Below are 57,671 nucleotides of genomic sequence, written 5' to 3'. Positions count from 1 at the left end.
GATGGTGCTGCACTCGTAGTGGCCTTGTGTGATTGGTTAGTGCGGTTTATATAGATGGACCGGAAAACGGACGGTTTGGAGTGAGAGCTTATATTACCGTATACCCTGTCACCCCAAAAGTCGCCCGAACAGAAACTTGTTCTAAACCGTCATGGAAGGACTCCGCAAGGAGTCCTTTTTCGTAGGTTTGCAGTCGGCTGAATGCCATATTCCGTCCGTGCATAGATACGCTCATGCGAGGTTTCCTCAGGGAAGTTCATGCTGGATGATCGATCGGGCGGCTGACTGCTTTCGTTGACTCGAAGCGAAATTTGAGGCATTATTAGTAGTAAGAAAATACAAGCGGCCATTTGCATCGGTTACAGCACCGCTCTGTCGGCTTTGCTTGACCCATTGCATGAGCATATGTATGGCAGGAGGTGTTGCAGGTCATGCTGACAACAGAGCAGATTATTAGCACGATGTCCTCGCAGGGGCTTCGCATCACGGATCAGCGGAAAACGCTGGCCAGGTTGTTTGCCGAATCTCCCGGTTTTTTGACACCGAAGGACGTTTATGAATATATGAGCAAAAACTATAGCGGACTCAGCTTCGACACGGTGTACCGCAATTTGCGGGTGATGCAGGAATTGGGTGTACTGGAGCAGATTATTTTTGAGGACGGGGTGAAGTTCCGCGCCCATTGCAGCGAGGATCATCACCATCACCATATGATTTGCCTGAAATGCCAAAAAACATATCCGATCGTATTTTGCCCCATGCAGCTTGCGGATGCGCCGGAACAATTTCAGGTTGTGGATCATAAATTCGAAGTGTTCGGGTATTGTAAAGATTGTGCGGAGCATGCTCCGGCCAAAGCGGTTTCGGGACATTCTCACGGGAAGCATTAAGCGATGAAGCTAACGCGAAAAATGGCACAGGCGCCCATTCGGGTATATCGCAGCTGCATTTCTCCGCTCAAGCCGCCGACCTGCCGTTTTTATCCGACATGTTCGGCGTACGCGATGGAGGCCATTGAGGTGCATGGCGCCTTGAAAGGATCATGGCTGGCCGCAAAGCGCATCGCCAAATGTCACCCGTTTCATCCGGGCGGCGTGGATTTGGTCCCGCCGAAAGCGGACAAATCCGTCATAGCTTCTTCCAAATAGTCTGCAGCCGACTTGACAAAAGGGGCAGCGTTTCAGTATATTTCATGTATAATAATTTCCAGTGAAGGGATAAGTACAGACACACCCCCAGCGCAGAGAGCCGGAGAAGCTGAGAACCGGTCTGGGAGGAGGATGGAAAATGGTCCTGGAGGGACCTCTTTCGAGCATGCAGTGCGGGATTAACCGGTTGCTGTAAGATTGGGGCGTGATCCAGCGTTAATGGACGGTCTGAGGACCGACAGAGCCCGTGGTTTGCGAAAAGCGCGGGGAATTTGGGTGGTAACACGTGAGAACAACTCGCGTCCCATTGGGGCGGGAGTTTTTTTGTGTTCTTTAAACCGAAAAGGAGGCAAATCAGCCATGGCTGAACAAAAAACGTTTTATCTGACGACACCAATCTATTATCCAAGCGATAAGCTGCACATCGGGCATGCTTATACGACGGTGGCGGGCGATGCGATGGCCCGGTACAAACGTCTGCGCGGATACGATGTCCGTTATTTGACGGGCACGGATGAGCATGGACAAAAAATCGAACAAAAAGCGCAAGAGAAAGGCCAAACGCCGCAAGCTTTCGTCGATGGCATCGTAGCAGGCATCAAGGATCTGTGGAAAAAGCTGGACATCTCTCACGACGACTTTATCCGTACCACGGAAGAGCGTCACAAAACGGTGGTGCAGGACATTTTCGACCGTTTGCTGAAACAGGGCGACATTTATAAAGGAGAGTACGAAGGCTGGTACAGCATTCCGGACGAAACCTATTATACGGAAACCCAGCTGGTGGACGTGGAGCGGAACGAGCAGGGCGACATTGTTGCCGCGAAAAGCCCGGACAGCGGTCATCCGGTGGAATTGGTGAAAGAAGAATCCTATTTCTTCCGGATGAGCAAATATGCCGATCGTTTGCTGCAATTTTATGAGGAGAACCCTGGCTTCATTCAGCCGGAGTCCCGCAAAAACGAAATGATCAACAACTTCATCAAGCCTGGCTTGGAGGATTTGGCCGTCTCCCGGACGACGTTTGAATGGGGCGTCAAAGTAAAAGGCGACCCGAAACACGTCGTATACGTATGGATCGATGCGCTGTCTAACTATATCACGGCACTGGGCTACGGCTCCGCCGATTCGTCGCTCTACGACAAGTTCTGGCCGGCGGACGTACATTTGGTCGGTAAAGAGATCGTACGTTTCCATACGATCTATTGGCCGATCATGCTGATGGCGCTTGACCTGCCATTGCCGAAAAAGGTATTTGCGCACGGTTGGCTGCTGATGAAGGACGGTAAAATGTCCAAATCCAAAGGCAATGTGGTTGACCCGGTTACGCTGATTGACCGTTACGGTCTGGATGCGCTGCGATACTACCTGCTGCGCGAAGTTCCATTCGGTTCGGACGGCACCTTTACGCCAGAAAGCTTCGTGGAACGCGTCAATTCCGATTTGGCGAACGACCTCGGCAACCTGCTGAACCGTACCGTAGCGATGGTTGATAAATATTTCGAAGGCAAAGCACCGGCATTTGCTTCCGGCGTAACCGAATTCGATGCTTCTCTTGAAGAAGCGGGCCATGCGGCCGTGGAAAAAGTGGAGCAGGCGATGGAAAATCTGCAGTTCTCCGTTGCGTTAACGGCAATCAGCCAATTTGTAAGCCGCAGCAACAAGTACATCGACGAGACGCAGCCGTGGGCGTTGGCTCGTGACGAAGAGAAACGCAGCGAACTGGCTTCGGTCATGTCCCATCTGATCGAAAGCCTGCGCATCGCTTCCATCTTGCTGCAACCGTTCCTCACGCGTGCACCGCGTAAAATTTGGGAACAGCTCGGCATCCAGGAAGGCGAGCTTACCGCCTGGGATACAACGAAGCAATGGGGAATGATCCCGGCAGGGAATGCGCTGCAAAAGGGAGATCCGATTTTCCCGCGCCTGGATGCAGAACAGGAAGTGGCTTACATTTCCGAAGCCATGACCGGCGGCAAAAAGGCGGATGCACAGCCTGAGGCGCCGCAAGCAAACACAGTGGCTGAAGCCGTGGAGGCACCGGAGAGCAAAGAAGAGATCGGCATCGATGACTTCGCGAAAGTCGAGCTGCGCGTAGCGCAGGTTATCGCCTGCGAGCCCGTCAAAAAAGCGGATAAATTGCTGAAGCTGCAGCTGGACCTCGGTTATGAGCAGCGTCAGGTCGTATCCGGTATCGCGAAGTTTTATTCGCCGGAAGACATGGTCGGCCGCAAAGTCATTTGCGTAACGAACCTGAAACCGGTGAAGCTGCGCGGCGAGCTGTCCCAAGGCATGATTTTGGCGGCATCGCATGGCGATCAGCTTACGCTTGCTACCGTTCCTGACAGCATGCCCAATGGCGCACAAGTAAAATAACGGAACAGCATGCTTGTATGCATAAATAAACTATGGCACCCGTATGTGCTGCATGAAAGTGACCCGATTCGTCGGGTCACTTTTTTCACCATTTTTTTAAGCAAGAAAGGGGCCATGAAGGGGGACAACCAGGCATAGACTGATAAAAGCTCCGCAGATCTGGATAGAATGAAAAGGAGAGCACGCTTGACAACGGTGGGTAGGTTACCTATAATTCTATCAGTAATGTTTACGATTAAGTGATGCGGAGTGATAGAAAAAATGAAATTTTTGAGAGAAAAACCGTCATTGATTCAGGCGACTGCCCGGCGCAAAGGCAAGCGGTCTCGTCTGCTTTGGAGCAGTTTGCTGGTTATGAGTTTGCTAATCTTGTCCGCTTGTGGGCAAAACAGCTCCAATAGTGCCAAAATCGAAGAGGGCAAAGTCAACGTCGTAACGACGTTTTATCCGGTGTACGCTTTTACGGCTGCGATCGGCGGAGAGGATGCGAACGTAATCAACTTGCTGCCAACCGGGGTAGAGCCGCATGACTGGACGCCAAAGAGCCAAGATATCGTCAACACGTCCAAAGCCCAGCTTTTCTTATATAACGGTGCCGGGCTTGAAGGATGGGTGCCGAATTTCCTCAAGTCGCTGGATAGCGACTCCAAGGTTAAAGCGGTGGCGGTCAGCGACGGCGTGGATCTCTTGATGGCGGAAGGCGACGATGGCCACAATCATGGTGCGGAACAATCGGAAGAACACGCTCATGAGGATGAACATGCCGACGAACATACAAACGACGCGGGGTCAGAAGAGGTAGACAGTCATCATATCGACCCTCACACATGGGTGAGTCCGAAATCAGCCTTGATCATGGCCGAAAATATCAAAAACAGCCTTGTGGAAGCAGATCCTGCTCACAAAGAAGGCTACGAGCAGCGTTACAAAGCGCTTCAAACCAAATTGGCAGCACTGGATCAACGATTTACCGACGAGCTTTCCAAAGTGCCGAACAAGGAAATCGTCGTATCCCATCAGGCGTTTGGTTATCTGGCACGCGATTACGGCCTGACACAGCATGCGATCATGGGATTGTCCCCGGACGCTGAGCCGACGGGTCAGGATATCGTGAATCTGTCTAAGCTTGTAAAGGAAGAAGGCATCAAGTACATTTTCTTCGAGGAACTGGTATCCGACAAACTGGCCAAAACGTTGGCTGGCGAAGCCGGCGTGGAAACGATGGTCTTGAACCCGGTAGAGGGGCTGACGAAAGAGCAGGCAGCAAGCGGAGACGATTATTTCACATTAATGGAGAAAAATTTGCAAAATCTCCTGATCGCATTAAAATAAGATAGACTGGGATTCGTCCGAATCCTGAAATAGAAAGAAAGGGTGGCTTTGCCATGCAGCAAATCATGCCACTATGTCATGATCCCATCATCGAAATCGAGCAATTGTCGTTTTCCTATGGTGAACAGAAAGTCATTGAACATTTGAATTTCATGGTGCAAGAACGGGACTTCGTGGGCATCATCGGATCGAACGGCGCCGGCAAAACAACGCTGCTGCGTATGTTGGTCGGGCTTCTGCCGCCTGCGAAAGGCGACATTAAGTTGTTCGGCCAGTCCATTCGCAAATTCAAGGATTGGCAGCGCATCGGATATGTTCCGCAAAAAAATGCTTTCAATCCATTGTTTCCGGCAACGGTGCGAGAGGTTGTCATGTCCGGCCTGTACAACAACAAAAACATGTTTCGCCGCATGACACGCCAGGCCAACCAGCAATGTGCGGATGCCATGCAGGTCATGCGAATCGAGGACATTGCGCACAAACGGATTGGACAGCTCTCTGGCGGGCAGCAGCAGCGCGTGTTTCTGGCGCGGGCGCTCATCAACCGTCCGGATCTGCTTGTTCTTGACGAACCAACCGTGGGGATTGACGCGGAATCCCAGGATACTTTTTTTGAACTGATTACCCATATGCATGAGCATCACCGGATGACTTTCCTTATGGTCTCCCATGACATGAACCGAATGGAAAATTATCTAGGTTCGCAGCCGGCGGTAACGAACGGTAAAATTCATTTTCATGTTCGTCACTCGCATGAGGTGGAGGATTGCGCGGAAACCAATCTGCAGCATACGACGGCGCAGGTGCGGTAAACGGCAGTTGTCCGCCAGAATAGAGCAAGGCCGAAGGAGTCGTGTACGTTTTGGAAATTTTAATGAGTGATTTTTTTCAGCGGGCATTGGCAGGCGGGTTGCTGATTGGCATCACCGCCCCGCTGATTGGATTGTTTCTGGTATTGCGCCGTCTATCCATGATCGGAGATACGCTCTCTCACGTTACGATTGCCGGGGTTGCCCTCGGTTTTTTGATTGAGGTATATCCGATTGCGGTAGGGCTTGTGTTTGCGGTGCTTGCCTCATTTGCGATTGAGAAATTGCGCAAGGCTTACAAAAGCTATGCGGAATTGTCCATCGCGATTATTATGTCCGGCGGCGTGGCGCTGGCCTCGCTGTTCTTTACGCTTGGCAAGGGATACAATACCGATGTGATGAGTTATCTTTTCGGAAGCATCTATACGCTGGATGCAACCGACCTGAAGCTGGTCGGCATCGTTACGTTGATTGTCGTTGTCATCGTTGCCTTGCTTCATAAGGAGTTTTTTCTGCTTAGCTTTGAAGAGGATGCAGCGGCAGTGACGGGATTGCCGGTTCGTGTGCTGAACATGCTGATTACGGTCATGACGGCATTGGTCATTAGCACAGCCATCAAAATCGTGGGTGCTTTGCTCGTATCTGCGTTGCTGACCATACCGGTTGCCGTCAGTTTGTTGATGGCAAGAAGTTTCAAGTCGGCAATAGTATTGTCCGTGGTCATCGGTGAGATTGCCGTGGTCATTGGATTGGTTGTAGCAGGGATCTGGAACCTGGCACCGGGTGCTACGATTGTACTGCTGTTGATTATGATGCTGATCATGACGATGGTCGCCAAAAAGGGATTCCGTGCCTGACGCTTGAACGTGATCAAATGTGCAATTGGCAAGTGAGCTTCCACAGAAGGGAGACATTCGCTTCATGCCTGATGTTAACGTATGGCTGGCTTTTATAGCCGGATTTGCATCATTTATATCCCCTTGTTGTTTACCTCTGTATCCGTCATATCTTTCCTATATCACCGGGATGACGGTGCAGCGCCTGAAAGATGAGCGCAACCAGCGCGAGGTTCGCATGAAAACGATGACGCACACGCTGGCGTTCATTTTAGGTTTTTCGGCGGTATTTTATTCGCTTGGATTGGGTGCAGGGCTGTTCGGACGTTTTTTCAATGATAATCGCGAGCTCATCCGGCAGCTATCCGCCATTCTGATCATGTTGATGGGGTTATTCCTGCTTGGGGTGTTCAAACCGCAGTTTCTGATGAAAGAGCGCAAGCTGGAGTTGAAATGGAAACCTGCGGGATATGTAGGGTCTTTTGTATTCGGCATTGGCTTCTCTGCAGGATGGTCCCCGTGTATCGGCCCCATTTTAACGGCAATCATTGCGATGGCTGCAAGTGAACCGACGACATGGTTTGCGTTGATTACCGGTTATACGGTCGGATTTGCCGTTCCGTTTTTTGTTCTTGCTTTTTTTATCGGCTCGACCCGCTGGATTTTGCGTTATTCCAATGCGATGATGAAAGTGGGCGGGGCGTTAATGCTATTCCTTGGCATATTGCTGTTCACTGACCAGATGACCAAGATTACGATTTGGCTGCAGCAGATTACGCCGGATTGGATGATTATTTAAGGGGAAAATCTGGTGATAAATGCGAAGCGTATGCTTTCGATGGAGCTTTCTTACAGAAAGCTTTTAGCTTCGCTTCTTCAGATTGGTTCTGCCTCTCCGTGATCGTGTAAATGGCTAGTTCAACTTATATAGCCATAGGTTGAGGTGAAAGCCCTATGAACATCGGATGCGAATCCGGTTCATGGGGCTTTTTTGGTTGGATGCGAAACAGTCAAGTGAAATAGTCGATGTTGGCTAATGGAAAATGTTCAAAAATTCGCTCCGTAATGAATTCGCGCAGCGCGTCCTGCTGGTCGTCTTTGTAGACGTATTTATACTGCCCCCAACGGCCCCATTTCATTTTGCGTTTTTCGATATCCATTTCAAGTTTGGTTTTGGGGTAACGTTTCTCGATCGTGGCTTTGGCCGTTTTGGTGAAACGGTGCTGGATCATTTCAAAGGTAAGATTGCTGGTCGCCTCCTCAGGGAGGGTATCCGCGAGCTTTTGCAGCAATTCGGCGTAGCCTTTCTCCCAGCCGTCGTACCAAATAATTGGAGCGATAATAAAACCGAGCGGATAACCGGCATGGGCAATTTTCCCTGCAGCTTCGATTCGTTCTTCGAATCTGGAAGTTGCGGGTTCGAAATTTTTAATAACGTAATCGGCATTAACGCTGAAACGAATGCGGGTATGGCCGTTATGCTTAATATCCAGCAGCGGTTCAACATGATGGTACTTGGTCACAAAACGCAAGCGTCCGCATGGTTCGTCAGCCATGAAACGAATCAGGTCCCCCAAATTTCCCGTAATATGCTCCAGGCCCACCGGATCTGATGTACAGGCTGCCTCGAAGCGGGTAATTTCAGGTGCTCGTTCGTCGATATAACCCTTCGCTGCCTGGATGATTTCCTCGGTATTTACGTAGACCCTTACATAGGGCTTTGCCCCCAAGGTAGTTTGCAGGTAACAATAGTGGCAATGGCCCATACATCCTGTGGAAATCGGAATGGCATACTCCGCTGAAGGTTTGGATTGGTCAAATTTCAGCGTTTTTCGTACGCCCACAACGAGTGTGCGTTTGGCCATGCGATATTTTTCCTGCTCCGTCTCTCCCGGTAAATTCGTAATTCTGTTATGGGAAGTGGTCATTTGGTAAGGGATGTCTTGGGACTTGACCCACTCCATGATGCGTTTTCCTTTGTCGTATTCCAGCGCGCCTGGTTCAAAATAGACCAAATCGGGAATAAAGGGTTTAGTCCCCTTTGCCTTCCGGACGGGAGGAGACGCTGTGCTCGTACTCATAAGGTTGGTTTGCTCCTTTCATGGCTGGCTGCCAAGATTAGTTTGGGTTATTTGGAGCAGATGCACGCATGCCAAATACTTGAGCGGTTTTTGCGTTCATGGTGGGCAGAAGGATGGATTGCATGGTTCAGGGTCGCGCAGGACTTGCCAATGCGCATTGATAACATGTATCATTAAAGGATAGGGACCAGGCGCGAATCGTGTCGTGTGTCGGTCAGAGAGAAGAGAGGGAAGCAGATGCCAACGCCCAGTATGGAAGATTATTTGGAGCGTATATACAAACTCATTGATGAAAAGGGCTATGCTCGCGTATCCGATATCGCTGAAGGATTGGAAGTGCATCCTTCTTCGGTGACGAAGATGATCCAGAAGCTGGACAAGGACGAGTACCTGATTTATGAAAAGTACCGTGGATTGGTACTGACTCCAAAAGGGAAAAAGATGGGCAAGCGATTAATGGAACGTCATCATTTGCTGGAGGAATTTTTGACGACCATCGGCGTGCAGGAAGAGAACATTTACAAAGACGTTGAAGGCATCGAGCATCATTTGAGCTGGGACTCGATTACATGCATCGAAACCTTGGTCGAATATTTCAGGCAGAACGAAAACCGCTTGAACGATCTCCGGAAATTGCAGGAAGTCATGAGCAACACCGAGTCCTAGTTCTGATCCGGAATAAGGAGCCGCTTCATCCATCATGCTGCAAGAACATAGGATGTCCCCGTGCCATTGGAGGCCGCGAGGGCATCCTTCGTTTTTTTGCCAGCATTTTATCCATTTATCGCAACTAAACGGTCACTTGACGCGTCTATTAAACTAGCAGAATTTTCCGCGAAAAAGGATATGATGGAGGATTGAATGGATGAAGTTTCGTAAGAGCCTGGTTATGCTGCTGATTTTTGTGTTGGGTTTGCAAACGGCAGGGCTGTCTGCTCAAGCAGCCGGTCAGAACATTGTGATTCATCTGGACGGGCAGCGTCTGGAGTCGGATGTGGCGCCTTATATTTTGCCCAAAGTGAATGTGACTATGGTGCCGCTCCGAGTTATTAGCGAAGGATTGGGAGCATCTGTATTTTGGTCCCAAGCCACCAAAACGGTAACGATCAACAAGTCGGGCACAATCATTCAAATGACGAAGGGAAAACAGCAAGCAGCGGTGGATAATGCGACGGTGAACCTGGATGCATCGGTTGAGGTGAAACAGGGGCGCGTAATGGTGCCGCTCCGGTTCGTCAGCGAAAACCTGGGCATTCGCGTGAACTGGACCCAGGCGACGCAGACGATTGATCTGTTCACGCTGACAAACGACTCCGGTTCGGAGACGACGCCTGATCCTACGCCGGTTACACCGGTCGATCCGGGCAATTCAGATCAATCGGGCAATGTGCCTGCAACCGACGAGATGCGCGGAGCATGGATTTCCACGGTGAATGGCGATTGGCCGTCATCCGGCGCAAAAGGCAATATCGAGAAACAGAAGCTGGATTATACGCAGCAGCTGGACCAATTAAAAGGTATGGGTATCAATGCGGTGTTCGTGCAAGTTCGAGCCAACGGGGATGCCATTTACCCTTCGGGTCTGGTGCCTTGGAACAGTGTGCTTACGGGAACGCAAGGCAAAGATCCGGGTTATGACCCGCTGGAATTCATGATTGAGGAGGCGCACAAACGCGGGCTTGAGTTCCATGCCTGGTTCAATCCGTTCCGCGCCACGAATTCGGCGAGCACAACGGGATTGGCGGCGAATCATGTATCCAAGCTTCATCCGGAGTGGATCGTCAATGCGGGAGGCAAGCTGTACATCAACCCCGGCATTCCGGAGGCAAGGCAGCATATCATCGATACGATTATGGAAGTGGTAAACCGGTACAATATTGACGGGGTGCACTTGGATGATTATTTCTATCCGTCCAACGTGACCTTCAATGATGATGCGGCATTCAGGACTTATAACACATTAAACACCAATGATCGTGCCGAATGGCGCCGCGACAATATCAATCAGTTCGTGAAGCAGCTTGGCGAAAGCATTCATCAGGTGAATCCGAACCTGGAATACGGAATCAGTCCATTTGGCGTATGGCGCAATAAAGCGGTGGATGCGACGGGTTCAGACACCAAAGCAGGTGTAACCGCGTATGACAGCATGAATGCGGATGTGCGTACTTGGATCAAACAGGAATGGATCGATTACGTGGCTCCGCAAGTATATTGGAGCATGACGTTGAGCGCCGCACGTTATGACAAAGTCGTAGATTGGTGGGTTAACGAAGTCGCGAATACAAATGTCAAATTGTATATCGGACACTCCCCGTACAAAATAGGAACCACCGAATCGGGGTGGCAGACTTCGCAGGAAATCATCGATCAATTGGCATACAATGAACGATACAACGCCATTGGCGGAGATATTTATTTCAGCTCCCAATACTTGACGAAGGACCCGCTCGGTTTAATCGCAAGGTTGAAATCATATTACGGCTTGTAATGCATATTGACGACATATGACGGGCCCCTGTTCTCATACAGTGACAGTAGAACTATTGTTGCATGGGAACGGGGGTTTGTTTATGTTGATCAATGCGGTCTTTGAAGGCGGAGGAGTGAAAGGAATTTCACTCGCCGGGGCGGTGAAAAGCGCAGAAGATCATGGGGTGCAATTCAATCGCGTTGCAGGCACGTCATCGGGCTCGATCGTTGCGGCGTTGATTGCCGCGGGGTATAAAGCGGACGAAATGCGGGGGATTATTGAGAATACGCCATTTGCATCATTGCTGCGTCGTGCCCCGATTTTTGATGTGCGCTGGCTTGGTCCGGCGGCAAGGCTTTTTTTGAAAAAGGGACTGTACTCTGGCGAAGCCTTGGAAACATGGATTCGCAGCATGCTGCAGCAAAAGGGCATTCGTTCCTTTGCCGACCTGCCCCCTGGCAAACTGAACGTCATTGCCTCCGACATTTCCGGCGGCAACATTTTGGTTTTGCCTGACGACATCAGCCGATTTGGCATCGAACCCGGCAAATTGGATGTTGCCAAAGCTGTGCGCATGAGCTGCAGCATCCCTTACTTTTTCGACCCGGTTGTCATTCGCAAATCGCCGGCATTCTCGAAAGGGCTGCCGTTCAGCCAACAATTTGTTTACGTCGTGGACGGGGGATTGCTCAGCAATTTCCCGTTATGGTTGTTTGAAGGTGAACGCTCGAAGCGGAGCGGGGAGATCATTCCGGTGGTCGGATTCAAAATGGTCGGCAAAACGGAGGGACAGCCGGCGACGATCAAGGGCCCGCTAAGCATGCTTCAAGCTTTGGTAGAAACGATGCTGACGGCTCATGATGAGCGTTACATCGAGCAGATCAACCGCTTCCGAACCGTTAAAATACCGACGCTTGGAATCAAGCCGACCCAATTCCGCTTAACCCCGGACGAAAGCTTGGCGTTGTACGAATCAGGGGTTGCTTCGGGCACCGACTTTTTCAACGGCTGGAACGTCAAGACATACGGGGAGCAATTAAACAAGGAACGGCGGAATTCGAGCAGCAAAGCAGTGCAGGGGACATTGCCCAAAGCCGCTCCCTCCAATAAATAAAAAGCAATGCTTCGCCTATGGGGCAAAAGCATTGCTTTTTCATGTTTCAAACGAATGTGTTAATGGAATTTCGGTACATCCTCATCGTTTTTTCCCTTTTGTCCCTGAATGACATGGAACGGGTAATCTTTGCGTTTACGCGTGGAGTGGCTCTTTCTGGCACTGTTCTGAGCATTGACCTTGGCCATCGTTTTCGCTGAAGGCTTGATCTTCGGCGTCTGTTTGCGTTGCCAGCGGCGGGGCGGAAATTTGTAGAGCAGGAATGCACCCCCCAAGACCACCACTGGAATCAAAATCTGGACGATGCTAGCGTTGGACAACCAGCTGAGTACTCCGAAAGCGGCGAGAACGATAAAAGTCCAAAATACGATCGCCTGCTTGTTCATATCAATCACCCTTTCACAGGATCAAGAGTTGCAAGAGGAACCTCCGACGTGCTGGAAGCATTGGCGAGCTTGGCATCAAGCTCAAGCATGCGGTTAAATGATGCGATGGATACTTCGACCTGCTCGTCGGTCGGTTCCTTGGTTGTCAGCAGCTGCAGCCACAGTCCTGGGTACCCAAGATAGCGAAGTACAGGAATATCGCGCATCGCATTGGTGATTTTCAACAGTTCAAACGAAATGCCCAGTACGACCGGCAGCAAGAGCAGGCGCTGTCCCATGCGTTCCCACAGATTGTCGTATGTGAAGAGCGAATAGAGGAATACCCCGATGATCACCGTCAGCATGATAAAGCTGCTTCCGCAGCGATAATGGAGACGGCTGTATTTTTGAACGTTTTTCGGCGTGAGCTCTTCGCCCGCTTCATAGGCACTGATTACTTTATGCTCCGCGCCGTGATATTGGAACAATCTTTTGATCATCGGCGTTTGCGAGATCAGCCACAAGTAAGCGAGCAGCAGGATCAGCTTGATCACGCCTTCCAGTAAATTATGCAGGAACTGGTTGTCAAATGCGTTCTTGAAGAGGAAATTCTCAACGACTACCGGGAGCAGCGTCAAAACAATTTTGCCGAAAAGAAAAGAAAGGATGGCTACAGCGGTTACGCCGATAATCATGCTCAGGCTCCAGCCCGAGCCTTGTTTGTCCTTTTGCTTCTCGCGTTCTTCCGGTTCCAGCTCATCGTCCGCGTAGGCGTCGGCCGAGTAATTAAGGTGTTTGCTGCCTTTGACGCTGGAATCTATGATGCTGACAATCCCGCGCAGAAGCGGTATGCGTCGCAGTTTGATGACCCAGGACTTGTCTTGCTTGGGAACTTCCAGATACGTTATTTCGCCGTCTTTTCTCCGCACAGCGGTAACGTTCACGTGTTTGCCGCCGAACATGACGCCTTCGATGACGGCTTGCCCCCCGTAGCTGACAGGTTTGGATTGTTGAGGCAAATTATTCACCATCCTATTCTCTTATATCCCTTCAGGCTCGAAGGTCGATTAATATCCTTATTGTATCGAATTTTGAGAGCAATTTCTAGTTGAGGGGATATCCGCGGTGTTGGTTGTTAAATTCGCCTGAACTGGAGCATACTACCTGGGACGGAGAACAAGGCTGCAAGGATTCTGCAGGCAGGAGAACGATTAAATCTTGAGGAGAATGCAAATGGCAGAATATGTGGAAGAACGGACAATACATGCGGAAGATCCCAAGACGGGCTCGAAAGAATCGAAGAGAAAGGCGAGGCCGAGGCAAAGCCAGCAACAAGGCCATACGAAGCCGCTGCCTTTTGCGATTGAGCTCGGTTTTTTTGCCGGCTTTATTTGGGGCGGGGTACATTGGTTTTTTTATTTCCTTCACTTTACGGTCGTGCCTATAGGCTTTCTGGCGGAACCCTTTTTCAAGCACCGGTTCATATATACGGCAGCAGGCCATTTGACGGGATGGTTGTTTTTTATCGCATTTTCCATCCTCGTGTCGGTGATTTACACGTTTAGCCTGAGAAAACAAAAAGGGCCGATTCCCGGCATGGTTTACGGCATCGTATGGTGGGTCATCCTGTTCGTGATTCTCGGTCCCAAGCTGGGGATGATGAAGCCTATAAACCGCCTGACCTGGGACTCCATCTTCACCGAATTGTGCTTCTTTTTGCTGTGGGGCCTCTTTATCGGTTACACCGTGGCGATGGAGTATACGGACGAGCGGAAGCGCGAGCCCGAAGAAGCGGGCTAGCAGCCGCAAAAAAGCTTCTCAATCCGGCAATGGCTGTGTTAAAATAGCAGATGGTTATTTGCAGAAAGGATGGAGCAGCTATGAAACGAATCGTCGTGATCAATGGCCCGAACCTGAACATGCTTGGCGTACGCGAGCCGGGCATCTACGGAACGCTTAGTCTGAAGGAGATTGAGGACAACATTCGCAGACAAGCCGAGGAGCTGGGTGTCTCCATCGCTTTTTACCAATCCAACCACGAGGGGGACATTATTGATCGCATCCATGCGGCCTTGGGCGAGGCGGACGGAATCATTCTGAATGCCGGCGCGCTGACCCATTACAGTTATGCCGTGCGCGATGCCATCAGTACGGTAAAGGTTCCTACCGTGGAGGTTCATTTATCTAACATTCATGCGCGTGAAGCTTTCAGACATCAATCAGTCATCGCTGCAGTGACGATCGGGCAGATTGCCGGATTTGGCGAAGTAAGCTATGAACTGGGATTGCTGGCTCTCGTGCGTCATCTGGACAAACAAACCTGAGCCGGGAACCCGGGAATGTGAGAGAAGGAAGGGTTACCGATGGAAAACAAAAGAGTGAACAAGCTGCGCGAGGCGATGCAGGAGCGCGGATTGGCAGCGATGCTGATCGCAAGTCCGGTGAACCGTCAATATATGACGGGTTTTACGGGTTCATCCGGCTATGTGCTCATTACGGAGCAAGAAGCTTATTTGGTGACCGACTTCCGTTATATGGCGCAAGCGTCGCAGCAAGCCGAAGGCTTCAACGTGGTCGAGCATGGTCCTAAACCGATTGAAACGGTACGCGAATTGCTGGCCCAAAGCGGCATCACGGCAGTCGGCTTTGAACAGGACCATGTTTCTTACGGAACGTATGGCGCTTATGCCGAGGCGCTTCAATCCATTGAATTAAAAGCCGTATCGGGTATCGTGGAGCATTTGCGAATGTTCAAGGACGAGAACGAAATCGCTGTTATGCAGCGAGCGGCTGATCTGGCGGATGCAACGTTCAGCCATGTTTTGCAGTTTGCAAAACCGGGCATGACTGAAGCGGAAGTCGATCTTGAAATGGAATTTTTCATGCGGAAAAACGGGGCGACATCCTCTTCGTTTGATACCATCGTGGCTTCGGGCGTGCGTTCTGCCTTGCCTCATGGACGAGCAAGCAGCAAGGCCATTGGGCAAAATGAACTGATCACGTTCGATTTCGGCGCACTGCTGGACGGATATTGTTCCGATCTGACACGTACCATTGCAACAGGAACGCCGGTGCCCGAGCTGCGAAAAATCTACGACATCGTGCTGGAGGCGCAGTTACATACGCTGGAAAACCTGAAGCCGGGCATGACCGGACGCGAAGCTGACGCCCTTGCGCGCGATATCATTGCAGGGCATGGCTACGGGGAACAATTCGGGCATAGCACAGGTCATGGTCTGGGCATGGAAGTGCACGAGGCTCCGCGTCTGTCCAAGCTTAGTGACGATGTGCTGAAACCGGGCATGGTCGTTACGGTGGAACCGGGCATTTACATCGACGGTCTGGGCGGCGTACGTATCGAAGATGATGTCGTGATTACGGAGACAGGCATTCGTATTTTGACGAAGTCGGACAAGAAGTTTACCGTAATCGGATAAACCATGTAATTTTTTAACTCAACCAGGAGGGATTTATTCGTGATTTCAGTTAACGATTTCAAAACAGGCTTGACCGTCGAGGTAGACGGAGATATCTTTACCGTGCTGGATTTCCAACACGTTAAACCGGGCAAAGGTGCAGCATTCGTGCGCTCCAAACTGAAAAACCTGCGCAACGGCAACACGGTTGAGCGTACGTTCCGTGCGGGTGAAACGATCGGCCGTGCTATGATCGAAAACCGTGGCGTTTCCTACCTGTATGCCAGCGGCAGCGAGCACACATTCATGGATAACGAAACATACGACCAGTTCACGCTGACAAGCGATCAACTGGAATGGGAACTGAACTTCCTGAAAGAAAACATGAACGTGCACATCGTCAGCTATCAAGGCGAAATTCTGGGGATCAACCTGCCTACAAGCGTTGAGCTGAAGGTCGTTGAAACCGAGCCGGGCGTAAAAGGAAATACTGCCCAAGGTGCAACCAAAAACGCGAAGCTGGAAACCGGCTTGAACGTGCAAGTTCCTTTGTTCATTAACGAAGGCGACGTGCTGATCATCGACACTCGCGAAGGCAAATACTCTTCCCGCGCGTAATCGTGCCGGAACAAGCGTATGCCCGTGTATACACCAACCCTTTGTCATTTCGATGACAAAGGGTTTTTTCACATTTTAGAATCGTTATGCTTGAGGCGAGGTTGGACCTTTCCGTCATACCGGAAAAGCATTTTTGTTAAAAAAGATTAGCCGATCTGACACTTTCGTATTATACTGGGTTAAAGTCATGTTCCAGAGAGAATAATGGCGATGGGCATCAAGTATGCATATTGCACAAGGTAGGGAGTGGATTTGCGTTGTCATTGTACGTCATGAAGTTTGGGGGCAGCTCGGTCGGAGATACGGAGCGCATGAAACGTGTAGCCGGGCGTGTTGTGGAAAAAGCAGATGAAGGGCATCAATGTGTCGTCGTGGTTTCGGCCATGGGAGATACGACGGATGACCTGATCGATCAAGCGAAACTGCTGAACAGCGATCTGCCTGCAAGGGAAATGGATATGCTGCTCACGACAGGAGAGCAAATCTCCATATCGCTGCTAGCGATGGCGATCCAGGCACTTGGACGCAAGGCGGTGTCTTTTACAGGTTGGCAGGCTGGCTTTGTGACAGAGCCTGTTCATGGAAAGGCACGCATTAACGATATCCGTCCGGAGCGGGTAACCGCTGCGCTGAACGAAGGCAACATCGTTATCGTGGCCGGGTTCCAGGGCATGACCGAAGACGGGGAAATTACCACGCTCGGGCGCGGGGGATCAGACACAACAGCGGTAGCGCTTGCGGCGGCGATCCAGGCTGACGCCTGCGAAATCTACACGGATGTGGACGGAATCTACTCCACCGATCCGCGAATCGTGAAAGTAGCCCGCAAACTGAAGGAAATCTCGTACGACGAAATGCTGGAGTTGGCGAATCTGGGAGCGGCCGTTCTGCATCCGCGTGCGGTAGAGTACGCGAAGCATTCCGGTGTGCCTTTGATCGTCAGATCCAGCTTTAACCATAATGAAGGAACGGTTGTGAAGGAGGAAGCAGCAATGGAACAAGGGGTAGTGGTTAGTGGAATCGCCTATGACAAAAACGTAGCGCGCATCAGCATCATGGGTGTACAGGATGTTCCGGGAGTACTGGCCGAAGTGTTCGGCGAACTCGCATCCGCACAGATTGATGTTGATATTATCGTTCAGAGCGGTGTAATGGACGGGAAAGCGGATTTCTCGTTCTCGGTGGCTTTGACGGATCGCGAGAAAGCACTGACTGTCATTGAAGGGCTCCGCAACCGTTTGCCTTACCGCGAAGTGACCTCTGAAGAAAAGCTGGTTAAAATTTCGATCGTCGGAGCAGGCATGGTCAGCCATCCTGGCGTAGCCGCCAAAATGTTCAAAGTGATTTCCGGCGAAGGCGTCAGCATCAAAATGGTCAGCACGTCCGAAATCAAGGTTTCCTGCGTCATTGACGGAGACAAACTTCATGATGTAATTAAAGCGCTGCATACCGCATTCGACCTGGATACGGAAGAACAAGCTTTTGTTGGCGGCCCGGAAGTCCGTCGATAAAATAAATAAAGAGGCGTTCTGCATCCCTTTAGGGTCAGGACGCCTCTTTTTGTTTACGACAAATTAGAGGCCTGTTCCCGCCCCATTTTGCGAAATAGCTGCAACGGGTGGCTGGCGTCCATTTCGGGTACGCAGTCCAGAAGGTTCGTCTGCACGCAATAGGAAATATCGGGCAGCCTCCCTTGCCGTTCAAGACTTTTGGCCCCGGCGGAAGCTCTTATGAGCTCGAACAGCTTGCTTTCGCATTGAAGCGAGGCTTGATACAGGACCATGCCCAAATCATTCAGCCTTAATTCGCAAGGCGTTTGATCCTTCATGGCACCGATGATCATGCCTGCGCACAGGCCGTCTTCCAGCGCGAATTCTCCCTGATGACCTGCGCATAAAAGCAGAACGTCTCTTCGAAGCCTGCTCAGGGCCGATGCTACGGCATTGACATTCAAAAATGCACCTGCGAGGACATGCTTGGCTCCGGCAGCTTTGATCAATGCCCGCGTTCCATCCGTCGTTGTGAGTACGACCGTTTTGCCCGCAATGTCTTCTGTCATATATTCATAGGGTGAATTGCCTGTTTCGAATCCGGCGAGCTTTTTGCCGAAACGTTCACCGCCGCGAATGCAATCCTTCAAGTCCAGTTGTTTGGCCATCGGAACGGTCTCTACCGCAACCACTGCCGCAGCGTTAAAGGCGAGTGCGGTCACGATGGTGCTCGTCGTTCGCAGCACGTCGATCACCACGACACTCCGCCCGGCGATGTCCATTTTTCGAACCTCGTCCACGTTCCCTATCACATCCACTTGCACACCCCACAACTCCTTTCTTCTCTTGGGGGAAATGTCTCCATCGTCCGCATAGCGGAATCGGGATAACGGAATCTGTTTGTGCACTATATGCACCCTTCCATAGACAGGTGCCTATCGTTTGCAGCCTCCCCACCCTTTCAGAAATAAATAAAATTGGAAGTTCTATGTCTCTCCACTTGCGCTACTCTCTCCCTTTCGAACAATTGCTAGAGTTCGTCGTCATAATTCGAATGTACAGGCATAGAATTGAGATAGGAACAGCATCAGAAAAGAGATCATCACAATTGTGGGGTTGGAGGGCCGATCATGAAAGTGAACTGGAGGGAGCTCTTCCCGGAACCGATCCAAACCATCCTGGGAAGAATGCCGCCCGCTGTATCGGAACAAGTGGAAGAAGTTCGCATACGCACGGGAAGGCCGCTTGAGGCCAATGCCGGGGGCAGCTATCATTTTCTGTGCCCGGACGGCAGTCTGACGGACAAGCCGGACGATGCTTATGTTCCTTCCAAAGAAGACGCACACAAGCTGCTTGACATGATTAGCAACCATTCGCTGTATACATTGGAAGAGGAGCTCCGCAGAGGTTTCATCACGATTCCCGGGGGCCACCGGATTGGACTTGCTGGACGGACCGTGGTTAGCGGAGGACGCGTCGAATACTTGCGGGACATCACGGGGTTCAATATGAGAATCGCGCGCGAAATACACGGCATCGCTGACCGCATCCTGCCTCATCTGTGGGATGCCAAGAGCGGACAGGTATTTCATACATTGATTCTGTCGCCTCCCCAGCAAGGGAAAACGACGCTGCTGCGGGATCTGGCGAGACAGATCAGCAGCGGTACCGGGTTGCCGGGGGCAGGTGAGCGCGTCCAGGGATTATCTTCCCGCCTCAAGGTCGGCATCGTGGACGAGCGCTCCGAAATTGCAGGCAGCCACCGCGGCGTGCCCGGCTTCGATGTCGGTCCGCGGACGGATGTTCTGGATGGTTGCCCGAAAGCCGAAGGCATGATGATGATGCTCCGTTCCATGTCACCGGACGTGTTGATTGTGGACGAGATCGGTCGTCCGGAAGATGCCGAAGCAGTCATGGAGGCGCTGCATTCCGGAGTATCCGTCATCGCAACCGCTCACGGCCGCGACTTCATGGAGCTTGCTTCCAGACCTGCCTTGCGCGCCCTGATTGAAGGGCAGACGTTCCAGCGTTACGTGCAGCTGCGGCGGACGAGCCGGGGCACCAGCTTCAGGCTCGCGGACGGCAAGATGCGTGGTTTGCAGGTTACCCCGGCGGGAGCAGGAGGAGAAGCTTATGCTTAACATGCTCGGTGCGGTGCTGATCCTTCTGGCAAGTACGATGATCGGTTTTTATCGCGCCCGGCAATACGCGCTCAGACCCAAACAGCTCCGGGAACTGATTGCTGCCTTGCAGCGGTTGATGACGGAAATCAATTACGGCCTGACTCCCCTGCCGGAAGCCATGGACAAAATGGCCGCTCAGACCAAAGAGCCGGTACGCACGCTTTTTCTGCACGCGGGGAACCGTATGGAGGGACCTCACGGGCAAACGGCGCGTGACAGTCTGCAATCAGGCATCGAGCAGGCTTGGGCCAAGTCGGCCATGAAAGAGGATGAGCGGGAAGTCATGCTGCAATTGAGTTATAGTCTTGGCACCAGCGACCGTCAGGATCAGACCAAACATATCTCGCTAGCCATTCAGCAACTGATGCACGAAGAGTCCCGTGCACAAGCCGATCAAATGAAGTATGAACGGATGAGCCGTAACCTCGGGATGCTTGTAGGAGCGTTAATCGTAATTCTGATCTTCTGAAATTGCCGGGATAGTGAGGTGCCAAGGTCATGAATTTGGAAGTAAACGCAATTTTTCAGATTGCGGGAATCGGTATCATCATTGCGATGATTCATACCGTTCTGAAACAGATGGGAAAGGAAGATATGGCGCACTGGGTGACCGTGATTGGATTCGTCGTTGTGCTGTTCATGGTTGTTCGCATGCTGGACGGCCTGCTGCAGGAAATCAAATCGATATTCCTGTTCCAATGATGCGGTCATGAAGCCGGAATGGTGGTGACCTGTGGAGATTATTCAAGTCGTGGGTCTGGCGCTGATCGCAACGGTTCTCATTCTTGTCATCAAGGAACAGAAGCCCATGTTTGCGTTTCTGATCGCCGCGGCTACCGGCATTATCATTTTCATGCTGCTGATCGGAAAAATCGGGTCCGTGATCGATGTGCTGAAACGGCTGGCCGAAAACTCGGGCATGGAGAGCGTTTACCTGAAAACGGTGCTTAAAATTATCGGCATTGCCTACATCGCCGAGTTCGGCGCACAGATCGTGCGGGATGCCGGCCAGGAAAGCATCGCTTCCAAAATCGAACTTGCCGGCAAGGTGCTGATCCTCGTGCTGGCAATTCCGATCATCGGTATCATTATCGAAACCGTCATGAAGCTGATGCCGGTGTAAAAGGAGGCATGCGGATTATTCATGAACCGAATCAGAGAGAAGCCGCGCTGGAGCCTTGCTTTTATCCTTGTGACGTGTTTTCTGTTTGCCTTTATCGGACAGGCTGCGGCAACTGCGCCTGCGGACGAATGGATGCAGCAACAGGCGAATGAGCTGCCCAAAGACCAGGTGGAAAAGTACTGGGACCAGCTAATGAAGCAGTATGGCGGTTTTTTTCCCGAAGGAAAGACGCCTTCTTTCATGGATATGCTCGTTCCCGGCAATGAAGGATTCAGCCTGAAATCGGTTTTCGTTGCCATCGGAACCTTTATGCTGCACGAGATCATGTACAACGGCAAATTGTTGGTCACCATTGTCATGTTAAGCGTGCTGAGCATGATCCTGGAAACGCTGCAGACCGCGTTTGAGAAAAACAATATCAGCAAAATCGCGTATGCGATCTGTTACATGGTCATCATCATTATTGCTATCAACAGTTTCAGCGTGGCGATCGGATACGCCAAAGATGCCATTGAAGGCATGGTCAGTTTCATGATGGCGATGGTGCCGCTGCTGTTCACCCTCCTCGCATCGATGGGGAACATCGTAACGGTATCCGTGACGCATCCCATGATTATTTTCATGATTCATTTGGTAAGCACGCTCATTCACATGCTCGTTTTTCCGTTGTTGTTCTTCTCGGCGGTGCTGCATCTGGTCAGCTCGATCTCCGACAAATACAAGCTGACACAGCTTGCCGACTTGCTCCGTAACATTAGCGTGGCACTGCTGGGCGTACTGCTCACCATGTTTCTCGGCGTCATTTCCGTGCAGGGAGCGACGAGTTCCGTCACGGACGGGGTTAGCCTTAAGGCAGCAAAATACATTGCAGGGAACTTTATTCCCATTGTGGGACGGACGTTCGCGGATGCCACCGATACCGTATTCACGGCCTCATTGCTCGTCAAAAATGCGATCGGGCTGACGGGAGTCATTATCATATTGTTTCTTTGCGCCTTTCCGGCACTCAAAATTCTTGCCCTTGCCTTGATCTACAACATAACGGGTGCGATCATGCAGCCGCTGGGCGACACTCCGATCGTCGGGTGTCTGCAGGCAATCGGGAAAGCGATGATCTACGTATTTGCCGCCCTGGCTGCGGTCGGACTGATGTTTTTTCTGGCAATTACCATACTGCTCACAGCAGGTAATCTGACGGTGATGATGCGATAAAGGAAAGGGACGGGAGGCGGAAAGGATGGGGTGGCTGAGCAACTGGCTTCAGGAATTGATCATGATTGTCCTGCTCGCAACCTTTGTGGAGATGCTGCTGCCCAATCGTTCCATGGAGCGGTACGTCAAGCTTGTGCTGAGCCTCCTTATTCTGCTTACGCTGTTGTCCCCCCTGACCAGGCTGCTGCGAAGCGATCCGGTGGCCGAGCTCAAGCGGGCCATGTCGACTATGGAAGATATGGATGAAGGGAATGTAACGTTGGAGCAAATCCTGGCTGAGGGCAAAAAATTGCGAGCCGGCGAACAGGAACAGTCCTTACAGTGGACCGCAAGGGAGCTCTCCAGCGCGATGAAAGATCAGATTGAGGAGGAAACCGGCAAACGGGTTCAATCCGTAGAGGTTCAACTGGGCATGGAGCTGCACTCATCGCCGGACTCGGCATTTGCGCAGGCTGAATTACCCGTCATCCGCAAGGTGCTGGTGACGATGGCTGCACAACATCAAGAGCAGGGAAAAGAAGAGGCTCTGCAGGGCACCGGGGCGGGGACGAAGTCCATGAACGAAACCGATCCGGCAGCTTTGGAAGAAGAATCTTTGGCAACAAGGGAGCCGATCGAAATCGGAGAAGTTCACATTCCGGCCGTGCAGATTGGCGCAGATGCCAATGCTGCGGAGGATAAGCCGAAAGATCCGGAGAGCGGGGCTTTGCCTGCGATGGGTGAACAAGAACAACAGGGAATCGTTCAGGAAGGGAAGGAAGGCGGCCCCGATTCCAAACTCACCGTCCAGATCATGACCCTGCTCAGCGAGAATTGGGACGTGGATGCGAGCAAAGTGCACGTTCAGGAACAGCGGGGGGCAAAACCACTATGAAGAAGGAGGGGTCCGAATGAAGCAGTGGTTTAAAAAGATCGAATCGTTGTTCAGCGGCGGTGAAGGCCAGAAGCGCAGCAACACGTTTCGATGGCTCATCATTCTTGGCTTGATCGGCGTGGGCATCATGGTGTTCAGTTCGTTCATCAACGTCAAAAAAGTAGATTCCGAAAACATCGGGCGAGAACCGCCCAATCCTGCTGCATCCATGGCAGCAAACGTTCAGGAGGGCCTTGACGAGTCCAATCCGTTTCAGGTGATTGAAACCGCGTTTGAAGACAAAATCAAAGGTGTGTTGGAAAACATCGTCGGCGTGGGGACGGTCGACGTCATGGTCACCGTCGATTCCACCGAGGAGCTGGTTGTTCAGCGGAACGTAAAGGATTCCCAACAGCTCACGGAAGAAACGGATGCCAATGGCGGAAAAAGGCACATGACCCAGTATACCCGGGACGGGGAGATCATCACGTATGAAGTGTCGGGTGATCAGACGCCGATCGTCACCAAGAGGCTCAAACCGCAGATCAGAGGTGTGCTCGTCGTAGCGAAGGGAGCCGAGAACAAAGTCGTGAAGGACCTGATTACGGATGCCGTGGAAAAAGGGTTGAACGTCGCCGCTTACCGGATTTCGGTTGTGCCGCGCAAGCAGGATTAGCCGTTTGATGGAACGGCAGCTTGATGGAAACAAAGCCAAGTTAATCTGAGGAGGAATTGGAATGAATAACAAACGCCAAACAATCTGGCTCGTCTCGATGTTAAGCTTGATGGTCATTTTGTCAGCCTACTACCTGTTCACGGAGGACAGCGGCCCTGTAAATACGCCTGTAGCAGACAGCCAGCAAGTCGACAGCATGAAGCAAGGTGATGTCACGGAAACAACGTCCATTATTGATCCGACAGAAGGGCTGGTTGTGAATGAAGTCGTAAGCGAAGGCGCTGTTACAGAAGGACAGCAGCCTGCAGCAGGCACGGCTGAAGAACCGTCTTCTAATGAAGGGAAAACTGGCGATACGGGCAAAACACCTGCGGCCGAATCGGGAGAGAAAGGCGAAACCGGTAAAGAGGCCGACAAAGGAACCGCAACGACCCCTGACGTCAGCGGAACAGGTACCGAAGGAACGGATGCAGGCACAGCCAAAACCGACGAAGAGGTGCTGAAGGAAATGGAGGAACAAAATACAGCCGTTTCCGCAAGCAGCCAGTTCCAAAATTATCAATGGCAGCGGGAAGAAAGCAACAATCGCAAATATGAGGAATTGATGACCATCGCGGGCGACCTGAGCAAAACGCCGGAAGAAAATGCGAAGGCAACCGAAGAGCTTCGCGCCCTGGAAGAGAAGGAAGCGAAAATTACAGGCATCGAAGAAACATTGTCGCAACAATACGCCAATGCCATCGTAGAGGAAGAAGCAGACAAGTATAAAGTACTTGTGCTTAGTGACAAACTGGATGTAAAGCAAGCGGTATCGATCGTGGATCTGGTGATGAAAGAGCTGGCCGTATCGCAAAACCAAATCAGCGTGCAATACGTGACGGAGCAATAAGCAGCGTAAGTTGGACATTGGCCCGGAGAGTGGGATTCTGCCGGGCCCTTTCCATTTTGAACGATTGTGATATAATACATAAAGCCATATGACCGTCCTAGTGAGACTGGCATGATGCCAAAGGAGTGAATGATGGAAATGTTTAAATTGAGTGAGATCAAAGAACTGATCAAACTGGTGGATGAAAGTTCCGTTCAGGAATTGGAAATTGAAAATGAAGGATCGCGCCTGTCGATTCGCAAGCCTGGCAAAACCGAGGTGATTCAGGCCGCTGCCGTGCAAGCTCCGCAAATCGTTGCAGCTGCGCCGCAAGTACAGCAGGCTCCGGTCGTTTCCGAAGCTGCTCCGCAAGCTGACCCTGCAAGCCATTTACATAAAATCGTATCACCGATGGTGGGTACCTTCTACAGAGCTTCCTCGCCGGAAGCGGGTCCTTTTGTAAGCAAGGGCGACAAGGTTGTTGAAAAAACAACGGTCTGCATCATCGAAGCGATGAAATTGATGAACGAGCTTGACGCCGACGTCAAGGGCGAAATCGTTGAAGTGCTGGTTGAGAACGGCCAACTGGTCGAATACGGACAACCTCTGTTCCTGGTCAAACCGGAATAATGGCCATCGCCGTAGGAACGGCAACCGGATGAGCTTCGAAGGAGGACAATATCGAAATGAAATTTCATAAAATACTGATTGCGAACCGCGGCGAGATCGCGGTACGTATTATTCGTGCCTGCCGTGAGCTCGGCATTTCGACGGTAGCGGTTTACTCGGAAGCGGACAAGGATTCCCTGCATGTGCGCCTGGCGGACGAAGCATATTGCGTCGGTCCGACCTTGTCGAAGGACAGTTACCTTAATTTTACCAATCTGATGAGCGTGGCTACGCTGACTGAATGCGATGCGATCCACCCTGGCTACGGGTTCCTTGCAGAGAATGCCGATTTCGCCGAAATTTGTGCGTCTTGCAACATCACCTTTATCGGCCCTTCCCCGGAAGCGATTACCAAAATGGGTGACAAGGCCGTTGCCAAACAGACGATGAAGGATGCGGGCGTGCCCGTCATTCCGGGATCGGACGGATTGGTCGAAAATATGGACGAAGCGATCATGATCGCCAGAGATATCGGATACCCGGTAATCATCAAGGCAACCGCCGGCGGTGGGGGAAAAGGAATTCGTATCGCTGAAGACGAGGAATCGCTCGTCAAACAAATCACGACGGCCCAGCAGGAAGCCCAGAAGGCATTCGGCAATGCGGGCGTATACCTTGAGAAATTTCTGACGGGTATGAAACACGTGGAAATCCAGATCATGGCCGACAAACACGGCAATGCCGTTCATCTTGGCGAACGTGACTGCTCTGTGCAGCGCCGCCGCCAAAAGCTTGTCGAGGAAGCGCCTTGCCCTGTGTTGACGGAAGAAGTGCGCACCCTGATGGGGGAAGCCGCTGTCAGAGCAGCGTTGGCGGTCAATTACTCGGGAGCAGGTACGCTTGAGTTTCTGCTTAGTCCGACGGGCGAGTTTTATTTCATGGAAATGAATACACGCATTCAGGTCGAACATCCGGTGACGGAAATGATTACCGGCGTGGATCTGATTCGCGAAATGATTGCCGTTGCCGAAGGGCATCCGCTTTCTTTCCGTCAGGAGGATGTCGTGATTAACGGTTGGGCCATCGAATGCCGCATCAATGCCGAGGATCCGGATCGCAATTTTATGCCGGCTCCGGGAAAAATCGGGTTCTATCTGGCTCCGGGAGGCCCGGGCGTGCGCGTGGATAGCGCAGCATATCCAGGGTATACGATTTCCCCTTTTTACGACTCCATGATCGCGAAATTGATCGTATGGGGAGCAACGCGGGAAGAGGCCATTGCAAAGATGAAGCGCGCACTGAGCGAGTTTGCCATCGAAGGCATATCGACCACGATTCCTTTCCACTTGAAGCTGCTTGATCACCCGACGTTCGTTCGCGGGGACTTTGATATCAAGTTTCTTGAGGAAAACGAGATTTAACAGGTATATTGGACTTGTTTGTCATAATGTACCTCAAATGATATAGTATGAATAATAAGAGCGCATGTCTCCTGCAGTGGATGAGCCCGCACACGCGGATGAAGGTTGCAGGGGCTCCGGTTTCCCGGACCGCAGGGTGCCCGAATGAATCGGGACTGGCCCTGACGGATGGCCGCCAACTTATTTCGCGAAAGGTGTGTTGAACAGTTATGAGTACACTGCCGACAGAATTTGAACGGACGGATATCGGTGAAATCCAAATCGCACCTGAGGTTATCGAAGTTATTGCCGGACTGGCTACCGTTGAAGTTAAAGGCGTAGCTGGCATGAGCGGCGGTTTTGCTGGCGGTTTTGCCGAGCTGCTGGGCCGCAAGAACCTGTCCAAAGGCGTGAAGGTTGAAGTCGGACAGCGTGAAGCAGCCGTTGACGTATCGGTAATCATCGAATACGGGTATCGCCTTCCGCAAGTGGCTACAGAAATCCAGCAAAACGTGAAGCGCTCGATTGAAAACATGACCGGATTGAATGTGAACGAAGTCAACGTGCATATTCACGACGTTCAATTCAAGAGCGCCGAGAAGGTGGAGGAAGTTGAGCCTACCACTCAGCGCGTGAAATAAAAGAAGTTCAATTCCCCCGGCATGGGTGCCGGGGGTTATCCCTTCTTGGACAGATCTTTTCGGCCAATGGGACAGTGAGCCGAGACAGGTGCACAAGATTGGGTATCAAGAAACGTAGGTAAGCAAGGGAGGCTGTGCAGTTCGTGGCAAAAATACTGGATCGGCTTCTGTTGTTTCTATACAGCATAAGCGTTGGAGCAATATCGGCAGTGGTCATTCTCCTGATCAGCGGAGTGCTGCCTTACGAATTGAATTACCAGCAGGAACAGAACGTTATTGTTGCCGCCGTGATCGCGGCCGCGGTTTTGTTTATCCTGAGTTTGCGCTTCTTCTACATTTCCGTCCGGCGCGAGCGTGCTTCGCTGCCTTCCGTCGACCAGCGTACCGAATATGGCGATGTGCAGATTTCGATGGAAACGATCGAAAATTTGTGCATGAAGGCCACTTCGCGTTTCCGTGGCGTACGTGATGTCAAGGCAAGAATTCGCGTGGTTGAGTCCGGACTGGAGATCAAGATCAGGGCCGTGGTGGATGGCGAGACGCCGATTCCGGCACTGACGACCGAGCTGCAAAAGGCAATACATGATCATGTACAGGAGATTACGGGTATTCCGGTTTCCTTTGTTACTGTGTATATTGCGAACGTTACCCAGTCGCCTAACTACAAGAGTCGAGTGGAATGAGGTGAATTTCACTGATGCTGTGGAGAGAGATTTGGGATAATTACAAAGGCCGGATTCTCGGCATAGTCGGCGGCATCTTTTTTGGTTTTCTTTACGTATGGATTGGATTTTGGGATATGTTGTTCTTTGCACTTTTGGTGTTCGTCGGGTATACCTTGGGCAGACGAAGTGATTCAAAGCTGGAATTCCACATTCCTTGGCGGGAGTGGGGGCAATGGCTGGGTGATCGCTGGCGTCCGTTTAAGTAGCCGCTTGAACCCTGCAATAGGTTTCTTCCAAAATGGCTGTAGTTTAATATGCATTTTTTTGGAGGAAACGTATTGCAGGTTTTTTTGTGAAAAGGGAACACAATAATACCAAAGATGTAGATCAAACCAAGCTGCAGCTTGCTTGAAATGCATGGTGTTCAATCGGATGCAGAAGCAAGGCAATGTGGAAATGGTTGTTTGAAAATAAGCATGAGGAGCATTCCGGGCGGAATGCTGCAGGAGGCAGGATATGAAAAGACGTTTGGCTAGGGAAATTGCGGTACAAAGCCTGTACCAGATGGAAATGAATGAGGTTGGCGCTGCTGAAGCGGTCAACATGTTGATCAATGAAGCGGCGGAAGAAAACGAAACCGATGTGGTCATTCGCGACGCGGATGCGATGCGCGAGTATGTAACGGCATTGGTGCAAGGGACATGGGATCGTAAGGAAGCGATTGACGGTTTGCTTGGGGATTATCTCAAAGGTTGGCAAATCAGCCGCTTGTCCAGGGTTGACCGCCAGATTCTCAGGCTGGCCGCCTACGAAATGGTATTCCAGGATGATGTCCCTGCCAAAGTATCTGTCAACGAAGCGATTGAACTGTCCAAACACTTCGGGACCGACGAGTCCGGAAAATTCGTTAACGGCGTTCTTGGCCGCATGATTCAGGAAGTGGGTACCATCAAGGAGAAGTTGTCTTAATTTTTTGCAGGTTACTTATTCTATGTTCACATAAGGGAGAGAGAGTAAATGACAGCATCTATTATCAACGGTAAAGAAGTATCCCAGGAAATTCGTACAGGCATTACCGCCGAAGTGAAGCAGCTTGCAGAGAAGGGAGTTGTTCCCGGCCTCGCCGTGGTACTCGTTGGAGATGACCCTGCTTCCCATGTTTACGTACGCAACAAGGAAAAAGCTTGTCAGGATCTGGGCTTCTATTCGGAAGTTCATCGTTTGGATGCAGCTACTTCCCAGGAAGACCTGCTTGCGCTCGTGGACAAGCTGAACAAACAGGATAGCATTAACGGGATTCTGGTTCAGCTTCCATTGCCGAATCATATCGAAGAGAAAGCTGTCATTGATGCCATCGCGGTGGAAAAAGACGTGGACGGATTCCATCCGGTCAACGTGGGCAATCTTGTCATCGGTGACGACAGCCTGCTGCCTTGTACGCCAGCCGGTGTAATCGAGCTCATCAAACGCACGGGCATTGAAATGTCCGGCAAACATGCCGTAGTTATCGGACGCAGCAACATCGTCGGTAAACCCGTATCCTTGCTCTTGCAACGCGAGAACGCAACTGTCACCATGTGCCACTCCCGCACGGCGAACATGAAAGAGATTACTCGCCAAGCAGACATTCTGGTTGTAGCCATCGGCCGCGCCAACTTCGTTGACGCAGACTATGTCAAGCCGGGTGCGGTCGTGATCGACGTAGGCATGAATCGTTTGGATAACGGCAAGCTCGCAGGCGATGTTGATTTCGAGAGCGTGAAGGAAGTATCTGGACCGATTACACCGGTTCCCGGCGGCGTAGGTCCGATGACGATTACGATGCTGATGCAAAATACGTTGATTGCAGCCAAACGCGCTCACGGCTTGAGCTAGGTATACCCGTGGCTGAACAACGGATATTTTCCATCAAGGACCTGAATCGGTATATCCGGATGAAACTGGAATCCGATCAGGTGCTGTCGGACGTGTGGCTTCGAGGCGAAATTTCCAACTTCACCCACCATTCCAGCGGACATATGTATTTTACGCTCAAAGACAAGGACAGCCGGATTAAAGCGATCATGTTTGCTTCGCATAATCAGCGATTACCCTTCGTGCCCAAAGAGGGCACGAGGGTTATTGCGCGAGGCAATGTTTCCGTGTACGAACGCGATGGCCAGTATCAATTTTATGCCACGCATATGCAGCCTGATGGCATTGGCAGCCTGTATCTTGCTTATGAGCAGCTGAAAAAAAAGCTGGAGGATGAAGGTTTGTTTTCGCCCTTGCGAAAACGGGATATTCCCCGATATCCGCAAACCATTGGCGTGATCACTTCTCCGACGGGAGCTGCGGTTCGGGATATTCTTACTACTCTGCAGCGAAGATTTCCTTCTGCCCGGGTCGTGTTGTATCCGGTACTGGTGCAAGGGAAAGGTGCGGCACCTTCCATTGTCAAAGCCATTGAAGGTTTAAACCGAATGGGAGAAGCGGACGTGCTGATCGTTGGACGCGGCGGTGGTTCGCTGGAGGAGCTGTGGGCTTTTAATGAAGAGATGGTTGCAAGGGCGATTGCAGGCTCGGGGATTCCGGTGATTTCAGCCGTTGGCCATGAAACGGATTTTACGATTGCAGACTTTGCGGCCGACCTGCGCGCGGCAACGCCGACTGCTGCCGCGGAACTTGCGGTGCCAAGCCGGGCTGAACTGGCGCAGCAGATCGCGCAAAGACAAAGGCAGCTGCAGCATCGGCTTCGTCAGCGGGCGGCACAAAGCCGCGAGCGGCTGGAGCGGTTGCAGCGTTCGCCGGTGTTGGTACACCCGAGAAGGACGCTGCTCCAGCATGCCGAACGGCTCGATATGCTGCAGCAGCGACTGATGCGGAGCATCGATTCGCGGATGAAATGGACGGGAGAAAAGCGGGAGCGCCTTCACGCCGCGCTGCAGCGGTTCAATCCTCGTGAACAAGTGGGCGCGGCACGCCGGGAACATACTGCTGCGAGGCGCCAACTGGAGTTGGCGATGAATTCCATCATGAAGTCTAAACAGCAAAAATGGGCATCTGCCGTACGCCATCTGGATGCGCTCAGTCCGCTTAAAGTCATGTCTCGCGGATACAGTCTCGTCTATGATGAGCAGGAGAAACGGTTGATCAAGTCCCTGAAGGATGTGCAGCCCGGAGACTCAATCAAGATCAAACTCACCGACGGGCAGCTGGACTGTCAGGTTTGGGGAATGAAGGAGGACGACACTACCCATGGCGAATGAACCGGAATTGAACTTTGAAGAAGCAATGGCCGCTCTGGAAGAGATTGTGAGCGAACTGGAGCATGGGGATGTCCCCCTTGAGCAGGCCATTGATCTGTTTCAACGGGGGATGAAGCTTTCGCAATTGTGCGGCATCAAACTGGAGCAGGTGGAACGCAAAATTGAAATGATCGTGGAAGAAGACGGGGAGCTGCGCAAAAAACCGTTTGGAACTTCGCTTGACGAAAGCGGTGAACCGAATGAGTAATCGGCTATCATTCGAACAGTATCTGCAAAATACGGCTAATGAGGTTACGGCAGCGCTGCAGGAAGCGCTGCCTGTTCATTGGGACGTGCCGAAATCTTTGCGCGAAGCCATGCAGTATTCGCTGATGGCCGGGGGCAAGCGCCTGCGCCCATTGTTGGTCGTCGCCGCGGCGGAAGCCCTCGGTGCGCAGCGCAGTGCTGCAATGCCGGTGGCCTGCGCCGTGGAAATGGTTCATACGTATTCGCTGATCCACGATGACCTGCCTGCCATGGATAACGACGATTATCGCAGAGGTAAACCTACGAACCATAAAGTGTTTGGGGAGGCCGCGGCTATATTGGCCGGTGACGCACTGCTTACGCATGCGTTTTACAGTATCGTGCAAGCGGGGCGTTCCCATGGCGTTCCGGCAGAAGCGCTGCTGTCCATCGTGGAAGACCTGGCGGAATTGGCGGGTGCCAGAGGCATGGTTGGCGGACAGGTGGCTGACATGGAAGGAGAGCAAGGCATGACCAGCCTTGAGCAGCTGCAGTACATTCATTTGCATAAGACCGGCGATCTGATCGTGTTCTCCTTGCTGGCAGGAGCCCGGATTGGCGGAGCTTCGGAAGGACAATTGGAAGCGCTGCGCGTGTTCGGCAGAGATCTGGGGCTGGCCTTCCAAATTCAGGACGACATTCTTGATTTAACGGGCGATGAACAGAAGATGGGGAAAAAAACGCAGAGTGATGTGAACCAGCAGAAGGTTACCTATCCGTTTTTTATCGGAATGGAAGCCTCGCTGGAGCAGGTCCGCGTGCTGACCCGGTCTGCGAAGGATGCGCTTGACAGAGCCGGGCTGCAGGATTCGTCCCGGTTGATGGAAATTGCCGATTATTTAATGAACAGGGATCACTAGCTTCCAGAAGCAGCAGGGTTAGTCGATGTTTCAATACATTCGGATCAGGGTACATGGATTTGATGCATTTTTTGCATCCATATCGGTGAACGGACGTAAAAGATACATAGGCTGTAACCCGTGTGCCATTTTGGCGAAACGGCTCGCGGACTGAAGGTTGCTGACGCAAATTAGGTTTCTTGGTCATTTATGATATAATGTTTTTTAATGTTAACAAATAAGCTGTATACATCACGGCTATTTAATCAATCTAGGAAAGCGGGGAGATTCTCGTGCTGCTTCCACAAATTAAACAACCGAGCGATCTCAAGTCGATGTCTGAGGATGACCTTGTATTATTATCGGCAGAGATTCGGCAGTTTCTGATCGAGAAGCTGTCTGTGACAGGGGGGCATCTTGCCCCGAATTTAGGAGTGGTTGAGCTCACGGTGGCCCTGCACTATTGCTACAACAGTCCGGTAGATAAAATGATATTCGATGTAGGGCATCAGGCATATGTTCACAAAATTCTTACGGGACGCATGGACCGTTTCGATACGTTACGGCAGCACAATGGATTGTGCGGATTCGTCAAGCGAAATGAAAGCGAACATGATGTCTGGGAAGCCGGCCACAGCAGCACTTCATTGTCGGCGGCTATGGGCATGGCCCTGGCACGCGATCTTAAGGGCGAGGACAATAAGGTGATTGCACTGATTGGTGACGGGGCATTAACAGGCGGCATGGCCTTTGAGGCGTTGAACCATATCGGTCACGAACAAAAGAAGCTGATGGTCATTCTGAATGATAACGAAATGTCTATTGCACCCAATGTAGGCGCAATGCATAAATATTTGAGCAAAATCCGCTCGGATCGTCATTACCTGAAGGCAAAGGACGACGTAGAAGGCATGCTGAAAAGGATCCCGGGTATCGGCGATCGTTTGGCCAAATCGGCAAGCTGGATCAAGGATAGCGTGAAATACATGATGGTTCCAGGCGTGCTGTTCGAGGAACTGGGCTTCAAGTATTTGGGGCCGATTGATGGACACGACATTCCCAAATTGATCGAGGCATTTAAGCAGGCTGACAACGTGGATGGTCCGGTGCTGGTCCATGTCCTTACAACCAAAGGAAAAGGATATCAGCCTGCAGAAGCGGATTCGCATAAGTGGCATGGCATCTCGCCATATAAAATTGAATCCGGCCAAGTACTTAAGGCCGTTGGCAAACCGATGTATACCGAAATCTTTGGGGAAACGCTGGTGGAGCTTGCCAAAAAGGATAAGCGAATCGTCGCGGTAACCCCGGCAATGCCAACCGGATCCGGACTTATTCCGTTTAGCAAGGCATTTCCGGATCGCATGATCGACGTGGGGATCGCCGAGCAGCATGCGGCGACGATGTGCGCTGCGTTGGCCATGGAAGGGCTTAAGCCTGTATATGCGGTATATTCCACGTTTATGCAGCGTGCTTATGATCAGATCGTGCATGATATTTGCAGACATAACGCAAACGTCATTTTTGCCATTGACCGTGCCGGATTCGTCGGTCCGGACGGGGAAACGCACCAAGGCGTATACGATGTGGCGTTTATGCGCCATATCCCGAACATCGTGCTGATGATGCCGAAAGATGAAAACGAGCTGCGTCACATGATGAAGACGGCGCTTGATTATAACGATGGACCGATTGCATACCGCTATCCTAGAAACAATGTGGTTGGCGTTCCGATGGACGAACAGCTGATACCGATTCCGATCGGGACTTGGGAGCAATTGCGGCCTGCCGAAGGTTATGCGATCATTGCCTCGGGGTCGATGGTGCAGATCGCCGAAGAGGCAGCAGATATGGCGAAACGCGAAGGCATATCGTCAGGTGTCATCAACGCGCGTTTCCTGAAGCCGCTCGATGAGTCGATGCTGCGCGAGCTGGCGCTGCGTGGAACCAAGCTGATTGTTCTTGAAGAAGTATCACAGGCAGGAAGCATGGGGAGCGCTGTGCTTGAATTTTATGCAGAACAGGGTCTGCATGACATTCATGTACAGCTCATGGGCGTTCCGGATCGGTTCATCGAACATGGCAGCATTGACGAGCAGCGCGCGGAAGTGGGCTTAACGGCCCAAAATGTTTGCGCCGAGCTGCGAAGCATGGCAGCCCAGTCTTCGTACGGGATGTCAAGAACCCGCTTTCCTTCCTAGATTAAGGGAAGTCGTAAAATGTTTTTATAGACCTATATAAACCATAAAAAACATACACACATTAACGAAGAGGCAGAACCAATCTGGGGATAACAGCGATCGGAAGATGGTACTGCACTCGAAGTGGCCTAGTGTGATTGGTTTATTCGATTTCTATAGCATTGGATTAACTACAGGATAGGAGAAAGACATGTCACTCCCGAAAGAACGAATTGATGTTCTGCTGGTTGAGCAAGGCTTTTACGAGAGTCGCGAAAAGGCAAAAGCAGCCATCATGGCAGGACTGGTATATGCCAATAATGAACGGATCGAAAAAGCTGGCATGAAAATTCCGCGCGAAGCCGAACTCAAGGTGAAGGGTGCTGTGCATCCATACGTGGGACGTGGCGGACTGAAGCTTGAAAAAGCAATTCGCCATTTTGGACTCGACATGAATGGTCGTGTTATGTTGGATATCGGTTCTTCCACCGGTGGATTTACGGATTGTGCCCTTCAACATGGCGCATCGCATGTTTATGCCATCGATGTCGGTTACAACCAATTAGATTGGTCGCTAAGAAATGATGAGCGGGTTACCGTTATGGAGCGAACCAATTTCCGGTACGTAACACCCGAGGATCTGACAGGTCCAGTGCCTGATTTCGCGAGCATTGACGTATCCTTTATTTCGCTGCAAATCATTTTGCCGCCGCTTATGGCCTTGTTGAAGCGTCCTGCCCATATCGTGGCTTTGATCAAGCCGCAATTCGAGGCCGGTCGGGAGAAGGTCGGTAAATCCGGCGTCGTTCGTGACTCGAAGGTCCATCAGGAAGTGTTGGAATCCATGCTTCGTTTCGCGAATGAGCTTGGACTTCGTCTTCAAGGCCTTACTTTTTCCCCGATTACCGGCGGAGAAGGGAATATCGAATTTCTTGCGCACTGGCGTCTGGAAGAACCGGATGCTCCACAACAAGAGAACGAACTGGCTCCATTTGATGCGTTGGCGCATCGGATCGCAATGGAAGCTGCGCATACTTTTAAGGGAAACTCATCATAGGATGGGTTTCTTTTCGCTGGAAAGGTGATGCTAAGAACAGGAAAATGTCTTCCGAACCTCGAATTAGTGGATGAGGTGAACGATGATGGAAGGGCAATATGACTCGATTGTGATCGGAGTGCTTGCCGTTTGCTTGATGCTGTGGCTGTTTTACGGCTGGCGAAGCTGGTTGAACCGTCCGATTCCTGTAAGTTTGTCAGGGCTTCCGTTAAATGAGGATATTCAGGATTCTCCTGCAATTGACTTGCTTGAAGCGGAAGGTTATGAAGTCATCGGGGGGAGAATGAAAATACCGCTTGCGTTTGAAGCCAACGAATCGGTCCTTTACAGCAGGCTGTTCATTGATTTCGTCGCCGAGCGGGAAGCTGCGCGCTATTTGGTCAAAACGTCCCGTCGCAGACAGCCCGTTGAATTTTCGGGTCCTGCTTTGAGGGATCGTTTCCTGCATTACTTGCTTCTGTACCCAGGTTGTGATGGCCTGTTGTACGTAGATCTGGAAGAGGCAAGCGTGAAATTGATCCGTTTGCTTGATTATGACGAAGACGTGTATGATGGCGACGATCTTGACTAGGTCGTTGCTATAGGGATTATTCAAACTGGAGGCATGTATGAAGGGACAACGACATATTAAAATTCGTGAAATCATAAGCCAAAACGATATTGAAACACAGGATGATCTGGTGGAAGCGCTGCGTCAAGCAGGTTTTCAGGTCACTCAGGCAACCGTGTCCAGAGATATCAAGGAACTGCTGTTGATCAAAATTCCGATGGATGACGGGCGGTACAAGTATTCGCTTCCTACTGATCAGCGTTACAATCCGATTCAGAAGCTGAAGAGAGCGCTTGTGGACAATTTTCTTCACATTGACCACACGAACAATTTGGTGGTGATGAAGTGTTTGCCGGGAACCGCCAATTCGATTGCGGCCCTTCTGGATAACATAGAGTGGACAGAAGTAATGGGAACGATCTGCGGCGATGATACGATTCTCATCATTTGCCGGACAGAAGCCAATAGCGTTACCGTGATTGAACGCATCATGGGGTATATTTCCTGAGAAATAAATCCGAAATGATATTTGGCGAAATCGCGAAATAAGCTTTCATTTATCGCTCGGGAAGGTCGTCCTGAGATGAGTCCGAAACAACAACTTGCAGAGTTTGGCATCCGGAGGTGCTTTGACAAATGTTGGTTACTTTATCGATTCGTAATCTGGCCGTGGTTGAAGAGGTGGATGTGGTATTTCACCCCGGATTTCACGTTCTTACAGGGGAAACTGGGGCCGGGAAATCGATTATCATCGATGCGCTCGGCATGATCGCCGGCGGGCGGAGTTCGGCTGACCTCATTCGTTATGGATGTGAAAAAGCCGAAATGGAGGCATTGTTCGAGCTGGAGTCGAACCACCCGGTGTGGGAAACGCTTGAGAAATTGGGCATTCAATGCGATCCGGAGGAACATCTCGTCATTCGACGAGAGTTGAACACACAAGGCAAGAGCACATCACGGATTAATGGACAACTTGTTAATCTGACCATGCTGCGCGAAGTGGGCGAGAAGCTGATCAATATTCATGGTCAGCATGAACATCAGAGCCTGCTTCGGGCAGAGAGTCATTTAGGTCTGCTGGATACATACGGAGCAGCAGTAATTGGGTCGGTCAAAGCCGAGTACCAACGGCGGTACAGTGAATTCGTGACAGCTGAAAAGGAACTGCGGGCACTTCAGGAATCCAGCCAGCGGGCATACCAGCTGCTCGATATGTACCGTTTTCAGTTAGAGGAAATTGCAGCGGCATCCTTGACCGAGGGTGAAGATGAATTGCTCGGCGAAGAACGGGTCAAACTATCCCACAGCGAGAAAATGATGGATACGGTCGCGGGTGCATATGAATTGCTGAGCGGCCAGCGCGGATTGGAAGCGGTCAGCATTGCGCTATCCCGTCTGGAAGATGTCTCAGGATATGATACCAAAGGCATCCAGCCGATCGTAGAGCAGTTGCAATCCGCCTATTATTTGCTTGAAGATGTTGCATTCCAACTTAGGGACTATCGTGACAAAATCGAATTCAATCCCGGCAGGCTGGAAGAAGTTGAACAAAGGCTAAACCTGATTACCGGTCTTAGAAGGAAATACGGAGATAGCGTAGAACAAATTCTGAAATATTACGAGCAGATCAGTCACGAAACCGATCAGCTTGAAAATAAGGACGAACGTTTGGAAAAGCTTCGGGCAAAGCGGGATAAGCTGCTTCAACGGGTGCTCGAATCCGCCGAGGAGCTGAGCAAGGTTCGAAAGCAATGTGCGGAAGAACTGGCAACCCAAGTGGAAAGCGAGCTTAAGGATTTGCAAATGGAGCGGACGTCGTTACGGGTCCAAATTACGCCATTCGAAGATCCCAAAGGCATTGAGTGGAATGGGCGACGGATTCGCCTAACCCGCCAAGGCGCGGACAATGCAGAATTCCTCATTTCGCCGAATCCGGGAGAGCCGCTGCGGCCTCTTGGCAAAATTGCTTCAGGTGGAGAAATGTCGAGGATCATGCTCGCCATGAAGAGCATTTTTGCGCGCCACGATCGTATTCCCGTACTTATTTTTGACGAAGTGGATACGGGGGTCAGCGGAAGAGCGGCACAATCCATCGCCGAGAAATTATTCCGGCTCTCCTCGACATGCCAAGTGTTCTCGATTACGCATTTGCCTCAAGTAGCCTGCATGGCCGATCACCAGTATTTGATCGAAAAACACGTCATGGACGGACGCACAATGACTCAAGTGGAGTCACTATCCAATGAAGGGCGCGTCAAGGAAATGGCACGTATGCTCGGCGGCGTCGAAATTACCGAGAAAACGCTCCATCATGCACAGGAAATGCTCAATTTGGCGGAAGCCAAAAAAGGGGGAAACGAGCGGCTGGCGTAATGATTGACAGTAATAAAAGCCTGGGGGCAAGGTTATCTTATAGGTACGCAATTGGCGACCACCTTTCGTCAAGCGAAAGAAGCAAAGGGAGCGTGACAGCCATTGAAATCCCCCCTCAGGAAGAAATTTCTAGGTCTTTTATTTGCCTTCTTTCTATGTGTGATCAGCCAGGTGATTCAGCCTGTGCAAAATTTCGCTTCATTGCCTGACGAAGTGCAGGTTTTTGCGGGCAGGCGGGCGGATCTGCATTTTGCGGTACCTGCGACTTCCAGTGCAGTTGTAGATCGTCCGGACATTGTCGGTCTGGATGGTCAAGGGCAGAATCAAGCCGTGCACGTAACGAAGCAGCAACCATTGCATCTTCACCCTCAGCAGACGGGCCATGCCAGATTAACGCTGAAGCTGTGGGGCAAGATCCCGTTAAAAACGGTCGATGTAAACGTCATTCCCGATCTGCGCATCGTTCCCGGCGGCCAAACGATCGGCGTCAAAGTGAAGTCGGCGGGCATTCTTGTCGTAGGCCATCACCTTGTCCGATCCGGGCCAGACCAACGCTTTTCCCCGGGGGAAGAAGCAGGCATCAAGCTTGGTGACCTGATCACTCACATGGACGGGAAAAAGCTTGAAGGCGTTTCAGGAGTAGCCGAAGCTGTGGAACGTGCGGGCAAAAGCAAAAAAGGCATTGATGTAGTGCTGAAGCGTGGTGGGCAAACGGTCAAAACCAGACTTAATCCAGCTTATGACGCAGAAGATCAAGCCTGGAGACTGGGCCTGTATATTCGCGACTCAGCAGCAGGGGTAGGAACATTGACCTTTTATGCTCCCGATCAAGGCGTATACGGCGCTTTGGGACATGTCATTACCGACATGAATACGCAAACGTCTATCGTTGTTGGCAGTGGTCAAATTGTGCAATCGAACGTAACGTCAATCTCCAAAAGCGAATCGGGCGATCCGGGCGAGAAACGAGCTCATTTCCTAAAGGAAAGCAAGATTTTGGGCAATATCGAAAGAAACACGGCATTCGGCATTTTTGGTAAAATGTCGGCCAATCCTGAGCACAGCTTGTATTCCAAGGGCATTCCCGTGGCATTTTCCCATGAAGTCAAAGAAGGACCTGCCGAAATTTTAACGGTTGTTGATGGACAGCAGGTCGAACGTTTCTCCATAGATATCGTACATGTAGCCGATCAAAAAGTCCCTGCAACGAAAGGTCTTGTACTCAGAATTACCGATCCGAAGCTGATTCAGAAAACCGGGGGCATCGTTCAAGGGATGAGTGGTAGTCCGATCGTTCAAGATGGCAAACTTGTCGGAGCGGTTACCCATGTCTTTGTGAACGACCCCAAGTCCGGCTATGGCTGTTTCATCGAATGGATGCTTCAGGATGCCGGCGTCATGATGAATAAGGATGAAGCAAAAAATCTTAAGGCTGGATAACGGCCTTAAGATTTTTTTGTCGAACATTAACATAATATATCGCATGATGAAATAAAATATTTATTATAAATCAAGGGATAAAAAAAATAAAGAAAAATAATTTTCGACAGAAGGAATTTAATGTGCTGTGTCGAAAATTTATGTTGTAAGGAGATGTACGAACCAAAATGTTCACATTCAAAGGAGGATACCGTTTTGCAAAAAATCGAGGTGTTGCTTGCTGATGATAACCGTGAATTTACGAATTTGCTCGCTGAATATATATCGGAGCAGGAGGATATGGAAGTATCCGGCGTAGCATACAACGGCGAAGAGGTATTGCAAATGTTGGAGCAATCACGCAACGTCCCTGACGTATTGATCCTGGATATCATTATGCCGCATTTGGATGGACTTGGCGTTCTGGAGCGGTTGCGCAGCTTGAATCTTACGCCTCAGCCCAAAGTCATCATGCTGACGGCTTTCGGACAAGAGAACATCACGCAGCGCGCCGTGCAGCTCGGTGCTTCTTATTACATTTTGAAGCCGTTTGACATGGAAGTGCTTGCGAATCGGGTGCGTCAATTGGTGGGAACCCAAACTACAGTTTCTTCCAATTCTAGCAGCAGTTCATCTTCGTTCGTGAACAAGTCCAACGTGGTGCCCATGGGCAAACACAAAAATTTGGATGCAAGCATTACGTCCATCATACATGAAATCGGCGTTCCCGCGCATATTAAAGGATATCAGTATTTGCGCGAGGCGATTACGATGGTGTACAACAATATTGAAATTTTAGGTGCCATCACCAAAACACTCTATCCAGCCATTGCCGAAAAATTCAAAACGACGCCTTCCCGCGTGGAACGCGCCATCCGCCATGCGATTGAAGTCGCCTGGACACGCGGCAACATCGACTCGATCAGCCATTTGTTTGGTTACACCATCAACATCAGCAAGTCGAAGCCAACGAACAGCGAATTCATCGCGATGGTGGCCGACAAGCTGAGAATTGAGCATAAGGTGTCGTGAAAGGATCAGGAATAGAGGTAAGCCAGTCGATTTTAAACGTATTTTGACGTGCGGGCAAAAGCTAAATGCTGAAATCATAATATGAATTTTGTTTGTCGAGCATATCGCCGTTATTGGGATTTAAAAACCAATAAACGGCGATATTCTGTATAGATCAAATATGTCATGACATTAAGCTATGATGACCTTTACTGGGACCAGGTATAGCAGTACAGGTTTCATTCATCGCCAAATGCCATGCTTCGCGAACATAGCATGGCATTTGGCGGAATGAATAGTGAATTCATTCCTTTGCTTATGGAAGAATGTCAGCGAAGAAGCGATGGTACAGGTTTAAGCTGGATTTGATTTTTTAGTGCCTTTTCTTTCGCTAGTTGACTATAACTTATCCCTAAAAATAACCAAGTCGTTAAATAAGAAAATTCCGGAACGGAAATCATTAACGAAGCATAGACCACCAACAATATGATTTTAAGTCCATCGTTGAAATAGCTGCGCTGCAATTTGAAAACAGGATACAAAAAAAATAAAGAAAAAAGAATAAATCCGATTATGCCACTATTGACCATCAGGGTGGAAAAGAAATCGGTAGACCTTACATATCCAAATCCAATTCCATATAACTTATTCAGAAATGGCATTTGAGCAAAATAATCTAAATGCAGCATCATCGAGGAGGATCTTTCGTTGCCGGAAATGGAATCTAATTTATCAAACAGCAAAAATCCGAATATCGTCGTAATTCTTTTATAATTCAGGACTGCAACGATCGCGAAAAAATAGATTAACAGTTGGCAATACCGATCTTTGAGATGATAGCGAACAATTCTGTAAATGAAATAAAGTACGATTCCTAAAAAAGCGGTTGAAGAATTAGATAAAATGAGAGCGATTAACATCGGTATGTGAAGTAAAGGTTTGCGTAAATGGACCGCAAATATCCATAAAGGCAATACGGTTAGCGCAAAAGTACTGGGTTCACTGGATAAGCTTTTCATTCTCAGCGAGCGAAATCCGAAAACATCCGTAAATTGATTGACACTTCCTAATTTCGGATTTCCGTGAATATCTAATGCAAATACCCTGTTGCTTAAAAAGTCTCCTGTCGTGCCGAACAATAAGTAGTAAAACCACTCATAAAATCCATAAATCAGAAACAGGGACGCTCCTACAAATATATATTTGTTCCAATCTGCTTTGTAAAAATACTTGGTGAAGAAGCAGATAATAGAAGCCGCGATCAGATAAATGGATTGAGTGAAAAGACTGGATCTTAAAAAGGTGCCTCCAAGCTCATTTACCAGAATAACATTATGTTTGAAATTATAATCGTAGCCATCATTTATTTTGAATAAAATGGTCAACTGCGCCAAGCCGTTCATCATGGTTAATATGTAAACAAAAATAATAAAATCTCTATAAAAGTTATTGGTTAATGGTCCAATTCCAATGATATTTCTTCTTTTAAAACTGATTGCGATAAGGAGAGTAAATACAAGAGATGCTAATGAAAGCAACAACCCAGGGGTCGTCCCGGGATTGGAAGGGATTAGGACCCAAGAATTTATAGGCAATACTATAGCCCATATTTTGAACAAGGTATCGAATGGTTTAGAATCGGACAATGTCATTAGTTTTTCATCCTCACTCACTTTGTATGATACATTATGTATCGTTTGCATTAAAAATATTAGAACATGTTTATGAACTTCTAGCAAGAGGCTATTTTACTCAGCTGCATCGGTTAGCAACAATGAAGTAACTTGTCATGTAAGTTCATAATATAAATTTTGTTCATTTTGATGGCTCCTTTGTGAAGTTTTTTTACATACATTTACCTTTGGTTAACATATTAGCAGAACCTGAATGATACGATTGAACTACATACACATCTTATCTAGGCACAAAGAATGAATACACTTCATGAGGAGAGACGTCTTCCCATATTAAAGCCGGAGTTTGCCTGAATTTTAAGGATTTCATATCGCAGGGGAAGAGAAGGTGAACGGTATTTTTACGCAAATAGGTGAGATCGCTGAAGCCATTCCAACCGTAACGCCTGAGACCAGATGCGATACCGTCTATCAGCTTTTCAAGCAGAATGCCAAATTGGAAGGCGTTGCTGTCTTGGGGGCGAAGGGCAGCCACGCATTAATGATGAGGACCCTTTTTTTTCAGCAAATCGGAACGCAATATGGCTATAATTTGTATATGGCCCGGGCGATTGGGCTTGTAATGAACAGTGAACCGTTGGTGGTGGATTATGCAGAACAGATTACGGACGTCAGCATTCAAGCGATGAACCGTAATGAAGAAGAGCTGTACGACCTAGTGCTGGTGACATCGGCCGGAGGTCTGATGGGAGCGGTCAGCATTCGGAGATTATTGCTGGCCGTTGCCGATATTCGTGCGGAAATGGCCATTTTCCTGAATCCACTCACAGGTTTGCCGGGCAACCGTATCATTGACGAGCGCCTTCAACAACTGCTTCGATTGGATGAGTTCAGCGTGCTGTATATCGACTTGGATCATTTTAAGTCGTACAACGACAGCTATGGCTTCAAAATGGGGGATCAGTTGATTCAGGCCACGGCCAATCTGTTACGGAAACATTTCATGTTTCCCGACACGTTTCTTGGGCATATCGGCGGTGACGACTTCATCACGATTTTACACCATCACAATTTTCGGGAAATTGGCGAGCAGGTGCTGGCAGGGTTCGAGCAGATGAAACGGGAATTTTACAATGCCGATGATCTAAGCAATGATTATGTGATGGGAGAAGGACGTTCGGGAACGCTCGGACGCATTCCGCTTGTTTCGGTGTCCATTGCCGTTGTGTCCAACATGCTGCGAAAATATGAGAAAATCGAAGACATCATCAGTGAAGCGACACGGATCAAAAAAATATGCAAATCCGTCTCGGGCAGCATGATGTGTGTAAATGAGGAACGGCTCGGGCAGTGAACAGCAAATGCATACATATCTTACAACGAATGATCGTTGAATATAGAAATCATTTTGATAACCTGAGGGGCAGGCAAAATGATTTTTTTGTTTTCGGATACGTTCAGGGAAAGCGGTTATCAATCCTGATCGGAAAAAGGCCGACAATTGAGATCATGTTCGATTGTATTCAAATTTTAATTTCTGACTTGTAAAACGCTTGAATTTGGTTTAAAATTTGAAACATCATTTGTAGAAGCGCTTCCACAATCGGATTGAAATGTATGATAAATTTTTTTACGAAAATGTAGAAGCGCTTCCATATCCCAAAATTTACTTGTGAAAGGAGATAGATTGCCATCGCAATATATCAAGCCAAAGCATCAAAATAGCGAGTTTGGCATTTTTTATTTTTTCTGATAATCGGGCACACTTTCTATCAACCTGGAGGATGATCACATGAATACCGTTAAGCCACAATTGGCCAGAACGAGCGAAATTATCCGATATTCCTTTGGCGGATTTGCCTCAAACATTTTGTTTTATTTGCAACTGGCGTTTCTGATGTATTTTTATACCGATGTTTTCGGTGTATCGCCTACAACCGTAGGAACGTTGTTCCTTCTTGTCCGGGTAGTCGACGCTCTGGCAGATCCGTTCATCGGCATGCTCTCTGACCGTACCCGCACCAAGTATGGGAAATACAGGCCGTATCTGATTTTCGGAGCGCCATTGCTGGCTGCAGCAACGTTGCTGATGTTTACGGCGCCTGAATTAAACGCTCAGGGGAAAATCATTTATGCCGCATTTACGTACCTGGCGTATTCTCTGATCTCGTCCTTGGTTAACGTGCCTTATCATTCCTTGACGGCGATTATGAGCACAGATCAGATGCAAACCACAACGATTTCCACGGCCAAAACGTTTATGGGTCTGCCTGCGCAAATTTTGGTCAATGCTTCAGTACTCCCTATGGTTGCGTTTTTTGGCGACGGCCAGCGCGGTTGGTTTGTTACGGTAACGATCCTATCCCTGTTGTCAATCATTTCGTACTGGATTTGTGCAAGCGGTGCCAAACGACAGGATACGATCGAAAATACGCATGGAGAAGGTCATCAGCATCCATCGATCAAAACGCAGCTTTCCTTGATTTTCAAAAATAAACCATTGTTGATTCTTATGCTTTCGATGTTTATGAACCTTGTGGCAACGACGACGTATGCTCAAGTATCCGTTTATTTTTGGGAATACAATCTGGGGCATAAGGAGTTATACTCGCAGATCTCCCTATGGGGTCTAATTTTATCTATCCCAATCTATTTGATCACACCTTACCTGTCCAAAAAAATAGGAAAACGGAATATTTTTCTCATCGGTAGTATAGCATCGGCCATCCCAACGCTGATTTTGATGATTGCACCATATGATAGCGTTACCACGATGTTTGTCGCTTCGGTGTTGAAAACGATTCTTGGTACATTTGCCGGTGCGATCGTATGGGCGATGATTCCGGATTGCGTGGAGTACGGCAAGCGGATGATGGGTTTGGAAGGAGCGGGAACCGTCACATCCTCGATCGTATTTGTGAATAAGCTGGGTTCGGCGATCGGTGGGGTTCTTGCGGCATTTGCCTTGGGTGCTGTCGGGTATGTCGCTGGACAGATTCAGAGCGAAACCGTGCTGGACATGATTCGTTACTTGTATGCAGGCATCCCTTTGGTTGCGTATATTGCAACGGCCATTGCGCTGAAATTTTATAAACTTTGATTGATCGCTCTACTCCATGCAGCAGGCAAGCAAGTCACCGGAAGGAATGAAAGTGCATGGCCCTTTCCGCTTTTGCTATAATGAGAGCAAAAACGGATTTGGTGGTTGATAGAATGAATGTTTCGATATATGACGTGGCCAAGCTGGCAGGAGTATCCATCTCCACGGTATCCAGAGCGCTTAACAGCAGTGGGTACGTAAGCGAAAAGACGCGCAAAAAAGTGATGGAAGCGATGGAAGAGCTTCGTTTCGTGCCCAGCATAACGGCCCAGAACCTGGCCAAAGAACAGACCATGTTGATTGGATTGTATTTCCCGCTGTTGGCGACCGGAGCAGGGGCGTTGTCGAGCGTTTATTTTATGGAATTTATCCGTGGCGTTAACGAAGTAGTTATGAATAAAGGGTACCATTTGTTGTTGATCAATGAAACCAATAAAGAGAAGGATTTGCTGGAAGGCGTGCAGACGCCTCAATACTCTCTCTTTTTGAAACAAAAACGGATTGACGGGTTGCTGTTTGGAAGCGCTCCATTGCGGAACTCATCTTTCCTGGAATTGGTCAAAAACGGCTCCCCGATGGTGTACATCGGAGAACGACAGGTATCAGACCGCGGTTTGAACGTATACGCGCTATTGAAACAAAACATATGGCAGTCATTGGACTATTTATATGAACGGAATCATCGGAACATTATGGTGCTAAGCGCTTCGGATTTGCACATTCCGGGTATCGTTGCTGCGTATCGGGAGCAAAAGCGGGATGTTCGCCTACAGATCGATGTATGGGAAAGCAATGATGATCTGGATACCTATCTTGATTTCATGTCTGACGTTTATCGGCAGGATCAATGGCCAACAGGGCTGATGATTATGGACCTAAGCAGGGTACAACCTACCATTAATGTTCTCAACAATCTTGGCCTGCGCGTCCCGGAAGATGTATCGCTTATAACGCAAGAGCATCGATATAGTGATGGCGAGCATTGTTTTCCCGCAGCAACAAGTGTTTACGTACCCGTGTATGAAATGGCAAGAGAGGCTGCCCACCTATTATTTGATTATTTGGAAGGTAACGTGGAATATAACGAGCAAAAGTTGCTTACACCTCGCATCATAGAACGTCAATCCGTCACAATGCGAACTGTGCCTCCACATATCGACGGATAGACGATTCTTCAAGGTGTAGGATCTTTTGGATAGACAGAAAGGGAGTACACCTATGAAAGCAATCATGTTAATGTTTGATACGTTAAACCGCAGAATGCTGCCGCCGTACGGCTGTGATTGGGTGCATGCACCGAATTTCAAACGGTTGATGGAAAAAACGGTGGTATTTGATCAAGCTTATATCGGCAGTATGCCTTGTATGCCTGCACGCAGAGAGCTGCATACAGGACGATATAATTTTTTGCACCGCAGCTGGGGGCCGATGGAGCCTTTTGATGATTCCATGCCTGAGCTGCTGAAAAATAACGGTGTGTATACACATTTGGTTACAGATCATCAGCACTACTGGGAAGACGGGGGCGGAACATACCATCCGCGTTACAGTTCCTATGAATTGATTCGGGGTCAGGAAGGTGATCCATGGAAAGGGAAAGTTGCCGACCCGGATTTGTCGGACCTAAAATATATGAAGGAAATGGAAGTTCTCGTGCGCCAGGATGCGGTGAACAGGGAGTATATGCGTGAGGAAAAAGATTTCCCGCAGGCGATCACGATGGAAAAGGGGCTCGAATTCATTCGTGCCAATCATGGGGAGGACAAATGGTTCCTACAACTGGAAACCTTTGATCCGCACGAACCTTTTTTCGCACCACAGAAATACCGGGATTTGTATCCACACACCTATGAGGGCAAAACATTTGATTGGCCGCCGTATGGGCCGGTAAACGAAACCGAAGAAGAAGTGGGGCATATCCGGTATGAGTATGCAGCCCTTCTGAGCATGTGCGATCATTATTTGGGTAAAGTTTTAGACACAATGGATGAGCTGGATTTATGGAAAGATACGATGCTCATCGTAAACACGGACCATGGTTATTTGCTGGGAGAGCATGACTGGTGGGCGAAAACGATCATGCCTTTTTATAATGAAATTGCCCATATCCCGATGTTTATTTGGGACCCGCGCAGCGGCAAGGCCAATGAACGCAGGCAAAGCTTAGTCCAGAACATCGATTTGGTTCCGACTTTATTGAATTATTTTGGCGTGGAGGTTCCCCGGCATGTTCAAGGATATGACCTAGCAGCCACTGTTGACCTTGACGAACCTGTACGTGAGGCTGCACTTTTTGGTCTTCATGGCGCACATGTCAACGTGACAGACGGTGAACATGTGTATATGAGGGCGCCTGCCTCCAAAGATAATACGCCTTTGTACAATTACACGTTAATGCCAACGCATATGCGGAGTCGTTTTGGGGTGGATGAACTTCAGCATTTTGAACTGCAGGATCCCTTCGACTTTACCAAAGGGGTAAAAACGATGAAAATTGCAGCCGCCGGTAATGGCTCATCCCATTCCTTCGGTACACTATTGTATGATGTTAAACAGGATCCTCTACAGCAACATTCTGTTCAAGATGCTCAGGTTGAAGCCAAGATGATCGATCATCTGAAAAAGCTGATGAAAGAAAACGAAGCGCCTGTGGAGCAATATACACGACTGGGCTTGGAGAATTAATTGAGGTTCCTGTAACCTATAATGAAAATGTGAAGAAATATATCGTAAACATAGTGCCGCTGTTCTTTCGAAAATCGGAAGAAACAGCGGCTTTTCGTTGAGGATTGTTGTTTTGGTGACTCCTTCGGTCTCTACCTTCGTTAATGTGGAAATTAAAGGTAGGTCGCCCAAAAGATTAGCTTGTTACGAACTTGAGGCGTCTTATTTTGTGAATTTTTCGTAAGTTTGAGTGCTAACGAACCACAGCGTTGCTAAATGGGTTAAAATGCGTGTTTATGACCTGTTTTACGCACATTAGAGTGTCTGATGTTCGTTAGGATCTGAGAGAGACTGATTCTCCCCAAATAAGGATGTGTGATGTTCTTTAGAATATCACGTTTCAGACCGCCACATTTGCAGGGGATAGCCAGCAACTGCCGAGGTTCTTGCGCTAATCTGTGTAAACTAGATTCTGATATCTAGGGAAGCGTATTGGTTGTCTTCAGTCGTCTTTGTTGTGTCCCTATTTGAAGAATCGGTTGGATTAGCCGTTGAATCCGAGGGTCCCTGTTCTTTGATGATCTCCTTTTCGCCTGAAAAAACAGAAGGTTGCAATGAACCTTGTGCCTTGGATTCTTGCGAAGCATTGGTTAATTTTCCGATGGTATCATCGATCTTATCCATTTGTGAGCTGATTTCCTGAACGGCTTCCCTTTTTTTCTGGAAAACGGTGCGTTCCGCATTTGCGAGCATCATGGACTTGCCGGCATCTTTCCCGGCATTGACATCCAAAACGATCCGGTCAAAACGTGTTTCCCCCTCAATCGTTTGAATGGAATGTTCCATTCGATTGCGAAGCCCTACAAGCTTTCCTAAACGATCATAGGTCTGGCCATGTTTAATGAGATGATCGAGGGAAGGCGCTTGATCTTCGTCCTGGGTCGGAGTTTGCTGTTTGGTTTTTTCAGGCTGCTTGATTTGGTTACGTTCCTGAAGTTCCTCCGCTTTGATTTGGGCGATTTTGCTATCCAATTGTGCGATCGCATCCGTTAACGACTTGATTCGTTCCGCTTTGGTTTTGGTGTCCATCTGATCATTGGATTTGACGGTTTGCAAGGTTTCGTTCAGTTTGACTTTCTGCTTCATCAGGCTCTGAATTTCCTTGTCACGGCCGGAATGAAGGGGTGCTGGTGCAGAAGTGCTCGTGGAAACAGATGAAATGGAGCTCATATCATTTTCTCCTTTTTGAAAAATATGGTGAAAAGCATATACACATTATCGGATGTTATGAGAAAGTTTTGAATAGTTGAGGCTTCCTTCTTGATATTGCAAGAAAAATAACCGATAACCGCAGTCTGTCTCATAGAATTACAGGATATATGTTTTTGGTATAAAAAATGTGCATGATTTGTCCATTGTTTTTTGATATGTTTCCCAGTAAACTAGAATTAGTGATAATGAGAATCGATATCATATAATCAGGCGAGCCTGAATGAAATAATGGAGGTAGCTTTCATGGAACAACAGTTGGAGTTATATGACGTTACGATTATCGGTGGAGGCCCTGCCGGGATGTATTCCGCTTTTTATAGCGGCATGCGCGATATGAAAACAAAACTGATTGAAGCCAGGGACCGTTTGGGCGGACGCATGCTGTTTTATCCGGAGAAGATGATCTGGGACGTTGGCGGGGTTACCCCTATTTTGTGTGAAAAACTGATCCAGCAGCTGGAGGAACAAGCGAGAACGTTTGAGCCTACCATTGTATTCGAACAGCAGATCGAAGGCTTCGAGCGCCAGCCCGACGGCACCATCATCTTGACAGCCGCAACGGGTGAAAAGCACTGGACGCGCACGGTCATCCTGGCGATCGGTTACGGTATATACAAAATGGCCAAACTCGAACTTGAAGGCGCTGATCGATACGAGGTTACGAATCTGCATTATACCGTGCAGGAATTGGAACCGTTCCGAGGCAAAAAAGTGTTGATTTCGGGCGGGGGGGACTCTGCCGTCGATTGGGCGAATGAGCTGGAGCCGCTGGCCGAGCAGGTAACGGTAGTGCATCGTCGTGACCGTTTTGGCGGATTGGAGCGGAACGTGCTGCGGATGCGAGAGTCTTCGGTCGACGTCAGAACACCTTTTGCCGTAGATAAGCTGCACAGCCAAAACGGTGAAACGATTGAACAAGTGACCATCTGCCATGTGGAGACTGGCGAGAGCGAGTTGCTTGATGTGGACGCAATCATTGTGAATCATGGCATGAAGAGCGATTTCGGACCGATCCGTGATTGGGGACTGGATCTTGGCGAGTGGCACGTAAGCGTTACCGAAAGACTGCAAACCAATATTCCAGGTGTATTTGCGGCAGGCGATTTCGTCGATTATGGCAGCAAGCTGCATCTCATCGCAGGTACATTTACGGATGCCGCATTGGCCGTAAACAGCGCCAAATTGTACATGGATCCTGATGCCGAAAAGGTAGCTTACGTGTCGTCCCACAATTCGCGCTTCAAAGAAAAAAACAAAGCGCTTGGCGTGGTTGAGGAATAATTCCCCCACCTTTGCTTCAGCGATGATTCATGGCAGCTTCGGATTGATCCGAAGCTGCTTTTTTGGTGTGCCCGGAAGGCGGACGGAACAGGTTCGGCATGTTTGATCGGATTCGGGAAAGCGGGCTATAATAACATATAATGCAGCATCATACGCTCGTAAGCGAAAAAAGAGCATTCTTTCAGGAAGAAGGGCAAGCTTGATGAATCATTTCCGTGACATCACTTCATCCGTCCGTCAATGGTATGGCCATTTAATGAATAAACGCATTCCCTATGCGAAAATATATCTCAAGTCGGCCGGTATGCTTCACCGGCTTCTCGTCGAAGGACGCCGCAAGCGTGCTGCTGCCAGACGCGCAGATCGCGATCAGCCACTCGCGGCTTTGATGGATTTGGCACTCGCGCCAGGGGATATCATATATACGCCAAGTTCCGAATCCACGTATTATGCAGGCCATATGGGCATTATAGGGCTGGACGGCAAAGTCTATCATGTACACCCGTACGGACCTGTCTTCGCGGACAGCATCGACGGATATTTGACCCGTTTTTACGAGGGTGACCGATTTATCGTATTTCGTTCCCGTTTAAGCCAGGCAGGGCAGAAGGCCGCCGAATGGGTGCAAACACACTACAAGCAAGTCAAGCATTACCGGCTGCAAACCAATTTGCTGAGCATCGAGCGTAACTATTGCTCCAAATTCGTGTACCAAGCCTATCGTTTCACGTCAGGAATCGACCTGTGGAGCCGCAAATTCGCCGGCAGCTTGACGCAGGGATACATTTATCCTTTCCGGATTGAACGTTCTCCAGACCTTGACGTGCTGGGGACATTTTATAAGTGAACGTGCAAGACCGGCACGCCTTTGTCGTCAAAGGAGTGTCGGTTTTTTTTCATATGCATGAAGAGGAAAACAGGAAAAAGCATCGAAACGTCGAATAGGATATGAGATAGACTTGTACAGCATGGAAGATGTTACATAGAGAACGAAGGTTTATTTTGGATGAGATCGAGAGATTATGATGACTAGAAAGAGTGAGTGCCAGATGAGATGGTTGCGCTTTCTACGCGGTTTCAAGGATAGCCAAAACGTAGTGAAGCTATCGGACTACACCCCCAAACGTGAAAGGAGGAACCATTGTTCGATCTGCAGCAATAAGGTCAAAGCGGTCGTACATTATGCGGGTCCACAAGGAAATGTGATTGGCGTATGCGCATCCTGCAAAAATTTGGCGGATCGGCGAGGTTTTTTTCCCATTTAAATGAAAAAGGAGCGTTCAGGAAATAACATGGTTTTGATTTATGGGCGCTTTTGTAGTACATTAGCAAATGTATTCGAAGGAGGATTCTAATGTACTCAGGTAGACAAGACGATACTTTATACATCATGACCTACACCTTAAATAGCGGTATCAAGGGTACGGTTCCATTGTCCAACAAACAGATTATGGAGTGGCTTGATTGCTACAAAAACGAGAAGCGCTTCGTGACCGAAATCGGCAAGGAATTTTTTGGGTTGAACGCAGGACTTGTGGCAGACTTCAAGGTTCAGAATCATCTATCCGATTATCAGCAAACCATAATGCCCACACAGCAGCAGGATAACATGGAACGCTTGTCCAGCGCTTATAAATCCAGCGAGATTTTGATGAAGATCGATTGCAAATGCGGTACGGCTTACGTAACGGAATCTCCATATAAGCGAACCAAGTGGTATTGCACCAAATGCAAGGAAATCGTATTTTTGGATGCCAAAAAAGGAATGGTCGAAACGTCCCGAGGCGACGCCTATTATATGACCAATAAATATTTCGTGACACGTGACTAAAAAAAGAACACCTGTTGCATCGCTGCAAAGCGGTGCTTTTTTGTGTATGGATATCGCGGAAATAGCGAAAGTGGACGCCTCACCATAATAAAAAAGCCCCGTAGGGCTTCATATTAGAAGAATGTATTGTAATAGTCCGAATCAAAATTAAAGCTGCAGGAGAGACCGGATTTATGGACAATCCACTTTATGAGGAGGAACAAAGCAGTGCCGGCAACGTGGCTCATAAGCCTCCGAATCGCCAATCATGACGACCGGTCCGAGCGTAACGGGTTCGCCATTGACAATGCGCTGCGTGAAGGCAGCATCCGGGCTGCCGCATACGGCGCAGAAGGCCGACAGTTTCTCGATATCATCCGCCATGGCCAACAAACCGCCGATATAACCGAACTCCTTGCCGCGGTAATCCATGTTAAGTCCGTCCACGATGACATGTTTGCCGCAGTAGGCAAGCTCGGAGACAAGCTCCATAATGGCGCTGCTAAAAAATTGAACCTCATCAAAGGCGACGACGTCGGCGTCCTTCGTTTGGGCAATAATTTGCTCAACGATCTCGGGCGTCAATTGACGGGGAATGGAATGGGCCGGCAATCGGTAACCGATCCGGCTTACGATTTCGTCTTGCGCAAAGCGATTGTCTTCAGCGGGTTTGTAGGCCACGACCGTTTTGCGGCCGAACTGGATCCATTTCTGACAACGGCGAATAAGCTCACCGGATTTTTCGCTGAACATGGGCCCTGTAATAACGGTAATACGTCCTGTTTGCACGTTGCTGCTGCTCCTCTCACCTATCTATTAGCTACCTGCTCAAAAAAGCGACCATTACAGAGTACCACAAAAACTTGGGTCTAGGCCAGCACTATCATTACTTCTTTGTGTTACTATATGGAATGGTAAGCTGCTGGTCACGGCAGTTGATGATTCTGGAGTCCAAAGGAGATGAAGGGTACCGATGAACGATTCTTTACATGCCCTGGAGGAGAAATATGAACAACTGGTGCAGGAAGTTGATCTGGATGAACGGACGAGGGAGCTTGTCACCGATCTGTTTGCCGAAGCCCGGCGGTTGCAGGCCAGCAACCAAACGCTGCGCCGCACGATGCTGAAAGCTTCCTCGAAAGAATCGCGCATGTCGTCCAAGCTGCGGGACGCATTATACGAATAACCCGGGGATCACTCCGGGTTACTTGCCGTTTCCGAATGCAGGCAATCATTATTTTCAGGTTCGTTCCACGCGCACATATCGATTCAATAAGGATTATAACTGAGCTTGGGCAAACGTTAAAGGCTTGCGATACCCAGCCGGGTGATTCATGTGGAATGCCGCTGTTTTTCCGGGCCCGGATGAGCTGTTTTCGAACGAAAACGCGGACCTACATAGTTTCGTTTGCGATCCCTAAACAAAATCCAGCCCCCCAGAAAGCTCATGCCTGCTCCGAACAGGAGCAGCCCGCCGCCAAAGGAAAGCCAGTCAAACGCGGGGGAAACCTGATCGTTCCCATGATCGGCGTAATACAGAAACAAAGCGTCCTTCATCATCAGAAAGCCTTTCATCGCCATCAGGCCGGGGACGACCAGAACGAGAATGGCCAAGAAACGGGCAAAAACCAATTTTGTGTGGATCACCATAACCTCCCGACCGTTAGAAATGGAGCAAAATAGGTTGTGTTTACAAGATATGCCTGTTTTCATCATAGCTTGGTTTACTTAAGCTGTCTATGCATAGACGGCGCGAAATTTTGAGTTCGCTGCTTTGGGAGAGTACAATGGAACCAAGGATAGCGTAAAACGTTGACAAAGGGGAAAAGATGAGATGCCAATTCATTGCGATGTTGCCATTCTTGGGGGAGGAACCGGAGGCTACGTTGCCGCCATTCGTGCCGCCCAGTTGGGGAAAAAGGTTGTCATTATCGAGAAGGACAGGCTGGGAGGAACATGCCTTCACCGGGGATGCATCCCAAGCAAAGCGCTGCTGAGAAGCGCGGAAGTCTACGCGGAAATTCAGGAAAGCGAGACATACGGAATTGAGACGACGGGCGCAACGCTGGTGTTTCCGAAGGTGCAGGCCCGGAAGGATGCCATCGTGGAGCAGCTGCACCAGGGCGTTCAATATTTGATGAAAAAAAACAAGATTGAGGTCGTACATGCGAACGGGCGCGTCATTGGTCCGTCGATCTTCTCGCCTCAAAGCGGAGCGGTGGCCATCGAATTCGAAGATGGCGAGATGGACACGGTTGTGCCGACAAACCTGATCATCGCCACAGGCTCACGGCCGCGCGTTATTCCCGGATTGGAACCCGACGGACGATACATTATGAGCAGCGACGAGGCGCTCCGCATGGACGAGCTTCCAGCTTCGCTGATCATCGTCGGCGGTGGAGTCATCGGACTGGAGTGGGCTTCCATGCTGAACGATTTCGGCGTGCAGGTGACGGTCGTTGAAGCGGCTTCGCATGTGCTTCCGGCAGAAGACGAAGATATCGCGAAGGAAATGCAGCGTCTGCTCGGCAAACGCGGGGTTCGTTTCCTGACGAAAGCGAAGGTGCTGACGGAAACGTACAAGTCCGGTCAGGACGGCATTCAAATCGAAGTGGAGTTATCCGGCGATAAACGCGAGGCGCTGAGCGCGGACAAGATGCTTGTATCCGTTGGCCGTCAGCCCAACGTGGAGAACATCGGCCTCGAAAATACGGATGTCAAGCTTGAGCGCGGCTTCATTGCCGTGAACAAAAACCTGCAGACAGGGGAAGGGCATATCTACGCGATCGGCGACGTGATCGGTGGTTTGCAGCTGGCGCATGCAGCCAGCCATGAGGGCATCCTGGCCGCTAATCATCTCGCCGGCGAAACGGTACACGCCGTAGAATCCCATCGTATTCCGCGCTGCGTATACACTCGTCCGGAGGCGGCGAGCATCGGATTTACCGAACGCGAAGCGAAGGAACGCGGCCACAGCGTCAAAACTGGCAAGTTTCCGTTTCAAGCCATCGGCAAATCGCTGGTCCATGGCAGTCGCGATGGATTTGTAAAGGTGATCGCGGATGCGGAAACGAACGATATTTTGGGCGTACATATGATCGGCACCCATGTGACGGAACTGATTGCCGAGGCTTCGCTCGCCCAGATGCTGGATGCTACGCCATGGGAAGTCGGGCAGACGATCCATCCGCATCCAAGCTTGTCGGAAATCATGGGCGAAGCGATGCTGGCGGTGGACGGAAAAGCGATCGGCATGTAGGCTGAAGAGCCTCGAGAGAAAGGACCTTTCCTTTTTTGGGTAAAAGGGATTATAATAGGCTTAAGCCAAGTCTTAGTACCAGGTTATAAGATCGGGTTGTAAGACTGGCAGGGAGACCGCGACGAAATAAAGTACATTAAGCATTTCTTCGCGGCTCCTCAGGCTCTGAATTTAAAGGAGGTACCTCATAATGAGTTCACAAGGTACTGCAGGAGCAGTCCATCGGCACATTGAGCTGGGGCTTAGCGACGGAGAAGTGTTGGATATGTACAGAACGATGCTGCTTGCACGCAAGTTTGACGAACGATGCTTGCTGTTGCAGCGAGCCGGCAAAATCAACTTTCACGTATCAGGGATCGGTCAGGAGGCGGCGCAAGTAGGCGCAGCATTTGGCCTGGACCGCGATCACGATTATTACTTACCATATTACCGGGATTACGGCTTCGTATTGGCCGTAGGCATGACTCCGCGCGAACTGATGCTGTCCGCGTTTGCCAAAGCGGAAGATCCGAACAGCGGCGGACGGCAGATGCCGGGCCATTTCGGCCACAAAAAGCTGCGCATCGTAACGGGCTCCAGCCCGGTAACGACGCAGGTTCCCCATGCGGTGGGCATCGCCCTTGCCGCCAAGATGCAAAAAAAAGAGTTCGTTTCTTTCGTGACGTTCGGGGAAGGCTCCAGCAATCAGGGAGATTTTCATGAAGGCGCGAACTTTGCGGGCGTGCACAAGCTGCCTGTCATTATCATGTGCGAGAACAACCAGTACGCCATCTCGGTGCCTGTGCACAAACAGCTGAGCGGCAAAGTATCCGATCGTGCGCTTGGTTATGGATTCCCGGGGCTGCGTGTGGACGGAAACGATGCGCTTGAGGTATACGCGGCGGTGAAGGAAGCGCGCAAACGTGCCATTGCCGGCGAAGGTCCGACTCTGATCGAAGCGATGATGTACCGTCTGTCGCCGCACTCTACCTCGGATAATGACCTTGCATACCGCACCAAGGAAGAAGTGGAAGAGAACTGGAAAAAGGACGGAGTCCTTCGCATGAGAAATTATTTGTTCGAATGCGGCATTTGGGATGAAGCCCAGGATGCGGATTTGGCATCCCAGCTCGCGCTGGAATTGAAAGAGGCGACCGAATACGCGGACAACGCGCCATATCCGAAGCCTGAAGATACGCTGACGCATGTATATGCAGAAAGCAACGAAGGGGGACGGTAATCATGGCGATGATGGAATACATTGATGCGATCCGTCTGGCAATGAAGGAAGAAATGGAACGCGACGAGAACGTGTTTGTGCTTGGCGAGGACGTTGGCGTCAAAGGCGGGGTATTTACCACGACCAAAGGATTGCAGGACCAGTTCGGCGAAATGCGCGTCATGGACACGCCTCTCTCCGAA

59 protein-coding genes (1 of these 59 running past the window's edge) are annotated in these 57,671 nt (G+C 49.8%); 51 read left to right on the top strand and 8 right to left on the bottom strand.

All coding sequences use genetic code 11. The annotated features are described in order from the left end of the window. Positions 1 to 431: 431 nt before the first annotated feature. From RSX24_RS14675 to RSX24_RS14645, 7 genes are all read left to right on the top strand, one after another. Entirely contained in the window at positions 432 to 890 is a 459-nt protein-coding gene (locus tag RSX24_RS14675; protein WP_236420025.1) for a Fur family transcriptional regulator, read from the top strand. Between the two features lie 3 nt (positions 891 to 893). Further along, positions 894 to 1,148, top strand: a complete 255-nt coding sequence (gene yidD / locus RSX24_RS14670) for a membrane protein insertion efficiency factor YidD (RefSeq protein ID WP_236420023.1) — start codon at positions 894 to 896, stop codon at positions 1,146 to 1,148. A gap of 360 nt (positions 1,149 to 1,508) precedes the next feature. Further along, a complete protein-coding gene (gene metG / locus RSX24_RS14665) occupies positions 1,509 to 3,524 on the top strand; it encodes a methionine--tRNA ligase (RefSeq protein ID WP_343260997.1) in 2,016 nt (671 codons plus the stop codon). Between the two features lie 261 nt (positions 3,525 to 3,785). Then, a complete protein-coding gene (locus RSX24_RS14660; protein WP_438286830.1) occupies positions 3,786 to 4,856 on the top strand; it encodes a metal ABC transporter substrate-binding protein in 1,071 nt (356 codons plus the stop codon). Between the two features lie 53 nt (positions 4,857 to 4,909). Next, positions 4,910 to 5,668, top strand: a complete 759-nt coding sequence (locus RSX24_RS14655) for a metal ABC transporter ATP-binding protein (protein WP_236420019.1) — start codon at positions 4,910 to 4,912, stop codon at positions 5,666 to 5,668. A gap of 50 nt (positions 5,669 to 5,718) precedes the next feature. Next, the gene (locus tag RSX24_RS14650) at positions 5,719 to 6,522 is read left to right on the top strand and encodes a metal ABC transporter permease (protein WP_236420017.1); all 804 of its coding nucleotides are present in this window, start codon (positions 5,719 to 5,721) and stop codon (positions 6,520 to 6,522) included. A 64-nt stretch (positions 6,523 to 6,586) separates the two neighbouring features. Next, on the top strand, positions 6,587 to 7,300 hold the full coding sequence (locus tag RSX24_RS14645) for a cytochrome c biogenesis CcdA family protein (RefSeq protein ID WP_236420015.1): 714 nt from the start codon (positions 6,587 to 6,589) through the stop codon (positions 7,298 to 7,300). Between the two features lie 211 nt (positions 7,301 to 7,511). Here RSX24_RS14645 and splB read toward each other — a convergent pair whose 3' ends face one another. After that, positions 7,512 to 8,582 (bottom strand): spore photoproduct lyase, encoded by a 1,071-nt coding sequence (splB, locus tag RSX24_RS14640; protein WP_343260996.1) that lies wholly within the window; start codon positions 8,580 to 8,582, stop codon positions 7,512 to 7,514. A 237-nt stretch (positions 8,583 to 8,819) separates the two neighbouring features. Here splB and mntR point away from each other — a divergent pair, with 237 nt between their 5' ends. From mntR to RSX24_RS14625, 3 genes are all read left to right on the top strand, one after another. Beyond that, a complete protein-coding gene (gene mntR / locus RSX24_RS14635; RefSeq protein WP_236420010.1) occupies positions 8,820 to 9,248 on the top strand; it encodes a transcriptional regulator MntR in 429 nt (142 codons plus the stop codon). Between the two features lie 199 nt (positions 9,249 to 9,447). Beyond that, on the top strand, positions 9,448 to 11,073 hold the full coding sequence (locus RSX24_RS14630; RefSeq protein WP_343260995.1) for a family 10 glycosylhydrolase: 1,626 nt from the start codon (positions 9,448 to 9,450) through the stop codon (positions 11,071 to 11,073). A gap of 82 nt (positions 11,074 to 11,155) precedes the next feature. Next, a complete protein-coding gene (locus RSX24_RS14625; RefSeq protein WP_236420006.1) occupies positions 11,156 to 12,169 on the top strand; it encodes a patatin-like phospholipase family protein in 1,014 nt (337 codons plus the stop codon). A gap of 59 nt (positions 12,170 to 12,228) precedes the next feature. Here the strand turns inward: RSX24_RS14625 and RSX24_RS14620 are convergent, their stop codons facing one another. Both RSX24_RS14620 and RSX24_RS14615 read right to left on the bottom strand, forming a co-directional pair. Further along, on the bottom strand, positions 12,229 to 12,555 hold the full coding sequence (locus RSX24_RS14620; protein WP_343260994.1) for a hypothetical protein: 327 nt from the start codon (positions 12,553 to 12,555) through the stop codon (positions 12,229 to 12,231). 5 nt (positions 12,556 to 12,560) lie between these two features. Next, complete coding sequence (locus RSX24_RS14615) at positions 12,561 to 13,553, bottom strand: DUF1385 domain-containing protein (protein ID WP_236420002.1); 993 nt, start codon at positions 13,551 to 13,553, stop codon at positions 12,561 to 12,563. Positions 13,554 to 13,767: 214 nt separating this feature from the next. Between RSX24_RS14615 and RSX24_RS14610 the strand changes: the two genes are divergently transcribed. The 5 genes from RSX24_RS14610 to RSX24_RS14590 all read left to right on the top strand — a co-directional run bounded on the left by RSX24_RS14610 (position 13,768) and on the right by RSX24_RS14590 (position 18,079). Then, a complete protein-coding gene (locus RSX24_RS14610; RefSeq protein ID WP_236420000.1) occupies positions 13,768 to 14,334 on the top strand; it encodes a YqhR family membrane protein in 567 nt (188 codons plus the stop codon). Positions 14,335 to 14,414: 80 nt separating this feature from the next. After that, a complete protein-coding gene (gene aroQ / locus RSX24_RS14605) occupies positions 14,415 to 14,858 on the top strand; it encodes a type II 3-dehydroquinate dehydratase (RefSeq protein WP_236419998.1) in 444 nt (147 codons plus the stop codon). Positions 14,859 to 14,897: 39 nt separating this feature from the next. Then, a complete protein-coding gene (locus RSX24_RS14600) occupies positions 14,898 to 15,971 on the top strand; it encodes a M24 family metallopeptidase (protein ID WP_236419996.1) in 1,074 nt (357 codons plus the stop codon). A gap of 39 nt (positions 15,972 to 16,010) precedes the next feature. Next, positions 16,011 to 16,568, top strand: coding sequence for an elongation factor P (gene efp, locus RSX24_RS14595; RefSeq protein WP_236419994.1), 558 nt, complete (start codon positions 16,011 to 16,013; stop codon positions 16,566 to 16,568). A 257-nt stretch (positions 16,569 to 16,825) separates the two neighbouring features. Further along, a complete protein-coding gene (locus RSX24_RS14590; RefSeq protein WP_339273353.1) occupies positions 16,826 to 18,079 on the top strand; it encodes an aspartate kinase in 1,254 nt (417 codons plus the stop codon). A gap of 53 nt (positions 18,080 to 18,132) precedes the next feature. Here the strand turns inward: RSX24_RS14590 and RSX24_RS14585 are convergent, their stop codons facing one another. Continuing rightward, positions 18,133 to 18,966, bottom strand: coding sequence for a 2-phosphosulfolactate phosphatase (locus RSX24_RS14585; RefSeq protein WP_236419990.1), 834 nt, complete (start codon positions 18,964 to 18,966; stop codon positions 18,133 to 18,135). 222 nt (positions 18,967 to 19,188) lie between these two features. On the opposite strand from RSX24_RS14585, the gene spoIIIAA reads away from it, so the two are divergent. The 25 genes from spoIIIAA to spo0A all read left to right on the top strand — a co-directional run bounded on the left by spoIIIAA (position 19,189) and on the right by spo0A (position 41,271). After that, positions 19,189 to 20,199: a stage III sporulation protein AA gene (gene spoIIIAA / locus RSX24_RS14580; protein ID WP_236419989.1), complete on the top strand. Its 1,011-nt coding sequence runs from the start codon at positions 19,189 to 19,191 to the stop codon at positions 20,197 to 20,199. Continuing rightward, positions 20,192 to 20,710, top strand: a complete 519-nt coding sequence (spoIIIAB, locus tag RSX24_RS14575; RefSeq protein WP_236419986.1) for a stage III sporulation protein SpoIIIAB — start codon at positions 20,192 to 20,194, stop codon at positions 20,708 to 20,710. The genes spoIIIAA and spoIIIAB overlap by 8 nt, the downstream gene beginning before the upstream one ends. Before the next feature lie 29 nt (positions 20,711 to 20,739). Further along, complete coding sequence (gene spoIIIAC, locus RSX24_RS14570) at positions 20,740 to 20,943, top strand: stage III sporulation protein AC (protein ID WP_056696521.1); 204 nt, start codon at positions 20,740 to 20,742, stop codon at positions 20,941 to 20,943. A gap of 31 nt (positions 20,944 to 20,974) precedes the next feature. Then, positions 20,975 to 21,364 (top strand): stage III sporulation protein AD, encoded by a 390-nt coding sequence (gene spoIIIAD, locus RSX24_RS14565; RefSeq protein ID WP_343260993.1) that lies wholly within the window; start codon positions 20,975 to 20,977, stop codon positions 21,362 to 21,364. A gap of 21 nt (positions 21,365 to 21,385) precedes the next feature. After that, the gene (gene spoIIIAE / locus RSX24_RS14560; RefSeq protein WP_236419982.1) at positions 21,386 to 22,576 is read left to right on the top strand and encodes a stage III sporulation protein AE; all 1,191 of its coding nucleotides are present in this window, start codon (positions 21,386 to 21,388) and stop codon (positions 22,574 to 22,576) included. A gap of 25 nt (positions 22,577 to 22,601) precedes the next feature. Then, positions 22,602 to 23,450, top strand: a complete 849-nt coding sequence (gene spoIIIAF, locus RSX24_RS14555) for a stage III sporulation protein AF (protein ID WP_343260992.1) — start codon at positions 22,602 to 22,604, stop codon at positions 23,448 to 23,450. Positions 23,451 to 23,466: 16 nt separating this feature from the next. Next, positions 23,467 to 24,105: a stage III sporulation protein AG gene (gene spoIIIAG, locus RSX24_RS14550; RefSeq protein ID WP_236419978.1), complete on the top strand. Its 639-nt coding sequence runs from the start codon at positions 23,467 to 23,469 to the stop codon at positions 24,103 to 24,105. Between the two features lie 61 nt (positions 24,106 to 24,166). Next, positions 24,167 to 24,994 (top strand): SpoIIIAH-like family protein, encoded by an 828-nt coding sequence (locus tag RSX24_RS14545; RefSeq protein ID WP_339273346.1) that lies wholly within the window; start codon positions 24,167 to 24,169, stop codon positions 24,992 to 24,994. A gap of 138 nt (positions 24,995 to 25,132) precedes the next feature. After that, positions 25,133 to 25,603, top strand: coding sequence for an acetyl-CoA carboxylase biotin carboxyl carrier protein (gene accB, locus RSX24_RS14540; protein WP_236419974.1), 471 nt, complete (start codon positions 25,133 to 25,135; stop codon positions 25,601 to 25,603). Positions 25,604 to 25,659: 56 nt separating this feature from the next. After that, a complete protein-coding gene (accC, locus tag RSX24_RS14535; protein WP_236419972.1) occupies positions 25,660 to 27,003 on the top strand; it encodes an acetyl-CoA carboxylase biotin carboxylase subunit in 1,344 nt (447 codons plus the stop codon). A 209-nt stretch (positions 27,004 to 27,212) separates the two neighbouring features. Further along, positions 27,213 to 27,623 carry an Asp23/Gls24 family envelope stress response protein gene (locus RSX24_RS14530; protein WP_236419971.1) on the top strand — a complete coding sequence of 137 codons (411 nt, stop codon included), beginning with the start codon at positions 27,213 to 27,215 and terminating at the stop codon, positions 27,621 to 27,623. Between the two features lie 143 nt (positions 27,624 to 27,766). Next, entirely contained in the window at positions 27,767 to 28,306 is a 540-nt protein-coding gene (amaP, locus tag RSX24_RS14525; protein WP_236419968.1) for an alkaline shock response membrane anchor protein AmaP, read from the top strand. A 14-nt stretch (positions 28,307 to 28,320) separates the two neighbouring features. Beyond that, positions 28,321 to 28,554: a DUF2273 domain-containing protein gene (locus tag RSX24_RS14520; RefSeq protein WP_236419965.1), complete on the top strand. Its 234-nt coding sequence runs from the start codon at positions 28,321 to 28,323 to the stop codon at positions 28,552 to 28,554. Positions 28,555 to 28,804: 250 nt separating this feature from the next. Continuing rightward, entirely contained in the window at positions 28,805 to 29,257 is a 453-nt protein-coding gene (nusB, locus tag RSX24_RS14515) for a transcription antitermination factor NusB (RefSeq protein WP_236419964.1), read from the top strand. A 48-nt stretch (positions 29,258 to 29,305) separates the two neighbouring features. After that, positions 29,306 to 30,163 carry a bifunctional methylenetetrahydrofolate dehydrogenase/methenyltetrahydrofolate cyclohydrolase FolD gene (folD, locus tag RSX24_RS14510; RefSeq protein ID WP_236419961.1) on the top strand — a complete coding sequence of 286 codons (858 nt, stop codon included), beginning with the start codon at positions 29,306 to 29,308 and terminating at the stop codon, positions 30,161 to 30,163. Positions 30,164 to 30,171: 8 nt separating this feature from the next. Beyond that, on the top strand, positions 30,172 to 31,536 hold the full coding sequence (gene xseA, locus RSX24_RS14505) for an exodeoxyribonuclease VII large subunit (protein WP_290371484.1): 1,365 nt from the start codon (positions 30,172 to 30,174) through the stop codon (positions 31,534 to 31,536). Then, positions 31,526 to 31,783 (top strand): exodeoxyribonuclease VII small subunit, encoded by a 258-nt coding sequence (gene xseB / locus RSX24_RS14500; protein ID WP_236419959.1) that lies wholly within the window; start codon positions 31,526 to 31,528, stop codon positions 31,781 to 31,783. Before xseA ends, xseB begins: the two co-directional genes overlap by 11 nt. Then, complete coding sequence (locus RSX24_RS14495; RefSeq protein WP_343260991.1) at positions 31,776 to 32,681, top strand: polyprenyl synthetase family protein; 906 nt, start codon at positions 31,776 to 31,778, stop codon at positions 32,679 to 32,681. The genes xseB and RSX24_RS14495 overlap by 8 nt, the downstream gene beginning before the upstream one ends. 272 nt (positions 32,682 to 32,953) lie before the next feature. Then, positions 32,954 to 34,861, top strand: a complete 1,908-nt coding sequence (gene dxs, locus RSX24_RS14490; protein ID WP_236419955.1) for a 1-deoxy-D-xylulose-5-phosphate synthase — start codon at positions 32,954 to 32,956, stop codon at positions 34,859 to 34,861. Between the two features lie 190 nt (positions 34,862 to 35,051). Continuing rightward, complete coding sequence (locus RSX24_RS14485; RefSeq protein WP_236419953.1) at positions 35,052 to 35,897, top strand: TlyA family RNA methyltransferase; 846 nt, start codon at positions 35,052 to 35,054, stop codon at positions 35,895 to 35,897. A gap of 82 nt (positions 35,898 to 35,979) precedes the next feature. Further along, positions 35,980 to 36,468 carry a hypothetical protein gene (locus tag RSX24_RS14480; RefSeq protein WP_343260990.1) on the top strand — a complete coding sequence of 163 codons (489 nt, stop codon included), beginning with the start codon at positions 35,980 to 35,982 and terminating at the stop codon, positions 36,466 to 36,468. A 37-nt stretch (positions 36,469 to 36,505) separates the two neighbouring features. Then, on the top strand, positions 36,506 to 36,955 hold the full coding sequence (gene ahrC, locus RSX24_RS14475; protein ID WP_236419949.1) for a transcriptional regulator AhrC/ArgR: 450 nt from the start codon (positions 36,506 to 36,508) through the stop codon (positions 36,953 to 36,955). A 128-nt stretch (positions 36,956 to 37,083) separates the two neighbouring features. After that, positions 37,084 to 38,820 carry a DNA repair protein RecN gene (gene recN / locus RSX24_RS14470; protein WP_343260989.1) on the top strand — a complete coding sequence of 579 codons (1,737 nt, stop codon included), beginning with the start codon at positions 37,084 to 37,086 and terminating at the stop codon, positions 38,818 to 38,820. Between the two features lie 102 nt (positions 38,821 to 38,922). Then, entirely contained in the window at positions 38,923 to 40,260 is a 1,338-nt protein-coding gene (gene spoIVB, locus RSX24_RS14465; protein WP_236419945.1) for a SpoIVB peptidase, read from the top strand. A 195-nt stretch (positions 40,261 to 40,455) separates the two neighbouring features. Continuing rightward, on the top strand, positions 40,456 to 41,271 hold the full coding sequence (gene spo0A / locus RSX24_RS14460; protein ID WP_339273335.1) for a sporulation transcription factor Spo0A: 816 nt from the start codon (positions 40,456 to 40,458) through the stop codon (positions 41,269 to 41,271). 308 nt (positions 41,272 to 41,579) lie between these two features. Here the strand turns inward: spo0A and RSX24_RS14455 are convergent, their stop codons facing one another. Continuing rightward, positions 41,580 to 42,902, bottom strand: a complete 1,323-nt coding sequence (locus RSX24_RS14455) for a hypothetical protein (protein ID WP_343260988.1) — start codon at positions 42,900 to 42,902, stop codon at positions 41,580 to 41,582. 370 nt (positions 42,903 to 43,272) lie between these two features. Between RSX24_RS14455 and RSX24_RS14450 the strand changes: the two genes are divergently transcribed. The 4 genes from RSX24_RS14450 (at position 43,273) to RSX24_RS14435 (ending at position 48,669) form a co-directional block, all read left to right on the top strand. Beyond that, positions 43,273 to 44,238: a GGDEF domain-containing protein gene (locus RSX24_RS14450; protein ID WP_343260987.1), complete on the top strand. Its 966-nt coding sequence runs from the start codon at positions 43,273 to 43,275 to the stop codon at positions 44,236 to 44,238. A gap of 438 nt (positions 44,239 to 44,676) precedes the next feature. Continuing rightward, positions 44,677 to 45,984: an MFS transporter gene (locus RSX24_RS14445; protein WP_343260986.1), complete on the top strand. Its 1,308-nt coding sequence runs from the start codon at positions 44,677 to 44,679 to the stop codon at positions 45,982 to 45,984. Positions 45,985 to 46,097: 113 nt separating this feature from the next. Beyond that, the gene (locus tag RSX24_RS14440) at positions 46,098 to 47,150 is read left to right on the top strand and encodes a LacI family DNA-binding transcriptional regulator (RefSeq protein WP_343260985.1); all 1,053 of its coding nucleotides are present in this window, start codon (positions 46,098 to 46,100) and stop codon (positions 47,148 to 47,150) included. A 52-nt stretch (positions 47,151 to 47,202) separates the two neighbouring features. Further along, positions 47,203 to 48,669, top strand: coding sequence for a sulfatase (locus RSX24_RS14435; RefSeq protein ID WP_343260984.1), 1,467 nt, complete (start codon positions 47,203 to 47,205; stop codon positions 48,667 to 48,669). A gap of 444 nt (positions 48,670 to 49,113) precedes the next feature. Here the strand turns inward: RSX24_RS14435 and RSX24_RS14430 are convergent, their stop codons facing one another. After that, positions 49,114 to 49,878, bottom strand: a complete 765-nt coding sequence (locus RSX24_RS14430) for a FlxA-like family protein (RefSeq protein ID WP_343260983.1) — start codon at positions 49,876 to 49,878, stop codon at positions 49,114 to 49,116. Between the two features lie 285 nt (positions 49,879 to 50,163). On the opposite strand from RSX24_RS14430, the gene RSX24_RS14425 reads away from it, so the two are divergent. The 3 genes from RSX24_RS14425 to RSX24_RS14415 all read left to right on the top strand — a co-directional run bounded on the left by RSX24_RS14425 (position 50,164) and on the right by RSX24_RS14415 (position 53,032). Then, positions 50,164 to 51,201 carry an NAD(P)/FAD-dependent oxidoreductase gene (locus RSX24_RS14425; protein ID WP_236419937.1) on the top strand — a complete coding sequence of 346 codons (1,038 nt, stop codon included), beginning with the start codon at positions 50,164 to 50,166 and terminating at the stop codon, positions 51,199 to 51,201. Between the two features lie 202 nt (positions 51,202 to 51,403). Continuing rightward, positions 51,404 to 52,048 (top strand): hypothetical protein, encoded by a 645-nt coding sequence (locus tag RSX24_RS14420; protein ID WP_343260982.1) that lies wholly within the window; start codon positions 51,404 to 51,406, stop codon positions 52,046 to 52,048. A gap of 507 nt (positions 52,049 to 52,555) precedes the next feature. Continuing rightward, positions 52,556 to 53,032, top strand: a complete 477-nt coding sequence (locus RSX24_RS14415; RefSeq protein WP_236419934.1) for a hypothetical protein — start codon at positions 52,556 to 52,558, stop codon at positions 53,030 to 53,032. Positions 53,033 to 53,203: 171 nt separating this feature from the next. On the opposite strand, the gene RSX24_RS14410 is transcribed toward RSX24_RS14415, so the two are convergent. Next, complete coding sequence (locus tag RSX24_RS14410) at positions 53,204 to 53,800, bottom strand: thymidine kinase (protein WP_236419932.1); 597 nt, start codon at positions 53,798 to 53,800, stop codon at positions 53,204 to 53,206. A 184-nt stretch (positions 53,801 to 53,984) separates the two neighbouring features. On the opposite strand from RSX24_RS14410, the gene RSX24_RS14405 reads away from it, so the two are divergent. Then, a complete protein-coding gene (locus RSX24_RS14405; RefSeq protein ID WP_343260981.1) occupies positions 53,985 to 54,197 on the top strand; it encodes a hypothetical protein in 213 nt (70 codons plus the stop codon). A gap of 146 nt (positions 54,198 to 54,343) precedes the next feature. Here the strand turns inward: RSX24_RS14405 and RSX24_RS14400 are convergent, their stop codons facing one another. Beyond that, entirely contained in the window at positions 54,344 to 54,661 is a 318-nt protein-coding gene (locus RSX24_RS14400) for a DUF2627 domain-containing protein (RefSeq protein ID WP_339273325.1), read from the bottom strand. Between the two features lie 184 nt (positions 54,662 to 54,845). Here RSX24_RS14400 and lpdA point away from each other — a divergent pair, with 184 nt between their 5' ends. From lpdA to RSX24_RS14385, 3 genes are all read left to right on the top strand, one after another. Next, positions 54,846 to 56,270, top strand: a complete 1,425-nt coding sequence (gene lpdA, locus RSX24_RS14395; RefSeq protein WP_339273324.1) for a dihydrolipoyl dehydrogenase — start codon at positions 54,846 to 54,848, stop codon at positions 56,268 to 56,270. A gap of 190 nt (positions 56,271 to 56,460) precedes the next feature. Beyond that, positions 56,461 to 57,489 carry a thiamine pyrophosphate-dependent dehydrogenase E1 component subunit alpha gene (locus RSX24_RS14390; protein ID WP_236419926.1) on the top strand — a complete coding sequence of 343 codons (1,029 nt, stop codon included), beginning with the start codon at positions 56,461 to 56,463 and terminating at the stop codon, positions 57,487 to 57,489. Positions 57,490 to 57,491: 2 nt separating this feature from the next. Then, positions 57,492 to 57,671, top strand: partial view of an alpha-ketoacid dehydrogenase subunit beta gene (locus RSX24_RS14385; protein WP_236419924.1) — the start only. Its footprint extends 807 nt past the window's final position; 180 of the gene's 987 nt are visible here — the first part of the coding sequence; the start codon lies at positions 57,492 to 57,494; the stop codon falls past the right edge of the window.

Origin of the sequence: Paenibacillus hubeiensis, from assembly GCF_032334105.1 — a bacterium.
Taxonomy (GTDB): domain Bacteria; phylum Bacillota; class Bacilli; order Paenibacillales; family Paenibacillaceae; genus Paenibacillus; species Paenibacillus hubeiensis.
Note: the sequence above shows the minus strand (reverse complement) of the source record. Positions and strands in the feature narration are given on the sequence as shown.

What these genes read in the sequence shown, in the direction of transcription:
- RSX24_RS14485 (WP_236419953.1), top strand. Translation starts at nt 35,052, where the DNA reads ATGTCACTCCCGAAAGAACGAATTGATGTTCTGCTGGTTGAGCAAGGC.
- RSX24_RS14620 (WP_343260994.1), bottom strand. Translation starts at nt 12,555, where the DNA reads ATGAACAAGCAGGCGATCGTATTTTGGACTTTTATCGTTCTCGCCGCT.
- yidD (WP_236420023.1), top strand. Translation starts at nt 894, where the DNA reads ATGAAGCTAACGCGAAAAATGGCACAGGCGCCCATTCGGGTATATCGC.
- RSX24_RS14455 (WP_343260988.1), bottom strand. Translation starts at nt 42,902, where the DNA reads ATGACATTGTCCGATTCTAAACCATTCGATACCTTGTTCAAAATATGG.
- RSX24_RS14625 (WP_236420006.1), top strand. Translation starts at nt 11,156, where the DNA reads ATGTTGATCAATGCGGTCTTTGAAGGCGGAGGAGTGAAAGGAATTTCA.
- RSX24_RS14405 (WP_343260981.1), top strand. Translation starts at nt 53,985, where the DNA reads ATGAACGATTCTTTACATGCCCTGGAGGAGAAATATGAACAACTGGTG.
- metG (WP_343260997.1), top strand. Translation starts at nt 1,509, where the DNA reads ATGGCTGAACAAAAAACGTTTTATCTGACGACACCAATCTATTATCCA.
- recN (WP_343260989.1), top strand. Translation starts at nt 37,084, where the DNA reads ATGTTGGTTACTTTATCGATTCGTAATCTGGCCGTGGTTGAAGAGGTG.
- accB (WP_236419974.1), top strand. Translation starts at nt 25,133, where the DNA reads ATGTTTAAATTGAGTGAGATCAAAGAACTGATCAAACTGGTGGATGAA.
- splB (WP_343260996.1), bottom strand. Translation starts at nt 8,582, where the DNA reads ATGAGTACGAGCACAGCGTCTCCTCCCGTCCGGAAGGCAAAGGGGACT.
- RSX24_RS14600 (WP_236419996.1), top strand. Translation starts at nt 14,898, where the DNA reads ATGGAAAACAAAAGAGTGAACAAGCTGCGCGAGGCGATGCAGGAGCGC.
- RSX24_RS14430 (WP_343260983.1), bottom strand. Translation starts at nt 49,878, where the DNA reads ATGAGCTCCATTTCATCTGTTTCCACGAGCACTTCTGCACCAGCACCC.
- RSX24_RS14435 (WP_343260984.1), top strand. Translation starts at nt 47,203, where the DNA reads ATGAAAGCAATCATGTTAATGTTTGATACGTTAAACCGCAGAATGCTG.
- spoIIIAE (WP_236419982.1), top strand. Translation starts at nt 21,386, where the DNA reads ATGAACCGAATCAGAGAGAAGCCGCGCTGGAGCCTTGCTTTTATCCTT.
- RSX24_RS14655 (WP_236420019.1), top strand. Translation starts at nt 4,910, where the DNA reads ATGCAGCAAATCATGCCACTATGTCATGATCCCATCATCGAAATCGAG.
- aroQ (WP_236419998.1), top strand. Translation starts at nt 14,415, where the DNA reads ATGAAACGAATCGTCGTGATCAATGGCCCGAACCTGAACATGCTTGGC.
- ahrC (WP_236419949.1), top strand. Translation starts at nt 36,506, where the DNA reads ATGAAGGGACAACGACATATTAAAATTCGTGAAATCATAAGCCAAAAC.
- RSX24_RS14420 (WP_343260982.1), top strand. Translation starts at nt 51,404, where the DNA reads ATGAATCATTTCCGTGACATCACTTCATCCGTCCGTCAATGGTATGGC.
- RSX24_RS14545 (WP_339273346.1), top strand. Translation starts at nt 24,167, where the DNA reads ATGAATAACAAACGCCAAACAATCTGGCTCGTCTCGATGTTAAGCTTG.
- RSX24_RS14400 (WP_339273325.1), bottom strand. Translation starts at nt 54,661, where the DNA reads ATGGTGATCCACACAAAATTGGTTTTTGCCCGTTTCTTGGCCATTCTC.
- RSX24_RS14495 (WP_343260991.1), top strand. Translation starts at nt 31,776, where the DNA reads ATGAGTAATCGGCTATCATTCGAACAGTATCTGCAAAATACGGCTAAT.
- RSX24_RS14660 (WP_438286830.1), top strand. Translation starts at nt 3,786, where the DNA reads ATGAAATTTTTGAGAGAAAAACCGTCATTGATTCAGGCGACTGCCCGG.
- RSX24_RS14610 (WP_236420000.1), top strand. Translation starts at nt 13,768, where the DNA reads ATGGCAGAATATGTGGAAGAACGGACAATACATGCGGAAGATCCCAAG.
- spoIIIAG (WP_236419978.1), top strand. Translation starts at nt 23,467, where the DNA reads ATGAAGCAGTGGTTTAAAAAGATCGAATCGTTGTTCAGCGGCGGTGAA.
- RSX24_RS14530 (WP_236419971.1), top strand. Translation starts at nt 27,213, where the DNA reads ATGAGTACACTGCCGACAGAATTTGAACGGACGGATATCGGTGAAATC.
- xseB (WP_236419959.1), top strand. Translation starts at nt 31,526, where the DNA reads ATGGCGAATGAACCGGAATTGAACTTTGAAGAAGCAATGGCCGCTCTG.
- RSX24_RS14630 (WP_343260995.1), top strand. Translation starts at nt 9,448, where the DNA reads ATGAAGTTTCGTAAGAGCCTGGTTATGCTGCTGATTTTTGTGTTGGGT.
- accC (WP_236419972.1), top strand. Translation starts at nt 25,660, where the DNA reads ATGAAATTTCATAAAATACTGATTGCGAACCGCGGCGAGATCGCGGTA.
- nusB (WP_236419964.1), top strand. Translation starts at nt 28,805, where the DNA reads ATGAAAAGACGTTTGGCTAGGGAAATTGCGGTACAAAGCCTGTACCAG.
- spoIIIAB (WP_236419986.1), top strand. Translation starts at nt 20,192, where the DNA reads ATGCTTAACATGCTCGGTGCGGTGCTGATCCTTCTGGCAAGTACGATG.
- spoIIIAC (WP_056696521.1), top strand. Translation starts at nt 20,740, where the DNA reads ATGAATTTGGAAGTAAACGCAATTTTTCAGATTGCGGGAATCGGTATC.
- spoIIIAA (WP_236419989.1), top strand. Translation starts at nt 19,189, where the DNA reads ATGAAAGTGAACTGGAGGGAGCTCTTCCCGGAACCGATCCAAACCATC.
- RSX24_RS14675 (WP_236420025.1), top strand. Translation starts at nt 432, where the DNA reads ATGCTGACAACAGAGCAGATTATTAGCACGATGTCCTCGCAGGGGCTT.
- RSX24_RS14645 (WP_236420015.1), top strand. Translation starts at nt 6,587, where the DNA reads ATGCCTGATGTTAACGTATGGCTGGCTTTTATAGCCGGATTTGCATCA.
- RSX24_RS14520 (WP_236419965.1), top strand. Translation starts at nt 28,321, where the DNA reads ATGCTGTGGAGAGAGATTTGGGATAATTACAAAGGCCGGATTCTCGGC.
- RSX24_RS14415 (WP_236419934.1), top strand. Translation starts at nt 52,556, where the DNA reads ATGTACTCAGGTAGACAAGACGATACTTTATACATCATGACCTACACC.
- spoIIIAF (WP_343260992.1), top strand. Translation starts at nt 22,602, where the DNA reads ATGGGGTGGCTGAGCAACTGGCTTCAGGAATTGATCATGATTGTCCTG.
- RSX24_RS14445 (WP_343260986.1), top strand. Translation starts at nt 44,677, where the DNA reads ATGAATACCGTTAAGCCACAATTGGCCAGAACGAGCGAAATTATCCGA.
- RSX24_RS14390 (WP_236419926.1), top strand. Translation starts at nt 56,461, where the DNA reads ATGAGTTCACAAGGTACTGCAGGAGCAGTCCATCGGCACATTGAGCTG.
- RSX24_RS14480 (WP_343260990.1), top strand. Translation starts at nt 35,980, where the DNA reads ATGATGGAAGGGCAATATGACTCGATTGTGATCGGAGTGCTTGCCGTT.
- lpdA (WP_339273324.1), top strand. Translation starts at nt 54,846, where the DNA reads ATGCCAATTCATTGCGATGTTGCCATTCTTGGGGGAGGAACCGGAGGC.
- folD (WP_236419961.1), top strand. Translation starts at nt 29,306, where the DNA reads ATGACAGCATCTATTATCAACGGTAAAGAAGTATCCCAGGAAATTCGT.
- RSX24_RS14440 (WP_343260985.1), top strand. Translation starts at nt 46,098, where the DNA reads ATGAATGTTTCGATATATGACGTGGCCAAGCTGGCAGGAGTATCCATC.
- RSX24_RS14425 (WP_236419937.1), top strand. Translation starts at nt 50,164, where the DNA reads ATGGAACAACAGTTGGAGTTATATGACGTTACGATTATCGGTGGAGGC.
- mntR (WP_236420010.1), top strand. Translation starts at nt 8,820, where the DNA reads ATGCCAACGCCCAGTATGGAAGATTATTTGGAGCGTATATACAAACTC.